The following is a 57,671-nucleotide window of genomic DNA, read 5'->3' on the forward strand; positions in this document are numbered from 1 at the left end:
GCGCAGCAATCGCCACCTACCGCAGCGCGCTCCCGTCCATCTCCTACAGCCAACTGGTGGCAGCGCTCTGTGCTCGCGCACGCCATCTGCGTTGACGTCATCAACGCGACGCAGCGCACCGCGTAAGACCGCGCCACCCAGGCCAGAGTCCGCGTACAACGCGGGCAGCGCACCGACGGACCGCTATCTGCAATCGTCCCCGCACATCGGGCCGATTACAGGCTCATGCGCTTGCGCCTGGCAACGCCTACCGACGCACACCCTGCGCGTCAGTGGCGTCGCACCGCCCACATTCAATGCGTCCATGTCCCACCACCGAATCATGGCGTGGTGGTCAGGCAGCGCGCTTGTCAGCAGCCTCAACCGTAGCCATCGATCTACACGTACCTGATCGTCCGGCACACATCGGAACCGCGATCGCGCGCACAACCTGTGGCGCTTGGCACACGCAGAGCCATCAAGCGAAAAAACATTCAAAGATCACCGCGACGGCCACCTGCAGCGCTCCCGTCGGTTCTACAGGGATTTAGTGCAAACCGCATCGCGGTTTACCGCTGAACGCGCTGCAAGATTCGATAAAACCGGCATTAAGTCGGATACAACGCTAAAGCAGAACAGCATTTACGTCGTTAACCCCGGTATTGCCATCGTTAACCCCAATTTCTTCGATCGATGGCGCTCTATTGTGGCGACACGGTGATGCGGTGGAACTGCACATTCTCTCGACAGGCCAACGACCTGGCAAACCTCGACACCGTCGCGCTTTTCAAGCATTCCAACCGTCGTCACATTCCAAGGAGAGACACATGGCATTTCCAACCGCCGTCAACGACCAGATCACCGACTCCGTCACACAAGCCAACACCAAGGTGCTGGGCGATGCCCCGGCCATCGCCATGGGCAATCTGTATCAGGCCACCGCACAAGCGTTGGCAAACGCCGCGCACAACGCGACCAACGCGCAGCAGCAAAGCTACGTCACGGCGCAGTCGGCCACCACGATGGGGGTCGCCACGCTCTACTCCATCGATACGGCCACCACCGGGATGGCGACCAAGCAGATCCTGAGCACCGGCGTGAAGGGCCTGGGCTGAGTTAATCGCATTGATCTCTGGCACATAAGGAGCACGAAATGGCATTTCCGACCGCAGTCAATAACCAGATCACCGATTCCGTTACCCAGGTCAATACCAAGGTACTGGGCGACGCGCCCGCAATCGCCATGGGCAATCTCTATCAGGCAACGGCGCAAGCGCTGGCCAATGCCGCCCATAACGCGACCAATGCGCAGCAGCAGAGCTATGTCACCGCGCAGTCGGCCACCACGATGGGTGTGGCGATGCTGTACTCCATCGACACCGCCACCACCGGTGTGACCACCAAGCAGATCCTGAGCGTTTAATCGCCAGGCTGACGCCAAGGACATCCGCGCATGGCATTTCCCACCGCCGTCAACGACCAGATTACCGACTCGGTCACCCAAGCCAACCTGCAGGTACTGGGAAGTTCCCCTGCCGCAGCCATGGGCAATCTGTACCAGGCCACCGCGCAGGCGCTGGCAAACGCAGCCCACAACGCAACGCTCGCGCAACAGCAGATGTACATCACCGCACAAGCAGCCACCACGATGGGCGTTTCGCTGTTGTATTCGCTCGATACCGGCGCCACGGGTGCCGCCACCAAGAAGATGCTCGGCTAACCGCTAACGCCGCAACGTCTTCATTCTTTCACTACCTCAAGGAGCTATCACCATGGCCTTTCCGACTGCCGTCAACAGCCAGATCACCGATTCGGTTTCTCAGGTCAACACCAAGGTCCTCGGCGATGCGCCGGCGATCGCAATGGGCAATCTGTTCGTCGCCACCAGCCAGGCGCTGTCCAACGCCGCCCACAACGCCACCAATAACCAGCAGCAGTCCTACGTGACGATGCAGGCATCGACGACCCAGGGTGTGTCCACCCTGTATGCGATCGACACCGCGTCCGATGGCGTCGCCACCCGGGAAATCCTGAGCGCCGGGCTTCGGTAAGCGGCAACCGGGCGCCGCTGCTGCCGCAAGAGCGGCGCCCGGTCTGCACTGCCATTGCCGCTCTGACCTACCCCCTGGACGCATCGAGAAAGGACGCATCATGTTGCAACTACATCATGTCCCCACGTCCAACACCCTGGACGTGGTTGTGAGACTGATCAGAGGCCGCACCATCGTGGCGACGTTCGCGCCGCACCAAAAAGCGGTGATGAACGTCGAGTTCGACGGCATCCTGCCGGTGATTCCCGGCGTTGAGCCCTTGGTGTACCGCCAGCAGTCCGACAGCGTGATCGACGTGCCGTACGGCAATTTCGCACTCCTCGAACGCGTACACAACGGCGTGGCCTTGCAGTACGCGTGCAAACACGAGCCACAGACCACCGTCCTGTTCGCGGCATCGGCCAGCGTTGCCCAGCGCAGGCCGTTGTTGGCCTAGCACGCAAACGCCAGCGCACGGTCATGCAGCCCAGCGCACGTGCCGCAAGCGTGGCCAGCCTGGTCGGCACTGCCGCCACGGGCGCGGCGCTGACCATCGGGCAGGCCCCGGCTTTTGCAATGGGCGCGACGTATCTGGCGCTAGCGGACTCGATCGCACTGGCAATGGAAAACGCCGTCGCCAACCAGCAACGCGGACAGGTGCTTGCCGATGCCGCCCTCACCCAGATTCTTGCCTTAATCATCCAGAAGGGAGCGACTTCGTCATGATCGACGACAGTACCGTGAACAGCCAGATCGTCGACGCCGTCAGCAGCATCGTGACGCTGACCACCGGTCAGGCACCTGCGCAGGCGCTCGGCATGCTCGATGCCGTGATGCTGGAGACGCTAGGCATGGCGATGCACAACGCGGTCAACCGACAGCAGGGCGCCGGCATGATCAATGCCGCAGCGATCACCGCGGCCTGCGCCAAGATGATTTCGGCACCGTTCCCGGTTCCAGCGCCGTTGCCACCCGCACCACCCGGCCCTGCACCGACAGTCGCGCCCCTGCCTGGGCCGCCGCCGATGCCGCCTCCACCGGCAGCGCTGATCGCCGCCGCCGCTGCAGAAGCCAAGGTGGCCGTCGATGTGCTGAAAACGCAGGCGCAGGGAGCGTCGGCAAACGCGGCGACCGCAACCGCCGACCTCATGCAAGTGCATGCGCTAAGCGTGCCGCCCCCTCTGCCCACCAGTCCTCCCGCCCCCGGCGCCGGCTCAGATCATGCTGCCACTTCTGATGCTTCTGCTGCTGCACCCGCAACTGCAGTTGTTGTCACTCCCGCAGCTGTTCGTGCATCTGCACCTATTGCTCCTGTTGCACCTTCATCTACATCTAGCTCTGCACCTGCACCTGCGCCACCTCCTCAGTCGTAGACCGTCTACGGACATGGCGTGTTGCCCCCCTATCACCAGGCCCCATTGAAAGGCGGCCGATCCTTCCATGGGAACCAAGATGGAACCGACAAAGGTCAATGCGCAGGTCATCGACGTCATCAACCAGGTGCAGCTTGCGACCATGAGCCCGCAGGTCGTACTGACAAGCGGAGCCGGCAAAGCCTATCAATCGGTGGCGCAATCGACTGCCATCGCAGTACAGGACGCCACCGATGCGCTGCGCAATGTCTCGACCATCGCGACTACCGCGGTCGGCGTGGCGATGGCGCAGTACCTGGCTACCGGCGACGACAAATATGTTGTCGCGCTCGTCCAGGCGCAGGCACTGATGCAGGGCGCCACCGACGACTTCGCCAGGATCGGTTCGGCGGCAGGGCTGGTGCTGAAGAATTTCCCCGCTGGTTGAATCCACAAGGAGTCATGCAATGTCCGTTTCTGTCGCAGGCCGCCTGATCTCGATGCCAAGAATGTTGTCGTCACTGGGCAGGCAGGCCATGGCCTTTATTGATGGAGGCACGCAATGGCTGGACTGGGCGATTCAGTCGCCCGGCGCGCGCTATGACTTCCCCGACGAGACCAGCTTGCTCGACGAGGTGCAGCAAGGTCTGCATGGCTCGCGCCTGACCTTGCTGCCGCAGCTGGCGCTGAAGGCCAGCCCGGTCAAGCTGATGACCTTGAGTTCGGCCGACCTGGGCACGCTCGCACAGGCAGAATCCGGCGATACCGGGTCGGTGGTCAAAGCGCAGCTGCAGCGCATTTTTCACGACAACGCCTTGTTTACCGCAAGCGACCTGGCCGCAGGCCGTAGTCTTCTGACGCAGTTGAAGGTCGATGGCGCCGGAGTGTTCCAGTCGCTGGACCTGCAGGAAAGCCTGGCGCTGCGCCAACTGGCCGCCGAAGCGCCGCCAGCCAACGTGACGCCTGCGCTGCAGCAGGAGGCCGCCGCATTCGCCATCGAGCAGGCGCGCACACCGCTGGAATTTTGCGATTACTACCGCTTCTATCTGGCCTGCACCGCCACGCTCGCCACTGAGGACGAGCGCGCACTTGCGGCGTCCTCGGCACTGCAGACACTGCTGCCGCTGCTCTTTGCTGCCCTGGATTGCCCACAGGTGCAGGGGCTGCCCTCGCCCAACGAGGTCGCAATGAGTGTTGCCGAATGGCTGGCGCGCGGTCGCCAGATCGGTTTCGCGCGCTTATCGCTGGCCGCCCAGCAGATCGTCCAACACACCCGCTACCAAGGCGAAGGCGACAACCAGGCAGCGAGCGATGCAATCCGCCTCTATCTGCAGTCTGCACAGGCATTCCTGGCGGCCAACCGGCCCAGCCATGGCGTGCTGGGCCAGGATGGCAACAGCTGCGTGTTCGCCATGCAGAACGACACTCTGGCTGCGTTGCTACAGGTCAACAACGGCATCATCTCGCTCCGCGATTTCGGGGCGGCGCCAGCGAGTGCGGGTACGAGTATGAGTGCGAGCGTGCCCCAGGATGCAGAGGAGCTGGAGTGAACGCACCAACGTCGCTTCCCGCGGCAACAGACCAGGCCCCGCCTGCAATCAGCGCCGCCGACGCAGTCCGCAACGCGGTGCACGCAGGACGCGCCGCTGCATTGGCGGCCGCACGCCAGGGCATGACGCAGGCCGAACACGCAATGGGCGAGATGCTGCGCACGCTCGCGGCGCAGCGCCCGCCCGATACCGCATCGCTGCCGGCACCGATACAGCACCCGCGAAACGATGCCGTTGCCCCGCTCCAACCCGCTTCCACTTCAGGAGACACCGACATGTCCGACGACACCCTTCCGACCCCAGCAGCCACGACCGCTGCAGTGCCAACCGCGAGTACTACGCAACCGCCTGAGCCATCGGCAATCGATGTCGCGTTGCAGGCCGCACAAGCTCAGGTCGAACAGGCAATAGCCGCCAGCGACAGGGCCGTACAGGCGGCGATGCAGGCCGCAACCGCCGCCGTCACCGACAACGAGCAGGCGGTTTATGCATCCCGTCAGGCATTGCAGCAGGCCGATGAAGCCGCAACCGCTGCCGTTGCCGCCGCGCAGCAGCAGGCCGAGCAGGCGATGGCGGCGACAGTAGCGGCATCGCAGCCGGCCGCAGGATCGCCATCGAACGGAGGCTGAGGCCATGCAGGTCTATGCCGCGTTGTGGGATGAAGCGGGCACCTATCTGATCGCACGCAAACGCTATTTCAACAACTGGTGGGGGGATCAGTCCGCACCGGTGTTGGCGGTGGAAGCGGTTGCGCTGTTGTGCAAAATCACTGCGAATGCAGCCGGTGTCAGCCCACCCTTTCCAGATGTCGACTGGGACAGTGCTCGAAACTGCCTGCGAGGAGCGTGGCTAGCCGCCAACGGCCTGCGGGAGAAAGATGCAGCCTACATCGGCGCAGCGCAGGCACTCGGTCTTGCATACCAGAATGCCTGCACCGACAGTCCAAGTTGCGATGCAGTCACCGACAAGGCCATGGAGGGCGCCGGCCACTTGCTCAGGGTGAAATTCGGACCGAGCTCGTCTCGTACAAAGACAGGCGAATCGCTGGAATCGAAAATCAAAGGCGCCGGCAGCGATCCTCTGCAATGGAACGCTGCATGCGTGGAGGCCGACACGCTCGCACGCGACACGCGGGAATGGGCCCGGCAAAAACCGTTGGCAATCGTGAACCAGGCTGGCCAGTGGGCACTGCCTGGCGGCCGCCTCAATCCTGGGGAATCTCCCGAACAGGCGGCGCGGCGCGAATTTAGCGAGGAAACCGGCTTCGCTGTTGAAAATCCCGCCGACTTTTTGCGGGATCTCGACATCGAACTGAAGGATCCCGGTGGGAACGCTTTCCAGCTGGTGCGTTTCAAGAGCACGGCTGCACTCGATGGCATCGTGGATGTCATCAATCGGGCGATCAGGTCGCGAGTCGGCGCCAATCGACCGAACGCAAGTGCGGTGTGCGATTGGGAGATCGCGTCGGTGCAACGCATCGATCGATCGCAACTGACCCACTACCTCGGCGTCCACCAGCCGTTGGCGCCGCAGACCATCGAGGAAGGCGCTTACGTCAGCGCAAAACTCGCTTATCCACCCAAGTCAGGCCCGCCTTATCCAACCATTCGTGACGACACTTGGCCGCGAAGAGAAAGCCAGGCAATTGGTTGGTACGGACAAATGGCCACGTATCTGCAGACATCCCCCTGATTCCGATCTCGACGCTTCCTCCCCTCGACGCGGAGTTTCACCATGACCTTCCACACCGGCTTCGACACCGACCGCTTTCCGGGCCTGCCCGCGTTGGCCTGGCTGAAGACAAATACCAGCCTTGCCTGGTGCGGCTATTACCTCGCACCGGCGCCCAGCCATGCCGATACCGGCTGGATGGGATGGCGGCCGACGCTGGTCGCCAATGGCTGGGGATTGGCACCGGTCTATCTGGGCCAGCAGACCGCTGGCCCAGGCGCGCACGTCGTCACCGCCGAGCAGGGCGGCATCGACGGCGCGCAGGCCGCCGCGTTGGCCACCAGCGAAGGATTTCCAACTGGCGCCACCGTCTACCTGGACTGGGAGGACGGCAGCCGCCCCGGCGCCGCTGCGATCGCCTACATCCGCGCCTGGATCGTCGCACTGGCTGACGCCGGTTATGCGCCGGGGGTGTATTGCTCGCATGTGCTGGCAGCGGACCTGGTGGCTGACCTGGCGCCGGGACCGAGTCCGCAGATCTGGGCCTGGCATGTCGCGAGCGTCGGCAGGCATGCCTATGCCGGCGACATTCGCACGCTGACGGCATCAGATCCGGCCGGCTGCGGCTATGCGCACGCTGCGCTCTGGCAGTTCGAGCAGGACGCGGTGCTGTCGCTGTCCGGGACGCCCTGCGATGACCTGGAAATCGACCTGAGTCATTCGGCCGTCGCGGATCCGAGCACGCCGTGAGCACAGATCTTTTCCACAGGTTCGCAGACAAGGCCAAGCCATGAAGGAATCTCCCGAACAAGAAGACCTGCGCCGTGCGATCAGCGGCGAGCTGACCAAGCGGATCAACGACGCGGCACGCTATCCCAACGTGCGCTCGACGGTGATCCAGGCGTTGGGCACCATCCAGGATCGGATCGCGAGTCTGTGCATCGAGTTACGCGAACGTTTCATGCTGCGCGCCGACCAACCGCTGGCCCGTTTCTACATCAAGGGCGGCAACGCGTTCACCGCCTGCATGGATCTGCTGCAGGGACACGACCAGCACCTGTTCGACTCGGGTAGCTCGGACTGGGACACACAGGTAGCGATCGACCCCTGGCTTCCCAGCTCCGTGCAGGATGCGCTGCATGCAGAAATCGAAGACATCGTCGTCGATGAAATGAAAAAGGCCGGCGTGCTCATCGCGTTCGAGCTCAGCCTGCTTGCGCCTAACGCGTCGCCGTTGGCACAGCAGGTCTACCCCATTCCACGTGCCCAATGGCCTCCGCATACGACCGACGTAGGGTGTTTGCTCAAGTGCGACGAGCCGCAAACCTTTCGCCGTGTCTTCGACCGCGACCGCACCGGCTTGTCTGCTTACACCGGTGTGGAAATCGCCAAACTCGGCGAGCGCGATATGCCCTCCCCACCGGGTATCGTGCTGAACGATGGGATCAAGCCCTTTGTTCTCTATCGACTGGGCTACACCTGGCACGCCACGCTGATCGAAGGCTACCCCGACCACATCGTTTCGCAGCCGGCCAGTCCACGCGGCATCCTGATGGAACTGATCGATGTCAGCGTGCCACGCCGCGATACGATCGAGGCAATCGCGATCTGGTCGGAAATAGGCAATGGGCACCTGACCATCGCCACCGCTGCTGGCCAACAGGAACGCTGGCAATTGCCGCTGCCTGATCTGGACTACCATCTGCGCGAGAATCTGCTGATGTTGTGCGAGATCGCCAGCGATCCGTTGGCACTCGGTGCGCACAAGGAAGCAAAGCGCCGCGAGCGCGTCGCCGCAATTCACGCCTGGTACGCATCCATCGCTCAGCTGCCGCATTTTCAGGGCGTGCTCGCCGGGATGGCCGGCAGACACGTAGGCGCGTTAGGCGACGATGCCGCCACGCTGGTCAACGCGTTGATGGCGTCGGTGCGCGCACGCACCACGCAGGCGGCGCCGGACTATGCCAATGGACAGCCGACCGACGCCACGCGCGCGCGCATTCTTGCCGCACGCCACGGCACCGGCACCCTGCTCACGTTGCTGTCGGATGCGTTCACCGCGCCGGTCCTGCTCTCGGCCGCCTTCAGCGATGATCTGCTGTTGATGAACACCCTCGCACAAAGCCCGTATCTGGCTGTCGATCAGCTGCGCTTTTCCGGCGTGGACATGGCAGCGGTGGCACGGGTCAGCTACAAACAGCTGCAGGCACTGGACATTGCTGCATTCGAGCACGCCGTAGGACAGTGGCTTGGCGAGGACGTCCAGGTTCTGGCCCAACCGCACAACACGCCGCGCGTGGGAGGCATCAGCTACGAATGCACACTGGTGGTGTTCGTCAATGCCAAACAGCCACCGTTCGAAAAAATCGTACTGGCGTTCTTGACCCTCACTACTGCCACGGACGCGCAGGCGCCGTTCCACTCTGGCCCAGCCGGTCAAGGCAGCGCTTATGCAGCGCTGCTGGATATCGACGGCCAGCGCAAGGCGGCTGCGGCGCTGGTCGAAGAGTTCGTGCTGCGTGAACGGCTGTCCAAACAGCACGATGCCATCAAAACCCTGTTACCTCAGGCTTAAACCGGAGACACATCCCCTTGTCCACGCGCGTTGCGAAACGCGCGTGGACTGACACCCACCAGCCGTCGAAAACTCTTTTCGAAATGACTCAAGTCGCCGAAGCCGACCTTCAGCGCCACTTCGGTCACACGCAGTTTCTGCTCGCGCTGCAGCAGATCCTTGGCCTTCTCGATACGAAGCTGCTGCAGCAGCGGCTTGAACGTGGTGCCCAGCTCCTCGCGGAACAGAAAACCCAGATGCGACTGGCTGACGTGCGCCTGTCGCGCCAGATCGCCCAGGGTCAGCGGCTCGGCGTAATGCGCGCCGAGATAGACCAGAGCTCGCTGCAGGGCGTCATGCAAGGTCGCGAGGCGTTGACCTGGGCGATGCGGAAGACCGTCGATCCAATCGACAGGCGCTGCCGGTAGCGTGGGCGCGAGCGGACCATCGTCCGGATGCGATGGCACTGAGCCCGCGACACGCTGTTGTCCTTGCAGCAGGCTTGCGGCCAGGCGAGGTGCATGTTGCTGGAGATCGGCGAGCTGGATCGGCCTGCCTGCGGTCATGACCGCCAGGCGCAGCACCATCCGCTCCAGTTCCAGCAGGTTTTCGGGCCATGGATATTGCGTCAGGGCATCCATCAGCATGTCAGTCACCCATTGCCGGGAATCGAAGCCGTGCCGTTCCAGCACGCGCTCGAGATGAAACGCGATGTCCGGCAACCGCTCACACAACGCGGCAAGCTCGATCGACAGCACATCGAGTTGCGACAACAACGCACGCGAGAAATGCCCCGCGCGCACGCGCTGCGACAGATCGGCAGTGGTGGACGCGATCACCCGGGTGAAAACATCGGCACCCGAGGCGGACCAGCGGCCGTGCCGACCCCGAAGACACCGAGACAACTGACGCTGCAGCGCTGCGTCGAGCTCATCCACCCCTTGCAAGTACAGCGTTCCGCCGGCCGCGCGCTCGAACCAGGCCGACGGGTCGCCATCCGAATCGTCGCAATCCACCGCGACGAACGGCCCATCCCGCCAGGGCCCCGTTGCATGCAGCAAGACGGCCACTTCCTCTTTCTCGGTGCCGAACCCACCACGCACGATGGCCGGCAAGCGACTGCCTGCGGCACGCTCGACAAACGCATCGACCATCCAGACCTGTTCGCACACACCTGCCAAAAACAACGACCGATCGAATCGATCTTCCGCCCAAGCCCGCGCGGCATCACGCTTGATCAGATACGCACAACAGGTGGCGATTCGCTGGCACAACGTCATCGCCTGCGTGGTCATACCGCCCTGGGCCGGCGTCACTCTCAGTGTGCCAAGAACGTGATGGGCATGCTGGACAGGAAAATCATGCGTGATCGTCGTCTGCCCGTTCGTCAGATCCGGAGCCGGCGCATCGCTGCCCTCCACCCCGAAAAACGCGCATGTCGCGTCGTTCAAGAGTTCGCTCTGCGCCAGTTCCGCGGCGATCTTTCCGAGCATTGTTGCCAGGGAATCGCCCGGAAGATAGACGCGCCACAATACATCGAAGACCTGCTTTTTCATTGATAGTCCGACCCGATACTGGCGCGCTCAGAAGGCGGCCATACCCAAGTCGCGCCATCCCTGACCAGACCGTCGGCAACGCTCCAAGAAACGACTCGGCTTTTCGCGACAATCCAATGCTCCCCGCGTGTCCCGTTCGATCGATCCATCGCACTGTGGGATGAACCTCGCTTGCGTTGGCTGGACCCGTTGGAGGCACCAAGTAGTCGCCAGCGAATCAGACGCTTGTTGCAAAGCCATATTGGGCATTAACACGCTGTTTGGTGCCTGTCCCGACCATTCGTGGCATGTGGCTGCCCCTATCGTCCATTGGGTGAAGCTCGTCTCATTCGCTGCCGACATAACGGTGGTGTGCTGCGAAGATCTCCAGCAACCACCCGTGCAAACGAGCCCGCATTGCGCCGAGCAAGCGGGCGACGCTGGCGGATACGCTGATGCCAAGACACTGCGATGCAGTCCGCCATGCAAGGCATCGGGAGCAGTGACGCAGCGCCGGGTCGCAAGGCGCTCGCCACGGTGCAGACTGGGGCATCGGAATCGACCGCGCCCTTGCAAGCAGCCCGGCAACACCTCTGGCGACCCTTCACTGCAGTCCGCAGGACATGCACGTTCTGATCAGATGCGCACACCGTTGCGACTTTCTGCACAACGGCGCTGAGAGAATGCGCTGTCCTTCCGATGGCGATCCCCATGTCCCAGCCCGCCCCCATCCTGCGTGGCTACGCCACCATCAAGCCATTGTTGTGGCTGGTATCGCTGGCGATCTTCATGCAGATGCTGGATGCGACCATCGTCAATACGGCATTGCCGTCGATGGCGCGCAGCCTGCACGAGAGTCCGCTACAGATGCAGTCGGTGGTTTTCAGCTACGCGCTGGCGGTGGCGATGTTCATCCCGGCATCGGGCTGGATCGCGGATCGCATCGGGACACGGCGCACCTTTCTGGCCGCAATCATCGTGTTCACGCTGGGCTCGTTGCTGTGCGCAGCAGCGCAACAGCTGCCGCAGCTGGTGGGCGCGCGCATCGTGCAAGGCATCGGCGGTGCGATGTTGTTGCCGGTGGGCCGGCTGGCGGTGCTCAAGACGGTGGCGCGCGAGGACTTCCTGCGCGCCATGAGTTTTATCGCCATTCCCGCGCTGATCGGCCCGCTGATCGGCCCGACGCTGGGTGGTTGGCTGGTGGAAGTGGCGTCCTGGCACTGGGTGTTTTTGATCAACCTGCCGATCGGCGTCATCGGCTTTATCGCCGCACTGAAGATCATGCCGGACCACTACGGCGATGCACGCAGGCGCTTCGATCTGGTCGGCTATCTGATGCTCGCGGTCGGCATGGTGGCGTTGTCGCTGGCGCTGGATGGCATTTCCGAACTCGGGCTGCGGCATGCGTTTGTGATGTTGCTGGCGATCGGCGGGCTGGCGGCATTGGCCGGCTATTGGCTGCATGCCGGCAATACCGGCAACGCGCTGTTTCCGTTGGCGCTGTTCAAGGTAGCGAGTTATCGCATCGGCATTCTGGGCAACCTGTTTGCGCGGGTCGGCAGTGGCTCGATGCCGTTCTTGATTCCGTTGCTGCTGCAGGTGGGCCTGGAGATGAGCCCGATGAATGCCGGGCTGATGATGGTGCCGGTGGCGCTGGCCGGCATGGCCGCAAAACGCGCGGCGGTAAAGCTGGTCGGACGCTTCGGCTATCGCAACACCTTGATGATCAATACCGTGCTGGTGGGCCTGGCGATGGCCAGCTTCGCACTGATCGATGTGGGCCAACCGCTGTGGTTGCGACTGCTGCAACTTGCCTGCTTCGGCGGCGTCAATTCGCTGCAATTTACCGTCATGAATACCGTCACCTTGCGCGACCTGGATCGCGATCAGGCCAGCCCGGGCAATAGCCTGTTGTCGATGGTGATGATGTTGGCCACCGGCTTCGGCGCGGCGGCCGCGGGTAGCCTGCTGGCAGCCTTCAACACCCATCTGGGCGATACGCACGGCGCCACTGCGGCACTGCATGCGACCTTCCTGTGCGTGGGCGGCATCACGCTGACGTCGACGCTGATCTTCTGGCAGCTGGCCGACACACGGCCGCATCCCAAGGACGTGGAAGCGGTGGCCGAGTAATCGGCGCAACGGCTTCGCGCGGACGCGTTGAAACGCGGTGCGTGCAGGCCGCGCATGGCACAGGTGTCGCCAGTGATGCGGCGGCTTTTTAGATGTCTTCGCGCGGACGGACCCGTCGCAACGCATCGGCAATGGTGTCGGCCAGCATGTCGCCGGTCAGCGGCTTGCGCAGGAAACTGTCGAAGCCTGCTTCCTTGGCGGTTGGCTCGGCGGCTTCATCGGAACGTGCGGTCACCGCAATCAGCGGCATCTCGTAACCGAACACGCGCAATTGCCGCGCGAGTGCGAACCCGTCCAGGCCGGGCAGATCCAGATCCAGCAGCGCCAGGTCGAACGTGTTGTCTGCGGCCTCGGTCAATGCGGCCAGGCCGTGCGGTGCATGCACCATTGAGTGCCCCTGCGAGCGCAGCAGGCCGATGATGACCTCGGCGATGGTCGGGTCGTCTTCCACCAACAGGATGCGCTGCGGCGCGATCACCGCGCTGGCACGCGTCACCTCACCGCTGAGCGCAGCGTTGGAGGTGACCCAACGCAGCGGCAGGTCCACGACAAATCGCGTACCGGAGCCAAGCCGGCTGATCACCTCGATATGCCCGCCCATCGCCAGGGCCAGCTCCTGGCAGATCGCAAGACCCAGACCGCTACCGCCGTAGCGCGAGGTGGTCTTTGCGCCATCGCCCTGCTCGAACCGCTGGAACAACCGCGCTTTCTGGTCGGCATTGATGCCCGGGCCGGTATCGGCGACTTCGAACCGCAGGCCCTGATACGACCCCAGCGTGGTCAACTTCAAACCGACCACACCGCGCTCGGTGAACTTGATCGCGTTGCTGAGCAGATTGAGCAGAATCTGCCGAATCCGGGTAGGGTCGCCGCTGGCGGTGATGTCCCCGAGCAGGCCCACTTCCAGGCTGAAACGCAGGCCACGCTCCTGTGCGAGCGGCGCCATCAACGCTTCGACCTCGGCAATCAACTGACGCAACGAGAACGGCTGCTGATCCAGCTCAAGGCGCCCGGATTCGATGCGCGCCAGGTCCAGCGCATCGTTGACCAACCGCAACAGGTGCGCACCGGCACGACGGATGGATTCGGTATAGCTGCGCTGCCGTTGATCCAGTTGCGTCTTGAGCAACAGCTCGCTCATGCCCATCACACCGGTCATCGGCGTACGCACTTCATGCCCCAGCGTGGCCAGAAAGCGGGTCTTGGCCAGCGATGCCTGCTCGGCCAATTCCTGCTTGTGCACCGCCAACTGCCAGGCACTCAACCGGCGCAATCGCCGGCGATACAACAACACCGCCGCCACAACCACGCACACCGCCAAGGTGACCAGCAGCAGCAGCCCCCACGGGCTACGCCACCACGGCGGCAGGACCTGAAACTTCAATGTCTGGGTCGCCGACCAGATGCCATCGGCGGTACGCCCCTGCACGTCCAGGGTGTAGTCCCCCGACGGCAGCCGCGAGAACAGACGTTCACCGCTGGGACCGACGTCGATCCAGTCCGGGTCGTAGCCGCTCAGACGGAAGCGGTAGCTGGACGACTCCGGGTGGGTAAAGGTGGGCATACGCGCCACGATGTGCAGGTCGCGGTCGTCGTCCTGCATCCTCAACGGCTCCTGCCCGGTGACATCCAGCCCACGTTCGCCACGCCGCAGGCCAACCCGCTCGATCAGCAGGGGCGGCCGGCGGGTGTTGGGGCGCATGGCAGTGGGATCGAACACCACCACGCCGTCGGGAGAACCTGCAACGATCTGCCCGCCCGTCGCCTGCACCAGGGTGTTGGGCTGCAATTGCGGGCTAGGAAGCCCGTCGTGTACCCCATACACCCGCACCAGCTTGCTGCCGGGATCGATACGGATCAAGCCGCGCTGACTCGACACCCAGGCCACACCTTTGGCATCGACCACCAAGCCGTTCGGCGCCACCATCGGGAATTCCTGATCTTTCCCCACCGTGTCCAGATGCTTGAGCTGGCGACCATCCCAGAGGTAGCGCCGTATCTGCCCCGTCAATCCGATCCAGACGATGTTGCCTTCAGCAAGACGAAAGACCTGCGTTGGCAGCGTTGGCGCGCCGCGCACCGGCACAAAACGGTCGGCAGCCGGATCCCAGCGCCGCAACCCGGCATTGTTGGCAAGCCAGATCTGTCCATCCGGACCCGCGCGGATGTCGAGAATGGTCAACGCTTCTAGCCCATGACTGCCTTCGACGATGGTCCGAAGCAATTGTCCTTCCTCGCTTCTGATCTGTAGCCCCTGCTGCACAACGGTGACCCACAGTCGCCCTTGCGCATCCTCGGCCATCCGACCTGCCCGCTCCAGGGACGCATCGGCATCGACATTGCTGCCCAACTGCCAGCGTTTGACCTGGCGCGAGCGCGGGTCATACCGCACCAATTCGTCGTGGACCCCAATCCAGACGTAGCCGGCCCGGCTTTCGAGCATGTAGTCCGCGGCAACGTACTTGCCGATCTTGGGCCGCTCTTGCCGCAGGTTCCCGGTTGCCGGGTCGAGGTATTCCAGCACGCCTTTCGTGCCCGTCAACCAGATGCCGCCAGAGGCCGCCGACGTCGTTGCCGTGATGGACGGATTGGCCGGCGACTGCAGAGCGTTGCTATGGTGAGACAGCACGGCAAACATGTCCCAGTGGGGTGGCAGGTGCCACAGCCCTCCTTCGAGCGCCGCAAACCACAGTCCACCTTCGCGGTCTTCGTAGGCGGACATCCAGTTCCGCTCGACCAGGCCGTGTGCCGAAAAGCTGTAGATCGGCACGTTACGAATGTTTTGCTCTGTAATCGCCAAGCCGATGCCACCATTGGCGTCCAGCCAGTACCGCCCACTGCGATCGTGCAGCAGCACGCCCAGGATGCGTTGCTTGCGCGAGATGTCGCGCCATGGCTGGGGACGGACCTGACCATTGGCCTTCACCCCGAAAAAATCGCCGGTAACATCCGACACCCACAGTGTGTCGCCGCTACGCTCCAGGTACAGCCGGTTGACGGTCTGGGAGTTTCCGGGAAGCGCCACACGCTCGAGCCGCGTGCCGTTCCAGCGTGCGACCCCGCCGGGAGTGCCAATCCACAACGTTCCATCTGGCGCCACCTCGAACCCCATGACGCTGTCAGCCGGCAGGCTCGTGTCATCGCCCGGCACAGAGGAGAAGCGTTGCACGCTGCCATCGGGTCGCCGCCGATACAGACCATGGGTTGCGGTGCCCAGCCAGATGTCGCCGTTCGGGGTCTGCGCCAATGCCCACACCGTGATTTCGCGCAACTCCGGAAACTGCGGGCTCTCAAACGGCGTGAAAATGCGCGTCTTGTTCTCCAGGAAACCGGCACCGCCGTTCTCGAAGCCCATCCACACCCGATTGTCGGCGCTGACGCAGACCGTCCAGACCGCATTGCTGGGCAGCCCTTCTTCCATGCGCCAGATGCGGAAGTTGCGCCCATCGAATCGGGCCAGACCATCGTCGCTGGCAAGCCAGAGATAGCCCTGTTTGTCCTCGGCGAGTTCGCTGATGGTCTCCGACGGTAGCCCATCCGCAAGCGTGATCTGGGTAGGCACCGGAGTCACCGGTGCGCGTACTGCCAATGCGGTTGGCACACCGATGCACAAGCCAAGCGGCAGCAAGACCGATAACCGATAGAGAAAAGACAAAAAAAGGCGCACTGGATACGTTTCACGACAAGTCGCCGCATAGTGCGGGCCGCGCGGTACGCGGGCAAGCCCAAGCGGCCTCAAGCAGCCGCTCCAGCAGCGCCAGCAGCGCCAGCAATTCGATCGCAACGCCGCGGCTAGCGGCACAGGGTGTCGAGCCCACGCAGGATGGGCACCATGGTGATTTGGCCAGATTGCAGCATCGCCAGCGGCAACTGCACAGCCAGGCCATGGGCTCAAGCTTCGACCAACTGCCGTTGCCCGGCATGCGCGGCCGGGTTGGCATACCCGTGGCGCGCGCTGCCAGGCAGCGTCGATGTGCGGCCCACTGCCCGCATGCCCATCCCGATGCGGGCCACCTCCAGTGCTTTAGTGCCATCTCCGTCATGGCACTGAGGCAGGCCGTGCGCGGTGAGCGCTGTGCGCCAGCTCAGCCTGATATAGACATGGACTGATCGCGCGCGCGCGCCGTTGCGCATGCCGCTGCAATCGCCTCGATCAACATGTCGGCCGTCACCGGTTTGCGCAGGAATCCGTCGAAACCGGCGATCTGCGCCTGGCGTTCGGCATCGCCATCGGCGCGTGCGGTGACCGCCAGCAACGGGAAGCCATGACCGAGCCGGCGCAGTTGCGAGGCCAGCGCAAAGCCGTCCAGGCCCGGCAGATCCAGGTCCAGCAACGCGACATCGAAGCCGCCATCGACCGCTTCGGACAATGCCGCCAGACCGTGTGCGGCATGCACCACGCGATGGCCGCGCCCGATCAACAGCCCGCTGATCACTTCGGCCACGGTGGGGTCGTCTTCCACCAGCAGGATGCGCAGCGGCGCGCCGGCCAGCGTGCGTGTTTCGCCCGCAGCACTGCGCGGGGCCGACCGATCGATCGGCAACGGCAGGTCCACAGTGAACTGGGTCCCGACGCCGAGTCGGCTGCGGACACGGATCTGGCCCTTCATCGCCACCGTGAGCTCCTGGCAGATCGCCAGCCCCAACCCACTGCCGCCATAGCGCGAGCTGGTACGCGCGCCTTCGCCCTGTTCGAAGCGTTGAAACAGATGCTTCTGTTGCTCGGGCCCGATGCCCGGGCCGGAATCGCGCACCTTGAAGCGCAGGCAGTCGCCATGCCGGCTGACGGAGAGCCCCACTTCACCGCGCTCGGCGAACTTGATCGCATTGCCGAGCAGGTTGATCAGGATCTGCCGCACGCGTGTGGCGTCGCCCATCACCGACAGATTGGCGGGCAGCTGATTGCGGTAATGAAACCGCAGCCCGCGCGCCTCGACGATGGGCTGCATGAAGTCGGCCAGGTCCTGGGTCAGCTGCGATGGATCGAACGGTTGTTGCACCAATTCCAGTTTGCCCGCTTCGATCCGTGCCAGATCCAGCGCATCGTTGACCAGCCGCAGCAGATGCGCGCCGGCCTTGCGGATCGCATCGACATGGCTGCGCTGTTTCGCATCCAGCGGCGTGGCCAGCAACAGCTCGCTCATGCCCAGCACACCGGTCATCGGCGTACGCACCTCATGCCCCAGCGTGGCCAGAAAGTGCGATTTGGCGATCGAGGCCTGCTCGGCAAGTTGCTGGCGCTGCTGCGCCAGCACCCACTCCTGCTGGCGCCGCACGCGTCGCCGCCAGCCCCACACGCCCAGGCAAAGCAGCAGCACGCCCAGCAGCACCGCAACCAATTGCGCTGGCGTACTCAGCCACCACGGCGGACGCACCTGCAGGTGCAGGGACGGTGCGGCGATCCAGTCGCCGTCGCCGGCACGCGCCTGCACGTCGATGCGGTAGTCGCCCGGCGGCAGCCGCGACATCACGCGCTCGCCGGTAGCACCCTGCTCCACCCATCCCGCGTCGTAACCCTCCACACGGTAGCGATAGCGCGCCGAGGCAGGATCGACGAACGACAACAACCGCGCGCTGATGCGCAGATCGCGATCGCGTGCCTGCAGCACGATCGTCCCCTTGTGCGGCAGTGCCTGCGGACGCTCGGCATCGTTGCGGCGGACCTGCACCGATTCGATCACCAGCCGCGCCACCGGTGCCGGCGCGAATGGCTGCGCAGGGTCGAACAACACGATGCCGCTGGTGGTCAATGCCAACACCTGCCCGCTGGGGCCGGTCACCGGTGGGCGCATCGAAAATTCGCTGTCCGGTAGGCCGTCGCGCTGCCCGAACATGCGCACCTGCGGCTGCCCGCGCCGGTAGGCGTACAGACCGCGCGAGGTGGTCGCCCAGACGGTGTCGGTGCCGCCCAGCGCCAGGCCGCGAATCTCGGTGGAGGGCATGCCCTGCGCGTGGCCCACCCGCTCCAGCAGATGTGCCTGCCGGCCATCCCAGCGGTAGCGCTCGATCGCCCCAGGCCGCCCGGCCCAGAACTCGCGCGGCGACACGAACGCCAACGCATAGACTTCAGATGCAGCGCCGACGCCGCCGATCACCTTGCGAAAGCGCTCGCCCTGCCAGACCCACAGCCCGTCACCGGCGGCCACCCATGCCGAGCCATCCGGGCGCACGAGCAGTTGCTGCACCATTTCGCCCACTTCGCTGAGGTCGGTACCGAAGCGAAAGGTGGCCAGCAGGCGGCCATCGGCCGCACGCCGCTGCACGCCGCCTTCGACGATCGACAACCAGAACTCACCATCGATGCCCGGCGTCATCAGCTCCACGCGATGCGCGTCGGAGGTGTCGATCTGCATTGCCAGTGGGTGTTTTTCTCCGGTCTTGGGCTGATAGCGGGTCACGCCGTTCTGCAGCGCCACCCACAGGCTGCCGTCGCCGGCCGGCAGCACCGACTGCACGCTGCCGCCTCCCAGCACATCGCTATGCAGCACAGGGACGATCTCGCCTTGATCGCCGACGCGATACACCCCTTCGCCGGTCGTCACCAGGAAGCTGTCGCCGTCAGCGGCCGCGTTCATCAGGTACAGACTTTCCAGCGGCTTGCCCTGCGCCTGCAGGATCGTGGAGAAGCGCCGCCAGTCCGGCGGCAGATAGGCCAACCCCTGCGAAATCAGCCCCAACCACAGCCCGCCCTGGCGGTCCTGCATCACATCAAGTACGCCGCTGTGGGCGGTGAGAAAGCCGCTGCCCCGATCGCCTTCCATGACGCGCAGTTTGGTCTCGCCCGGCGCAACGCGAAAAAACCCATCGGCCGCACCCACCCAGTAACCACCATGCACGTCGTGCACCACGCTGCCGGCACGCACGCTGGAAGCTCCTTCCCAGGGTGCGGGTTCGAACACGCCGGCCGGTGTCACCCGGTACAGGCCCTTGCCGCTCCCCACCCACAGCGTGCCGTCCGGATCCTTGCTGAGCTTGAAGACAGTCGCGCTCAGGCGGTCGGGTGCGACGCGTACGAAGCGCTCGCCGTCGCGCATCACCAGCCCGCCCGCGGTACCGATCCACAAGCGGCCGCGTGCATCGGTGAGCATGCTCATGATGGTGTCGCTGGGCAGCCCGTCCACTGCGTCGGGCGTGGCACGGAAGACGGTGATGCGGCCATTTTCCTCGCGACGGCACAGGCCACCGCCGCTGCTGCCGATCCACAGCGCACCCTGCGCCTGCGCCAGCGCCCAGACCTGCCCGACACAGGCTTGCGCAACGTCCGGAAAAGTCGTGAATGCCGCACGGTCCGCATCCAGCATGCTCAGTGGCGAGCCGTAGACGCCCAACCACACCCGGTCGCGATCGTCGACCAGGAGCGTTTCCACCTCGTTGCCGGGAATCGAGCGGGCATTGTGCGGGTCGTGCTGCCACACCTCCAGGCCGACACCGTCATGACGTGCCAAGCCGTCGCTGGTCGCCGCCCAGACATAGCCCTGCCGATCCTGCGCCATTGCCAGCACCATGCGCGAAGGCAGACCTTCGGCTGGCCCGAACCGGCGCATCCGCGGCGTCTCGATTTGATTGACTGCCACCGCATCCATGCCAAACAGCAGCAGCATGGATGCCAGCAAACACCGCACTAGCGTCTTCATGGTCGTCCTTGTCGCGGCCACTTGCGCGATCGCGCGCACTCCCCGGCCGGACTGCACTTTACCCGCTCCAGCACACGTGCCCCTAGTCGGCGGCGCTGTCGTCCGGCGAGTCGGCAGCGTCGGCAAGCGCCCTTGCCAGGGCGTTCGCCAGCAGCTCACCGGTGACCGGCTTGCGCAGGAAACCATTGCAGCCAGCCGCCATCGCCTGCGGCTCGGCATCGGCGTCGGCCCGCGCGGTCACCGCCACGATCGGGAAGCGCACCCCGCGCGCGCGCAGTTGCGCCACCAGCGCGGCACCGTCCAAGCCGGGCAGATCCAGATCGCATAATCCGGCGTCGAAACTCCGCGTGCTCACCTCGGCCAAGGCGGCCAACCCATGCAAGACATGGGTGACCTGGTGCCCGCGCGTCTGCAGCAACCCCACGATCACCTGCGCCACGGTCGGGTCGTCTTCCACCAGCAGCAACTGCAGCGGTGCCTGATCCCGGGCAGCGACCGCGCGTGCTGGAGCCGGTGCCGCCGCAGGCAACGTCGCCACCCAACGCAGCGGCAGCTCCACCACGAAGCACGCGCCCTGCCCCAATTCGCTGTCCACGCTCACTACGCCGCCCATCGCCGCAGCAAGCTCACGGCAGATCGCCAGGCCCAGCCCACTGCCGCCATGCCGGGCCAGGGTCAGTGCGCCTTCGGCCTGTTCGAAGCGCTGGAACAGGCGCCCACGCTGCTCGACGCTCATGCCGGGCCCGGTGTCGCGCACCTCCACCCGAATGCCGTGCGTCGGCCTCTGCGGCAACGCCGAGACGCGCAATTGCACGCCGCCGCGCTCGGTGAACTTGACCGCATTGAACAGCAGATTGAGCAGAATCTGCTGCACCCGGCTGGCATCGCCATGCAGTGCCGGCGGCAGCGCGTCATCCAGTTCGCACGCGAACGCCAGTTGCTTCTGCTCGGCACTGGGACGAACCAGTTCGACCACCTGCCCGATCAACAGGCGCAGATCGAAATCGCGATTGTCCAGCGGCAGCTTGCCGGCTTCGATCCGCGCCAGATCCAGGGCATCGTTGACCAAGCGCAGCAAGTGCTTGCCGGCCGACTGGATCGCGCCGGCGTAGCCCTGCTGGCGCGCATCAAGCGGTGTCTGCAACAACAGCTCGCTCATCCCCAGCACACCGGTCATCGGCGTGCGCACCTCATGCCCCAAGGTCGCCAGAAAGCGTGTCTTGGCCAACGACGCCTGCTCGGCCAACTCGCGCTTGTGCTGGGCCAGCTGCCACTGCGCCCGCATGCGCACACGATGCCGGTAGGCCGCGGCAAGCAGTGCACTGAGCAGCAGGCCGAGCATGCAGATCACTGCAATACCGATATCGCTGCGCCACCAGGGTGGCAGCACCGAGAACTGCAACGATTGCACCTGCGATGCATTGCCAAGCGGATCCACACCCTGCATCTCAAGCACATAATTACCCGGCGGCAACGATGAAAATTCGCGCATGCCCGCGGCGCCATGCTCGACCCAATCGGTGTCGAAGCCGTTCAATCGCGTGCGGTAACGGTTCGCCATCGGGTCGATGAAAGACAGCAGCCGCATATTGATGCGCAACTGACGATCGCTCGGTACCAGCGAAAAACCACCGCCGATCGGCAATGCGCGACGTCGATCGCCTTGCTGGACACTCACCGCTTCCAGTCGCATCTGCGGGGTAAACGAGGGAACGTCCGGCGCATTGGTATCGATCAGCAGCGTGAATCCGTCGGCGGTCCCGCCCACCAACACACCGTTGTTGGACATCAGCAGACAGCGGCGACTGAACTCCTGGCTGGTCAACCCGTCACGTGCACTGAAACTGCGGATTTTGGCAGGCGTTGTGCGGGGGTCGATACGCCATAGGCCACGCGGGCCGGACATCCACACACGCCCAAGCGCATCCAGCTCAAGACCGTAGGCATCCATGGCAGGAAATCCTTCGGCAGCGCGAATGCGGCTTCCCCGTTTCCAGACACCATTACGTTGCTCCCAGTGCTCGATGCTACCGGGGCGGTAAAGCCAGATGCGATTGCGATCCTTGACGACAAAGCGCTGGATGAAGTCGATATCCAGCCCCGGCACCAGCATGAATCGATGCGTGTCGGCATGCCAGGCATACACTCCGCCAGTACCGCTGATCCACACACGCCCATCCGGCCCCAGGCTGATCTGGTAGTACGGCAACTCCTTCAGGCCATGCAGATCGTTTGGGGAGATCGTCTCCAGGACGCGCCCGCTGACGAGGTCGCGTCGCTGGATCACTTGCTCGAACGCTGTCCACACGGTGCCATCGCCCGGCTCCCCGATCCAGAACACCGCCTCGTCGGGTCCATCCCCGGTGAAATGGGTCAGCCCACCAGTGGTCAGATCCAGACGCGACAGTGCATGCCGTCCGTTACCAAGCCAGAGCTGCCCGCGACTGTCTTCCAGTGCGGAGGTGATTGCCATCTCACGCAAATCCGGATGCTGGATTCCGGTCTGCACCAAGGCACCAGACGACGTGTCGTAGCGCAGCAACCTGCCACTGCTGTCGAATTGCCACAGACCACCAGAGCGATTGGCCAATGCAAGACTGCAAGAGATGCCTTTGCCCTGATCGTTGACCTGCTTGAAAGCTGCCGTCCGATGCCAGTCCTCGCGCAGGTAGGCAAGCCCGCGGCCATGCAGGGGCACCCAGATCCCTCCATGCGGACTTCGCCAGATGGTGGTGACATGACGATTGGAGACCAACGGTTCATCCCCGTTGTTGACCGGCGTCGGTGGATGACCGGCGCGGGTGTGCCATAACCCCTGCTCGGTGCCGAGCCAGAATTCGCCATCTCCGGCATCGGCCACCGTCCAGACCCGATTGCCTGTCGCAAACATCGAGGCCCAGGTGGGCGTATGCCACCCACCGGAGGAATCCATGTAGCGCAACCCGGTGTCCGAGGAGCTCCACAGCCGTTGCCCTACCCACTGCAGCGCATTGATGCCGCCGGCGTCGCCATCCGGTCGCACGCGGTGCAAGGCCAGCCCGTCGTAGTACGCCAGACCGCCGAGCGTCCCGATCCACATGCGCTCACGGTCGTCCAGGGCCAGGGCATAGACCGGATTGGGGTCTAGTGGGTCTTCCATCTTGGACAGATCGAGTGAGCTGAAATTTCCCTTGGCATCCAGGCGCAAGACATTCCCGGTCGACATGCCAAGCCATATCTCATCGCCGCGGCCGGCAATGGCATAGATGTCTCCCAACGACAGCGCGGGAACGTCGTCGGGCAGATAGGCGGTGAATTTGTTGCGATCGGCGCTCAGCATTGTCAACCCGGCACCCGCCAGCGCCAGCCAGATGCGATCCTGGTCGTCGATATACATCGCCTGCAGGTTATTGCTGCGCAGCGAGTAGCGATCGGTCGGATCGTTACGCCATACCTTGAACTCGGCGCCGTCATACCGAACCAGGCCATCGGTGGTGGTCATCCACAGATAGCCCGCACGATCCTGTGCGATTGCGGTAATCATGGTCGAGGGCAGCCCTTCGGCGGCACCCACGATGCGAAAGCGCGGGATGGCCGGCACCTCGGCCAGGGCCGGCAACGCCATCAACGCAACGAGCAACCCCAATAACAGACCGCGCATGCGGGAATCCTTTCCACGTCCAGCCGGCATGCTCGCAATGGATCGTTGCAAGCGCAAGCCGCCCGCGCAGCGCCGGGATGTGTCTAGAATCCGCCCATGACACCCCTCGCCCGCCTGTTGCTCCTTCCCGCTCTGGCATTGACCAGCCTGGCCGCCTCCGCCGCACCGGTACGCTATGCGCTGGATCCGGTGCACACCCGCGTGTTGTTTGCGGTCGAACATGCCGGCTTTTCCAAGGCATTGGGCACCGTGTCAGGCAGTAGCGGCACCCTGGTGTTCGACCCGGACGACTGGGCAGCCGCGCGGCTGGACGTGACCGTGCCGATGCACCGCGCCGACCTGGGCGATGCCAAGTGGAACGAGGCCACCCTGGCACGTAACCTACTCGACGCCGAGCGCTTTCCCGACGCGCATTTCGTCTCCACGCGCGTGGAAGCCAGCGGCGAGAACCACGCCAAGGTCACCGGCAACCTGACCCTGCACGGCGTCACCCGCCCGGTGACCCTGGACGTTACCCTCAACGCACTCAAACGCCATCCGCTGCCGCCGTTTCGCCGCACTGTCGGGTTCTCGGCAACCGCCACGCTGAGTCGGGCGGAGTTCGGCATCGATGCGTGGAAATCGATGATCGGCGACAGCGTGGAACTGCGCATTGAAGCCGAAGCCGTGCGCGAAGGCCGTGCCGACGACGACGCAGCGTCGCCGCAAGCCGAACCTGCCACCACTGACGCGCCCGCCGGCCAGGAATCGGGAACATGAGCCTGAAAAACAACGAGCGCTGGGGCGGTGTCAGCCAGACCCTGCATTGGCTGATCGCCTTGCTGATTCTGGTGCTGGGCATCGTCGGCCTGACCATGGGCGAGCTGCCCAAGACACCGAAATACTTCTGGGTCTATACCGCGCACAAATCGGTGGGGCTGACCGTGCTGGCGCTGGTGATCGCGCGGCTGGGTTGGCGTCTGTATGCAGGCGCGCCGCCGCCGGTGGCGGGCACCCCGCGCTGGCAGGAACGGATCGCCGGGCTGACCCACTGGCTGCTGTACGCAATGATCTTCGCCATGCCGCTCTCTGGCTGGTTGTACGACTCCAGCAGCGGCTTGCGCCCGTTCCGCTGGTTCGGCCTGTTCGCGGTGCCCAAGCTCAGCGGCCCGGACGAGCAGCTACGCGCCACCTCACATGCCATCCATGAGTGGGGCTTCTGGCTGTTGATCGCTGTCGTGCTGGCACACGCCGGCGCTGCGCTGTACCACCACATTTTCCAGCGTGATGCCACCCTGGCGCGGATGTTGCCGCGCGGCTGGCTGTCCTCCAAACCTTAAGGATTTCCCATGTCGTCCAAGTTGTTCGCCTCTCCCCTGCTGGTCGCCGCGTCGCTGGTCGCCACCTTCGCCACCGCGCCGGTGCTGGCCGCCGACTACGTCCAGGCGCCCGGCTCGTCGCTGGTGTTCGCCAGCAAGTACGACGGCGAAGTATTCACCGGCAAGTTCCCCGGTTTCGACACCACGCTGAGTTTCGATCCGGCCAATCTGGCCGCAGCCAAGCTCGATGTACGCATCCCGCTGGCCAGTGCGATCAGCGGCAATAACGATCGCGATTCGACCCTGCAAGGCCCGGACTTTTTCAACGTCGCCAAGTTCGCCACCGCGCGCTATCGCGCCGACAAGTTCCGTGCGCTCGGCGGCAACCAGTACGCGGCCGACGGCACCCTGGAACTGCGCGGCGTCAGCAAGCCGGTCACGCTGACCTTTACCTGGACACCGGGCGCGCAGCCCGTGCTGGCCGGCAAGGCATTGGTGAAGCGGCTGGACTTCGGCGTGGGCGGTGGCGACTGGGCCGACACCAAGACCATCCCCAACGAAACCGCGATCAGCACCAAGGTCGTGTTGAAGGCGAAGTAAGGCCACAGGCCGCAACCGGACGCGGCCACTGAGCGGCGGACTACCTCGTCGGGTCCGCCGCTTTTTTATGCCCGCATGCCGGATGACACCGCACGACAGCTAGACTTGCCGTCCACTCAGGGACGCCGCCAATGCGCACACATGGAACGTTGACCCGCTGGAATACCGACCGTGGCTTCGGCTTCATCACCCCTGCTCAACCGGGCGATGACGTGTTCGCGCACATTTCTGCGTTTGCGCGCAGCGCCGAGGCGCCACGTATCGGCGAAGTGGTCTCTTTCGAAACCGAGCCGGGTCCGGATGGTCGCCCGCGCGCGGTGCGGGTCGTGCGTGCCGGTACGCACGCGCCAAAACACAACGCCCCTGCACGACGCAATACGACACGCACGCCGCCGGCAAAAGGGCAGATCGGCCTTGGCAAGGCCTTGCTCATGATGCTGGCGCTCGGTTGCGGGGCGTTTGCCTATCAGCAGCGCGACTACTTGATCGATGTGTTCACCCCGACACCGGTATTGGAGCAAACGTCGTCGCCAACGCCGTCCGTAGCAACCTCTCCCGCGTCTGCGCCCACCGCGCAATACAGCTGTGGCGGGCGCACGCGTTGCACACAGATGAGTTCCTGCGCCGAAGCTACTTACGTACTGCAGCATTGCCCGAATACCGCAATGGACGGCGACCACGATGGTGTGCCGTGCGAGGACCAGTGGTGCCGCTGAATCAATGCGGCTGACACCTTGAACGGTCGGCCGACAAGAATCGTGTGTTAGCCGCATCTTGTTAGATGCAGTCAAAAGCCCAGGTCAAACGCCGAGTCGGTCGAGGGCGCGGTACCCTCACCGCTCGCGGGACACGCCGCGAGTACGTCCGTGTATCCATGCCGCCATACGGTCCCGCGATCGGCAAGGACACCGCTCCAGCGAGTGAGTCGGTGGCTTTTTTTAAAGCCGTGCACCCCGACACTCTCGACTGTTCCTTGCCCGCCCACCGTCGCGGTACCTTACGCGGCATGGATGCCGCGTAAGCGCTTACAAGGACGTACTTGCAGCGTGTCCCGCGAGGGTGCGCGGGCAAGGACCCTGCAGCCAAGTCGCAGACCCGCAGCTCCGCACCAGACCGGCGTGAAGTCGTCTTCAGTCGCTCCAAATCCATAAGCTGGCGCGTATCGCATGCGCACACGCCGCATCAGCGTGTACCGGCGTTCAACCACTCTCGCAACCGCGCGCCATCGAACGGCCAGTCCAGCTCGCGTCCGTGCACGTCGCGCAACACCGGCACACGTGTGCCATAAGCGGCCTCAAGCACCACATCGTCGTCGATAAACACGCTACTGAACTCGCCGGCACGTGCCTGCGCCAGTACTTCCACCGCCTGGTCGCAGAGGTGGCAATCGTCGCGCTGGTACAGGGTCAGGGCCATCGAACGGGTCTCATGCTGCGCTGCAGCCGTGCCGCAATCGTCGAACGACTAGAATAGCCGCCTTTACGCTCACCTCTCCGGCACGCATGGCTGTCAGCACGTTCGACCTGTTCAAGATCGGCATCGGTCCGAGTTCCTCGCACACCGTGGGGCCGATGCGCGCCGCCGAGCGTTTCGTGCATCGCTGGTTGCTCGATGCCGGCCGCCTGCAGGATGTAGTGCGCATCCGCGCCGAGGTGTTTGGCTCGCTGGCGCTGACCGGCCGCGGCCACGGCACCGACAAGGCGCTGCTGCTCGGGCTGGAAGGCCATCGCCCCAACCTGATCGACCCGGACGTCATTCCTGCCACGCTCGATCGTATCCGCAGCAGCAAGCGCATCACACTGATGGGGCAGCACGAGATCGGCTTCGACGAAAAGCGCGACCTGCCGATGAACAAGCGGCAGAAGTTGCCGTACCACACCAACGGCATGCGCTTCACTGCCTACGATGCCGATGAAGGCGTGATCGCCACCCGCGATTACTACTCGGTGGGCGGCGGATTTGTGGTCAATCAGGACGACGCCGCCGACGACCGCATCGTGGCCGACGAAACGCCGCTGCCGTATCCGTTTCTCAGTGGCGACGAACTGCTGGCCCAATGCGCACGCAGCGGCCTGAGCATCGCCGCGCTGATGTTCGAAAACGAAAAAAGCTGGCGCAGCGAAGACGAAATCCGCGCCGGCCTGCGCGAACTGTGGGTGGCGATGCAGTCCTGCGTGGAGCGCGGTATCCGCCAGGAAGGCACGTTGCCCGGTGGATTGAACGTGTCGCGTCGCGCGCCGGCGCTGTATCGCGAGCTCTCGTCCAAACCCGAAGCGGCCATGCGCGACCCACTGACCACGCTGGATTGGGTCAACCTGTACGCACTCGCGGTCAACGAAGAGAACGCAGCCGGCGGCCGTGTGGTCACCGCGCCGACCAATGGCGCGGCCGGCATCATTCCCTCGGTGTTGCATTACTTCGATCGTTTTTGCGCCGGCGCGTCCGAACAACGCATCTTCGACTTCCTGCTCACGGCCGCGGCCATCGGCATCTTGTACAAGGAAAACGCCTCGATCTCCGGCGCCGAAGTCGGTTGTCAGGGCGAAGTGGGCGTGGCCTGTTCGATGGCAGCCGGCGGACTGGTTGCCGCACTTGGCGGCAACCCGGGCCAGATCGAAAACGCCGCCGAAATCGGCATGGAACACAACCTCGGCCTGACCTGCGATCCGATCGGTGGCTTGGTGCAGATCCCGTGCATCGAACGCAATGCGATGGGCGCGGTGAAGGCGATCAACGCCAGCCGTATGGCGATGCGCGGCGACGGCAAGCACAAGGTCTCGCTGGACAAGGTCATCAAGACCATGCGCGATACCGGCCGCGACATGCAGGACAAATACAAGGAAACCAGCCGCGGCGGCCTGGCCGTGAATGTCATCGAGTGCTGAATCTGCCGGTGGCATTTTGATGCGCCGTCTGTGCCCAGCATTGGAATGCGTTTGCGCGTCGTAGCGAAATGCAGGGACTGGGCGCGCCGCGGTGAGCGCACGGCATGGTCGGCCTGCACGATGCAGCAAGCGCAGCGTCTCCGCGCTTCTGCCCGACGCGCAGCGCAAAGCGGCATCTCGACCACGCAGTGCGACACCCACTTGCGTACCACGCTGCCGCCCTGCACGTCTGGCGAACAACAGCGCTAAATCGCACCTGCGCTTCTTTTGAAAAGTCACACTGCACGTCAGCTTGCCCTGAGAAGACCAGCGACAGCGCGCGCCTCGTTCGCATGGCTCAAGACACCAACGCACCGTCTGGAGTTAGCTGAAACCGCAGCAGCGAAAACAGCAAGACGTCATCTGCCCATCCCGCCACGCGCGAAGCTGCTCGAAGGGCGGATGAGGACGACCCGCACGCACCCGCGGCTTCCACCACAACGTGCGCACTGCCGCGGCAACGCCCGGATCCACGCCTCCACCACGGTGCGCCATGTAGCCTTCCCGCACGGATCCCGGATGGAGAAACACGATGCGACACCTCGCCTGTGCACTCGCACTGACCCTGGCCTGCGGCCCGCTGATGGCCCAGCAAGCCAGCTATGGCCCGCGTCTGGAAGGCTTCGATTACCCCTACCCGGTCAAGACCTACGCGTTTACGTCGCAGCAGCAAGCGCTGGAAATGGCGTATCTGGATGTCGCCCCCACCGGCAAGCCGAACGGGCGCAACGCCGTGCTGCTGCATGGCAAGAATTTTTGCGCGGCCACCTGGGAATCCAGCATCGCGGCCCTGAGCCAGGCCGGCTACCGCGTGATCGCGCCGGATCAGGTGGGCTTCTGCAAATCGAGCAAGCCGGCGGCCTACCAGTTCTCGTTTGCGCAGCTCGCCGACAACACACACGCGCTACTGCAAAAGCTGGGGATCGACCGCGCCGTGGTCGTCGGCCATTCGATGGGCGGCATGCTCGCGATCCGCTACGCGTTGATGTACCCGCAGGCCACCGAACACCTCGCTCTGGTCGACCCGATCGGCCTGGAAGACTGGAAGGCCATAGGCATTCCGTGGCGCAGCGTGGATGCCTGGTACGACAACGAACTCAAGATCAGCTTCGACCGTATCAAGAAGTATCAGATGGACGTGTACTACGCCGGTCAATGGAAGCCCGAATTCGAACGCTGGGCGCGCATGCAGGCCGGCATGTCGCTGGGCAACGGCAAACAGGCGGTCGCCTGGAATCAGGCCCTGACCTACGACATGGTCTTCAACCAACCGGTCGTCTATGAGCTGCCCAAGTTGGCGGTGCCGACCACGCTATTCATCGGTCTCAAGGACCGCACCGCGATCGGCAAGGACACCGCACCGCCAGAGGTCAAGGCACGCGTCGGCGATTACACCAAACTGGGCAAGCAGGCAGCTGCGGCCATTCCGAATGCGACCTTGATCGAATTTAAAGACCTGGGGCACTCGCCGCAGGTGCAGGACCCGGCGCGCTTCAACGCCGCGCTGTTGAAGGCGCTCACGCCGTAATCGCCGCAGCGCGCGGCAGACCGATGCCGTGGATGATTGCCTTGTGCGAACCGCAGCCGGATTGCTCCCGGTTGCGGCTATCGCGCAGCGTTGGTCAGACGATTACCGCAGAAGACGGCTGCAGGCCACCGGGATCGAATCGGTCGGATGCTTGTCGTGACTGAATCGATGTCATGAGAGCGACGAGGCGCGTTACAGCGCCGGGAGCCGCACACACGCCGGTCAAGCGACAAGACGCAGAAAGTGCGTAGATGTTCTCTCGTCCTAGACCGCCAACAACCCAGACGCCTGCACACAACCCGGGCACGCCTGCGGGAGATGCCGCACGTCTCGCGACCCCACTCACCAAATCAACCAGCCACGATCCGCAGCACATCGTCCAGCAACGCGGCCGCAGTGACCTCCGCACCCGCACCCGGGCCCTGGATCAACAACGGCTGCTCGCGATAACGGTCGCTGCTGATGGCGACCCGGTTGTCGGTGCCGGCGCCACCGGCCAAGGGATGGTCCAACGCAAGCTCACGCAGACCCACGCTTGCGCCATGTGCGTCCACGCGGCCTACAAAGCGCAGACACCGCCCTGCTGCGCGTGCTTGCTGCCAACGCGCGCCCACCTCGGTATCCAGCGCGCCCAATCGCGCGTCCAGCTCAGCGATCGGCACGCTGGCCAGGCCGGTGGGTACCAGCGACTCAACATGCACCTGTTCGGCCTCCAATTGCCAACCGGCCGCACGCGCCAGGATCAACAGCTTGCGCCGCACATCCTCGCCGGACAGATCGATCCGAGGATCCGGCTCGGTATACCCCGCTGCCACCGCCTCACGCACGCACTGCGAAAACGCGCCGCTGCCGTCGTAGCGATGAAACAGCCATGCCAACGATCCCGACAGCACGCCCTCGATCGAATGGATATGGTCGCCCCCTGCCACCAGTGCGCGCACGCTGCTCAACACCGGCAACCCGGCGCCCACAGTGGCGCTGTCGCCGTAATGCGCACCGCTGGCATGGCGGGCGGCAAGCAGCGCCTGCGCACGCGACAACGCCGTGCCCTGGCCCAGTTTGTTGGCGGTCACCACATGCACGCCGCGCCCCAACCACTCCACATGCCAATCGGCCACCACATCGCTGGCCGTGGCATCCACCAGCACGTCGCCAGCACGCAGCGCCACGGTTTCGGCCCACGGCTGCAACACGGCCTGGCCACGCGGCGCGGCATTGGCCTGCAGCAATGCCTGCTCCGCACTCACGCCACAATCCTGAGCGATCCGCGAGTTGGCAAGCCAATCGAAGCGCGGCAACCGCAGCTGGCGTTGCTGCAGGGCGGTGTAGCGCGTCACGAAGGCGCGGCCCACGGTGCCGGTACCCAGCAATGCCAGACGTGGTGTGGGGGTGACCGTCGCCGCGGATGCACGTCGCGAAACAGGCAATACGCTGCTCACGCGTCGACCTGTTTGCGGGAGGCAGCAGTCAGGGCCGCTTCGGCACGCGCCAGACCGGCGCGCAGGTCGATCAGCAGGTCTTCGGCCGATTCGATCCCGATCGACAACCGCAGCAACCCATCGGAAATTCCGGCCGCCGCACGTGCCTCGGCGGTCATCGCCGCATGCGTCATCGAAGCCGGATGCGCGATCAGGCTTTCCACTCCGCCCAGCGACTCGGCCAGCGTGAAGTAGCGCAGCCCATCGACGAAGGCGCGCACCGCCGCTTCGCCACCATTCAATTCAAAACTCATCATCGCGCCGAAGCCCTTCTGCTGACGCGCCGCCAGCGCATGGCCCGGATGCGATGCCAGTCCCGGGAAATACACCTGGTTGACCACCGCGTGCCCGTCCAGCAACGCAGCGATCGCATCGGCATTTTCCTGATGCACGCGCAGACGCGCATCCAGCGTGCGCAGGCCGCGCAAGGTGAGGAAAGCATCGAACGGCGAGCCGGTCAGGCCCAGCGCATTGGCCCACCACACCAGTTGCTGATGCAGCTCGGCATCGCGCGCCACCACCGCACCGCCCACCACATCGCTATGGCCGTTGATGTACTTGGTGGTGGAGTGCAGCACCACGTCGGCGCCGAATTCCAGCGGTTTTTGCAGCGCCGGCGACAGGAAGGTGTTGTCGACCACCGTCAACGCACCCACTTTCTTCGCCGCTTCGATGACAAAGCGCAGATCGGTGATGCGCAGCAGCGGGTTGGACGGGGTTTCGATCAACACCAGCTTGGGCGACTGCGCCAATGCATCGGCCAGCGAGCGCGGGTCGGTGAGGTCTGCGGTGATCAGCGCGAAATGGCCCTTCTTGGCCAGCGCATTGAACAGACGCCAGCTGCCGCCGTAGGCATCGTGCGGCACCACCAGCGTATCGCCGGGCTGCAACAGCGCATTGAGCACCAGATTGATCGCGCCCATGCCGGTGGAGGTGATCACCCCACCCGCGCCGCCTTCCAGCTCGGCCAACGCTTCGCCGAGCAGATCGCGGGTGGGGTTGCCGCTGCGGGTGTAGTCGTACTGGCGCTTGTTGCCGAACCCATCGAAGGAGAAGTTCGACGACAGCACGATCGGCGGGGTCACCGCACCGTAGGCGGTATCGCGGTCGATGCCCGCGCGCACGGCGGCAGTGGCGGCGGTACAAGGGGCGTCGGCGGGGTCACGATAGCTCATGCGGTTTCTCCGGTGATGCGAAGGGCAGTAGTGAGGATCGCGTCGATGCGATCGATTTCTTTCAGAAAGGCGTCGTGGCCATATGGCGAGCGCAACACACGCAGGCTGCCGCGCGGGCCAAGACCTTCGACCAGGCTGACCATGTCGGCCAACGGCACCAGGCGATCGCCTTCCACCGCCACCACGACGGTGGGCACGCTCACCTGCGCCGGGTCGATACGGTGCAGGTCGATGGATTCGGACAGGCGCAGGTATGCGGTAACCGGCGTACGCGCCACGTACTGCGCACCGGCGGCATCCAGATAGTCTTCGGCGGCCACACGCACGCGGCCATTGATCACTTCCGGCGGCGCATCGAAGCGCTCGCTGAATTCTTCCGGCGTGCGATAGCTGAGCATCGCGAACTGCCGCGCCAGCGCCAGCCCGTGATTTTCCGCGCATTGCAGCTGGCCCAGCGCCACTGCGCGGCGCTGCAGCGCGCGCCATGCCGCGGCATAGGGATGCGCGCGATGCGCCCCGCTCACCGCAATCAAGGTGCCGACGCGGCCAGCATGACGGGTGGCGAATTGCAGCCCGACCAACGCGCCATACGAGTAACCGACAAAGCCGTGCAGGCGGGCGATTCCCAGAGCGTCCAGCAGCGCCGCAATCGCGTCGGCCTGGTCGGCGGTATCGATCGGCGCATCCAGCGTGCCATCGGCGCCGAGGAAGTCGAATGCCAACAGACGGCGCGATGCAGGATCCAGCGCGCGGCCCGCACCGACCTGGCCATCCACCCAGCCCTTTTCGGGGAACACATCGCTGGCCGCAAGATGCCGATGGGCAGAGATGCCGCCGGCAACGAATACCACCGGCGCATTGGCAGCGCCGATCAGCTCGTAGCGCAGGCGCACCTCGCGCATACCGGCATGGCGCATCGGCAACGACACGGCAATGTCGCCGCGCAACGCGATAGCGCCGTCGATCTCGGCGGCAGGTGTATCCAGGTAATCAGTGATAGTTGGCGATGCTGTGGTCACGAGGCTCATGGCGATATCCGGGGTGGATCGGCCATCGAGCTTCGCGGGAGCTCGCGTTCGAGGTGCACAAGGCACGATTCGAACCATCTTTCGGCGGACGCGGAGGTCCCCGCAGGATTTGGCACCAAACGCGGGCGCTTGCGCGCTCCGCTGGCTGCCCCGGCATCAAAGGGCCTGTCCCTCCGCCGGTCTCGATGGTGAGGCTAAGATGCCACCGCACTTTTGCGATGTCAATCGCTTCATGCGGATGGAAAGATATATTTTCATTCGATACCACCGAGCACCGTGATGGGCCGCATACTTGCGCCCCCGCTCGCTCAAGCCAATCGCGTGCACTACCGCGTCTTTCGCCCTCTTTCGCCCGCGCTTTTTCCGGTGCTGGTCGCCGCCCTGCTGGCAGGTGCGCCGGCCGCCACTGCGCAACAGCGCTGGCATTGGAACGGCGGCGCAGCACCGACCTCACCTGCCACCACGCCAGCGCAAACCACCATTGCCTCAACCGGCACCGGCCCGACCCTGCAACTGGAATGGCAGGCGCCGGTCTATCTGGCGTGGGTGACCAACCCGCTGGCCGGACCTGCGCAGGTCCGGCTGAGTGCGCCGCCCAGCGAGGATTACCGCGCCGTGCCGCAGTTGCCGCTGACGATGTTGCTGGCGGCGCACGAGCGGCGCCTGCTGGCACGGCTGTACCCGGCCAGCAACCAGCGCACGCTGGGCGGGCTGGGACTCAAACTCGACATGGTGCCCGGCGATCCGCTGGCGCAGCCGCAGCCGGTGCGCTACCAGCTGCCGTTCCGCGACGCACCGGTACAGGTGGATCAAGGCTTCGGCGGCCAGTTCAGCCATGCCGACCTGCCCAATTGGTATGCAGTGGACTTCGCCCTGCCGCAGGGCACGCCGGTGCTGGCGGCGCGCGAGGGCATGGTCATGGAAATACGCCAGGACGTTGCCGAAGGCAGCGCCCACGACCCCAGCGCCGGCGGCGGCAACCTGGTGCGGGTGCTGCACGCCGACGGCAGCATGGCGCTGTATGCCCATCTGGCCCCGAACGGCGTAGCGGTCCGCCCCGGCCAGCGGGTCGGCACCGGCGAGCGGCTGGGCGCCTCCGGCACTACCGGCTACAGCACCGCCGCGCACCTGCATTTTTCGGTGCAGCGCAACGCCGATCTACAGCTGGTGTCGGTGCCGTTCCGGATGCTGGGTCCGCAAGGCGAGCTGCACTTTCCCTCGCCGGCCCCGTAGCGCGCCGCCGCCGGCACAGCGGCCCGATGCCGCCTGGCCGCGGGTCCGTAAAAGCCCCCTGCGCCGAAGCCGCTATAATCATCGGCTTCCTCAGTTTCCGCAGGCGTCCGACCGGGCGCGCACCGCCCATGTCCGAAGTCTCCAACGAAGCCGCGCGCCGCCGCACCTTCGCGATCATTTCCCACCCCGACGCCGGCAAGACCACGCTGACCGAAAAGCTACTGTTGTTCGGCGGCGCGATCCAGATGGCCGGCTCGGTGAAGGGCCGCAAGGCCGCCCGCCATGCCACCTCGGACTGGATGGCGCTGGAAAAGGAGCGCGGCATCTCGGTGACCTCCTCGGTGATGCAGTTCCCGTACGAGGGCAAGGTGATCAACCTGCTCGACACCCCCGGCCACGCCGACTTCGGCGAGGACACCTATCGCGTGCTCACCGCGGTGGACTCGGCGCTAATGGTGATCGACGTCGCCAAGGGCGTGGAAGAACGCACCATCAAGTTGATGGAAGTCTGCCGCCTGCGCGACACGCCCATCATGACCTTCATCAACAAGCTCGATCGCGAGGGCAAAAACCCGATCGACCTGCTGGATGAAGTGGAAACCGTGCTCGGCATCCAGTGCGCACCGGTGACCTGGCCGATCGGCATGGGCCAGCGGCTGAAGGGCGTGGTGCATCTGATCACCGGCGAGGTGCATCTGTACGAACAGGGGCGCAACTTCACCCGTCAGGATTCGACCATCTTCCCGTCGCTGGATGCGCCGGGCCTTGCCGCCAAGATCGGCGAGCAGATGCTGGCCGAGCTGCGCGACGAGCTGGAACTGGTGCAAGGCGCCAGCAACGCCTTCGATGTGGACGCCTATCGCGCCGGCCAGCAGACGCCGGTGTTCTTTGGCTCCGGCGTCAACAACTTCGGCGTGCAGCCGCTGCTGGACTTCTTCATCGAACACGCCCCGCCGCCGCAGGCGCGCGACACCACCGGCCGCCGCGTCGAGGCCACCGAAGCCAAACTCAGCGGCTTCGTGTTCAAGATCCAGGCCAACATGGACCCGCAGCATCGCGACCGCGTGGCCTTCATGCGCGTGTGCTCGGGCAAGTTCACCGCCGGCATGAAGACCCTGCACGTGCGTAGCGGCAAGGACGTCAAGCTCGCCAACGCGCTGACCTTTATGGCCTCCGACCGCGAGATCGCCGCCGAAGCCTGGCCGGGCGATGTGATCGGCATCCACAACCACGGCACCATTTCCATCGGCGACACCTTCACCGAAGGCGAATCGCTGTCGTTCACCGGCATTCCGAACTTCGCGCCGGAACTGTTCCGCCGCGCGCGCCTGCGCGACCCGCTCAAGCTCAAGCAGTTGCAAAAGGGCCTGGCGCAGCTGTCCGAAGAGGGCGCCACACAGTTCTTCCGCCCGTTGATGAGCAACGACCTGATCCTGGGCGCGGTGGGTGTGCTGCAGTTCGACGTGGTGGCCTACCGGCTCAAGGACGAATACGGCGTGGACGCGATCTTCGAGCCGGTGAGCGTCACTACCGCGCGCTGGGTGCAGTGCGACAACGCCAAGAAGCTTGAGGAATTTCGCGAGAAAAACGCCGGCAATCTGAGCATCGATGCGGCCGGCCAGCTGGTCTATCTCGCCCCCACGCGCGTCAACCTGCAGCTGGCGCAGGAACGTGCGCCGGATGTGCGCTTCTCGGCGACGCGCGAACATGCGCACGCCAAGGTCATCGATTGAGCCGCGCTTAACGGGAAAAACGCTACGCGACTGCTGGCGATGCGAATTGCTCGCAGTTGCGCTACATTTTTGGCATGAATGCAGACGCTTCCCCCTCGACCGACCTGCGCGACGAAATCGCCAGTGCGCTGACCCATGGCCTGGGCGCCATTGCCGCATTGACCGGTGGCTCGGTGCTGATCACGCTGGCAGCCATCTATGGCGATGGCTGGCAGCTGGCCACCTCCATCGTCTTCAGCGCCACGCTGGTGCTGCTCTACGTCGCCTCCACGCTGTTCCATGCCATCCCGCATGCCGGTGCCAAGGCACGCCTACAGGTGCTTGATCACTGCGCGATCTACCTGCTGATCGCCGGCACCTACACGCCGTTTACCCTGATCAACCTGCGCGGCTCCTGGGGCTGGGGATTGTTTGCCGCGATCTGGACCATCGCCGCGGCCGGGGTGATCTTCAAACTGTTTTTCACCGGCCGCTTTCGGTTGCTGTCCACCGTGCTGTATCTGGCGATGGGCTGGCTGATCGTCGTGGCGATCGAACCGCTGTTGCGTTCGGTCGACACCTGGTCGCTGTGCTGGTTGCTCGCCGGAGGGCTCTTCTACACCTTGGGCACCTACTTCTACCAACGCGACACCCAGCGCTATTTCCACGCGATCTGGCATCTGTTCGTGCTGGCCGGCAGCGCCTGCCACTTCGTCGCGGTGATCGAACAGGTGGTGTGATCGTCGTCGCGTTCGCGCGCCGGTCACGAGCCATCGCCAACCATGGGTCGCGTGAACAACGCGCCCCCGACTGCTGTCACCCCTTCCGCCCGCACAGCGCGCCGTCGACGCTGGCTGATCGGGCTCGGCAGCGTTATCGCAATCGTGGCGATCCTGCTGCTGCTCTTCGACTGGAACTGGCTACGCGGCCCGGTCGAACGCATGGTCAGCGCCAAGACCGGCCGCGTTTTCCATCTGGGACATCTGGATGTGGACCTGGGCCGCACCATCACCGTTCGTGGCGAGCGCTTGCAGCTGGGCAATGCCGCGTGGTCCAAGCGCGGCGCGATGGCAGAACTGAACGCTGCCGAGATCGATGTCGAGCTGTGGCCCCTGCTGCGCGGCAAGGTGCGGCTGCCGGAAATCCGCCTCGATCAGCCCACGGTTCTGCTGGAAGCCGGCAATGAAACGCATCCGGGCAACTGGGTGTTCGATACCCAGGAAGGCAATGGCAGCATGCCGCGGCTCGGACGGCTGCTGGTGACCAAGGGACGGCTGCAATATATCGACGATGCCATGCGTTCCAATATCGATGTGGCCATCGACAGTCTGGCGCCTCCGCGCAGCGACCAGCGTGCCGCGCCGATCGGCATCGACGGCAAGGGCCGCTGGAAGGGCTACCCGTTTACCCTGAAAGGCAACACCGCCTCGCCGCTCGAGTTGAGCCAGAGCGAACATCCCTTCCGCATCGATTTGCGCGGCAGTGCCGGCGCCACCCGTACGCACGTGCGCGGCACGCTGACCAATCCGTTTCAGTTCCGCGTCTTCAATCTGCAGATGGCCCTCAGCGGCCAGGACATGGAAGACCTGTATCCGCTGACCGGCGTCGCCATGCCATCCACGCCGCCGTACACACTCGACGGCCACCTGCGCCGCGATGGCGATGTATGGCGCTACGAGACGTTCACCGGCACTGCCGGCGACAGCGATCTGTCCGGCACGGCCGAGGTAGACCTGCGCAACAAGCGCCCGTTTCTGCGTGCCGATCTCGCCTCCAAACGGCTGGATTTCGACGATTTGGCCGGCTTTGTCGGTGCACCGCCCAAGACCGGCGCGAACGAATCGGCGAATGCCGAGCAGAAAAAGCAGGCGGCGCAACTTGCCGCCAGCGCGCGCATCCTGCCGACCACGCCCTACGACCTGTCCAAACTGCGCGCGATGGATGCGCAGGTGCGTTGGCGCGCGCAGCGCATCAATGCACCTTCATGGCCATTGGACGACATGGATGCATCGTTGACATTGAAGGATGGTCTGCTGCAACTGGACCCGCTCAACTTCGGCGTGGCCGGCGGAGATATCCGTTCGACCATCCGCATGGATGCGCGCAACCCCGTCATCACCACGCAGCTGAAGGCCGGCATTCGCGGCATTCGGCTGGACCGGCTATTCCCAGACGCCACGCTCGCCAAACAGGCCTCAGGCGCGATCGGTGGTGAGCTGGACCTGCGTGGCCGCGGCAATTCGATTGCGGCGATGCTCGGCAGCGCCGACGGCTCGATCGGCGTCGGCATGGGCCGCGGTCATGTCGGCAACCTGATCATGGAACTGGCCGGTCTGGACATCGCCGAATCGCTGAAGTATTTGATCATCAAAGATCGCCAGATCCCGGTGCGTTGCATGTTCGGCGATTTCGGCGTCAAGGACGGACTCATGCAGTCGCGTGCCCTGGCGTTCGACAGCACCGACACCATCATCGTCGGCGAGGGCAACATCAGCCTCAAGAACGAGACGCTCGATCTGCTGCTGCGCCCACGCCCGAAAGATCGCAGCATTCTGAGCCTGCGTTCGCCGTTGCGGATTGCCGGGACCTTCAAGGACCCGAGCTTCCGCCCGGATTTCAAGGCACTCGGGCTACGCGGCGCGATTGCTGTCGCACTCGCCACCATTGCACCGCCCGCAGCATTGCTTGCCACCTTCGAACCCGGCCCGGGCAAGGACAGCGATTGCGGAGGCAAGTACGTGCAGTGATCGCGCTGGGTCGTGTGACGCTTGGAGCCGCTGGCACAACGACTGTGCTCACCACCAGGCGGGCACGGCCAGTGCTCGGTGCGGCATGTACCGCTCGTACATTCCGGTTCTGAGCGCGCCGTCCGCACCCACCTGACGAGTGCTCGCTACGTTTTTTAGGCACTCTTAGGCTGCACTCGACGTGCATGCGCCGACCCCACTGGCAAGATCAGCCGGCTGGCAGACTAGACCTGCCGCCAACCGGGTTAACGCTAACTGGCGATATAGCGCTGCAACTGGTCGATATCCTGCCGCTGCGCTTCGATCACCGCCTTGACCAGATCGCCGATGGAGATCACGCCGTGCACGCGGCCGTTCTCGACCACCGGAAGATGTCGGAAGCGCCCGTCGGTCATCAACTGCATGCAGCGCTCCACGGTCTCCGATGGCGACACCGTCACCACCTGCGAACTCATGATCTCCGCCACGCTGGTGGTGGCCGACGAGCGATCGCGCAGCACCACTTTGCGCGCGTAATCGCGCTCGGACACGATGCCGGCGAGTCGCTGGCCATCCATCACCAAGACCGCACCGATGCCCTTTTCAGCCATCAGCCGGATCGCCTCGATCACCGCGGCATCGGCCGCAACTGCGAATACCTCAACCTGTTTGGTCCCCAACAGCTGTCGTACGGTCTGCATGGCCCGCTCCGCGCTTGGTCTGGTCGTCGCAGACTACTCCCACCGCGCCGCGGTGGGTATCGACCAAATACAACGGGCGCTGTTTGGCCTCGTCGTACAGCCGGCCCAGGTATTCGCCGATCAACCCCAAGGCAATCAGCTGGATGCCGCCCAGAAACAGGATCACCGACATCATGGTCGGCCAACCGGCCACCGGGTCGCCCATCAGCGCCGCCTTGACCACCACCCAGCCCCCGAACAGGAAGGCAGCAAGCGCGGTCATCAGGCCCAGGTAGGTCGCCGCGCGCAGCGGCACCGTGGAAAAACTGGTGATACCGTCGAGCGCGAAATTCCACAACCGCCACACGGTGAACTTGCTACGCCCGGACAGGCGCGGCGAGCGTCGGTACGGCAATGCCACCTGTCGAAACCCCACCCAGCCGAACAAGCCTTTCATGAACCGGTGGCGTTCGCGCAGCTGCTGCAAGGCTTGCACGACGCGGGGCGAGAGCAGTCGAAAGTCGCCGGTATCGGCTGGAATCGGAGTGCGCGACAAACGCCGAATCACCCGATAAAACGCATGTGCGGCACCGCGCTTGAGCCAACTCTCGCCCTCGCGAAAGACGCGCGTGCCAAAGATGTTGTCGTAGCCGGCACGCCACAACGCGACAAATTCGGGAATCAATTCCGGCGGATCCTGGCCATCGGCATCGAGCAGGACCACCGCACCCGGCAGCACATGGTCCAGGCCTGCGGACACCGCCACTTCCTTGCCGAAGTTACGCGACAGCCGCAGCGCACTCACGTGCGTATCGGATTCGGCAAGCGCCCGCAGCACATCCCAGGTGCCGTCGGTGCTGCCGTCGTCGACATACAGCACGCGCGTCTGCAAGCCATGCAAGTCCGCCAGCACCGCACACAGGCGCGGATGCAGCAGCGGAATGCTTGTTTCTTCGTTGAACGCCGCGATGACCACCGTGAGACGCTCGGTGGCGGCCGGCAATTGGGCGGTGTCGATGGCGCTCACCTCACCGCGCCTGCAGGTACGCGGCGCCGCCCAACTGACGCGCCTGCCGCTGGATCCAGGCAGTACGTCGCTGCACGTAGGCACCAGGCCGGCGCGCATCGTACCGGCGTGGGGAGGGCAATACCGCGGCCAGGCGCGCCGACTCGGCCGGCGACAGGCCAGCCGCATCCTTACCCCAGAACTGCCGCGCAGCCGCCTGCGCGCCGTAGACCCCATCACCAAATTCGGCCACGTTGAGGTACATCTCCAGAATGCGCTGTTTGGGCCAGAGCAGCTCGATCAGCACGGTGTACCAGGCCTCCAGGCCTTTGCGCACCCAACTGCGGCCCTGCCACAGAAAGACATTCTTGGCGACCTGCTGACTGATCGTGCTGGCGCCGCGCACACGCCCGCCGCGCGCATTGTGATCGCGCGCCTTCTCGATGGCCTGCAGATCGAAACCGTGATGCATCGGAAACTGCTGATCCTCGGCAGCGACCACCGAAATCGGCAGGCTGGCGGCGATCTGATCGTAATCGCGCCACTGCTGGTGCAGGGAAAAACTCCCGTCCCCCTCGCCCCAGGCCTCCAGGTAGCGCCCGACCATCATGCTGCTGATCGGCGGGTCGACCACCCGCAGCACCAGCACCTGCAACACGCTCGCCGCCGCGAACAGCAGCGGCGCCGCCAGGATCCAGCGCAGCCAGCGTCGGCGCCGCGGTGCTGTCACCTGCTTGCCATCCAATGCATCCGTCCCCATTAGTTCGCTTCGACCTTCAATCCCGATGCCTGCCGCATTATCCGGCAACCAGCGTCCCTTACGTCCGATGTCTCCATGACCGATCACGATCAGCTTTCCCGTTTCCTGCTGCCTGCCGCCGGCGTGCGCGGTGTCCACGTGCGTCTGACCAAGGCCTGGCACGACGTCCAGGGCGCCGCCGAGTACCCCCCTGCCGCGCGCCAGCTGCTGGGCGAAGCCGCGGTGGCAGCCGCCCTGTTCACCGGCCACACCAAGGTCGACGGGCGTCTGTCGGTGCAGTTGCGCGGCAACGACACCCTGCGCACCCTGTTTGCCGAATGCACGGCCGCAGGCACCTTGCGCGGCATCGTGCAACTGGCCGAGGGTGCCGACGCGCCCACCGACCTGCGTGAGCTGGGCGAGGCCGCCCTGCTGGCGATCACCATCGAAAACCCCGGCCTGGACCCGCGCGAACCGCAGCGCTACCAGAGCCTGGTCGGCATGCAGGCCCCGGATCTGGCCGAAGCCTTCGAAACCTATTTCAAGCAGTCCGAGCAGCTGCCGACCCGCCTGTTGCTGGCCGCTGGCCCGGATCACGCCGCCGGCCTGCTGCTGCAGAAACTGCCTGGCGACGAAGGCGACAACGATGGCTGGACCCGCATCGGCGCCCTGTTCGACACCCTCGGCGCATCCGAGCTGCTGTCGGTGGCCGGCGACGACCTGCTGCACCGCCTGTTCCACGAAGAAGACCCGCAGTTGTTGGGCGGCAAGCCGCTCAGCTTCGGTTGCTCCTGCTCCCGCGAGCGGGTCGCGTCGATGCTGGAATCGCTGGGTGAAGAAGAGGCGCGCGCAGCCGCTGAAGAAACCGGCGAGGTGGAAGTGCGGTGCGAGTTCTGTGGCCGCGAGTATCACTTTCCGTTGACCGAGTTGGCCGTACTTTTCAGCACGGCGCAGCCCTCTCAGCAGGCGCCGGAACGGTTGCAATAGATAGCATCGGCGGTGCGTTCTGGGGAACGTGACCACTTGTTAAATAATCATAAACGCCCTAGCATTCTCACTGCCCGCTCTCGGGAACTTAACAACTGCCCCTAGGGTCTGAACTCTGGTATGCGACACCTTCTGCGCCTTCCGCTCGCTTTGCTGGTTGCCCTTGCGGCAGCCACGGGTGTGCATGCGCAGTCGGCATCCCAGCAGTTGCGCGAGAGCACCATCCTGCCGGTGTGGAACAAGGGCAGCGGCAAGGTGGAAGCGTTTCTGTACCTGGAACCCACCGGCGAGCAGAAGGCTGGCGCGCGCTGGCATTTCGGCCGCAATTCGCTGGATGCTGCGCTTGGCATGACCTCGGGCGATTCCTTAGGCCTGCTCTGCAATAGCAGCCGTGGCACCAACATCAGCGGTCTCGCCAGTCACTGCCTGCTGGCCGGCATCGGCGACGATGAAGAAGACAGCGCCGCCGCGTCGCGTCGCGTCTCCGGCACGCTGGGCTTCAACCGTGGCAGTGGCCGCGTCGGCGTCACCGCAGGTGCCGGTCGCGACACCCTGCCCGCCTGGCTGATCGGCGCCGGTAAGGCACCGTTGACCCGCGTGGAGCAAAATGACCTGACCGTTTTCGGCCAGAAGAACATCGGGCGCGAAGGCTTTGTCTCGATCGGCGGCACCTACGCCCGTGCGCGCCTGGTCCCGCTGGCTGACGTCTCCCCGGCCATCGCCGACCAGTGGGACAGCAAGACGCTCAGCGTGGGCGGCGGCTACGGCGCCTTCAGCGCCAATGTCATCGGCCGCGTCGTCGATGTCCCCGGCCAGCCGGAAAAATGGGAAGGTCTGGGCCTTGGCCTGACCTGGCGCACCCCCTGGAGCGGGCAGTTGACAGTCGGCGCGGAGAACGTCATCTCCCGCGGTAAGAACCCGTTTGCTCCCAACAACGAGAGCAACAGCGACGGCACCATTCCTTATGTCAGGTATGAGCAAGACCTGTAAGCCACTGACCTGAAACGAAATTCCAAGAACGCCACCGATCACAAAATCGGTGGCGTTTTTCGTTCAGGAATGCCTGAAACGGTACTTTTTCACGACTTCCTTCTTTTTCGTTAACGGGACTTTAATTCCTGGCGCAACGCATATACCATCGGTTCACCCTGACGTTTTGGATCCGCTACTTCGGAACCCCCGACAGGCAAACAACCCTTGGCAGTACCCAAGATCACTTGGAGAGAGAGCTAATGAATTGCAAGTCCAACAAGCTGCGCGATGCAGTTGTCCTCGCGCTTGTCGTGGGTGTGGGCGGTACTGGTACCGCCATCGCTCAGGAAGCCGGCGGAGCCACCAACCTCGACAAGATCGAAGTCACTGGTTCGCGTATTCGCCAGGTCGACAGTGAAACCGCTCAGCCGGTACTGTTGATCAGCCGCGACCAGATCGAGAAGCAGGGTTTCAAGTCGGTCGCAGACATCCTGCAGAACATTCCTACCGCAGGTTCGCCGGCCATTAGCCGCACGTCGCCTCTGAGCTCTGGCGAAAACGTCGGTGGCTACTACATCGACCTGCGTAATCTGGGCGCAAACCGCACCCTGATATTGGTCGACGGTCACCGACTGGGCATCACCAATGGTGGCTTGCAGGACGTGGCGTCGATTCCCTCTGTCATGGTCGAGCGCATCGAAGTCCTTAAGGACGGTGCGTCGACGATCTATGGTTCGGATGCGATCGCTGGCGTCATCAACATCATCACCCGCAAGGACTTCGAAGGCGCCGAAGCCAACGTCTATATCGGTCAATGGGGCCAAGGTGACGGTCAGCGCGAAGTCTACGACTTCACCATGGGTTTCCGTGGCGATCGTGGTTCGCTGACCGCTGGTGTCGAATACACCAATGAAGATCCGGTATGGGCACGTGATCGCTGGTTTAGCCGCAACCGTTTTCCCACTGGCGAAAAGACTGATCCGCGTCCAGGCGGTCTCTCCGGCACCACGGAATTCGGCCGTTTGGCATATCGCAATGCTACCGGCGGAACATCCACCGCAACGCTACGCCGCGACGTGGCGGGGCTCAACCCCGCAGATTTCTCAAGTTTTCGTCCACTCAACGGGACGGACACCTCCAATCCTGCACTCGCCTCGACCGTTTACAGTGGCATTAAGCGTAAGTCAGCATTTCTTAACGGGCACTTCGACTTCACCGACAATGTGGCATTCGATACCAGCGTCCTCTACACGGACCGCGAATCGTTTGCGCAAAATGCCGGCTACCCGATGCAAAGTGCCGCATTTGATCTGAGCAACGGCGGCCTTTCGGTAGACAGTGTGTTCAACCCTCTGGGCAACCAGGCAAGTGGTGCACTTCCGCCGGGAGTAGCGCCGCAGAATGTTCAGTACGTTCGACGCGGCTGGGAAGTTCCGCGTGAAGTTCAAAACAACCTGACCACCTCGCGGTTTACTGGCAAGTTCAGCGGCAGCTTCAACTTCGGTGAGAAATACTGGGATTGGGAAGCTGGCTTCCTTTACAACCAGAACAAGGGGACCCAGATCAGTACGGGTAACCTCAATACCTTTGCAGTCGGTCAGGCCACTGGTCCTTCTTTCATCAATGCAGATGGTGTTGCCCAATGTGGTAGTGCCGGCGCTTCGATTCCGCTTGGTTCCGGCCCAGGGGCCTGCACACCGTGGAATCCGCTGGTTCCGTTTGGCTATAACGCGCCGAACGGCCTGGGGGACCCAAATGTGCAGGCTTATCTGTATCAGCCGGGTCAAGCGCTATCTGAAACCACCACGAAGAACTACTTCGCAAGCGTGGCTGGCGTTCTCGCGACGCTGCCGGCCGGTGACCTTGGCATGGCGTTAGGCGTCGAGCGCCGCGAAGAAAACGGCTCATTCTCTCCTGACGCGTTAGCACAAACCGGCATCTCAACTGACTTGGCTGCCGGCCCGACACGGGGCGGTTACAACCTCAACGAAATCTATGCCGAATTGCAGGTTCCACTGCTTGCAGATCTTCCGGGCGCGCAAGAATTAAGCGTAACTCTCGCCACCCGTTATTCGGATTACGACACCTTCGGAAATACGACCAACAGCAAGTTCGGATTTAAGTGGAAGCCGATCGAATCGCTGCTCATCCGCGGCACTTGGTCGGAAGGCTTTCGTGCGCCGACGGTTGCAGACCTGTTTGGTGGCCTGTCGCAGAGCTTCGAGAACTACACCGATCCGTGTGACACCTCGTTCGGTCCGGCTGCAGGCAATGCGCGCTGCTCGGCGGATGTGCCGGCGGGGTTCCGTCAGCTCAATGCTTCCGCCATCGCTCCCGCAGACGGCCCCGGCGAACAATCGAACGTGCCCTTCATTTCTGGTAGCACTCCGACTCTGACCCCGGAGACCTCTACCTCCAAGACTCTCGGATTTGTATGGAGCCCGGGCTTCATCACTGGTCTGAATGCCTCGCTGGACTGGTGGAACATTCGGATTGAAAACACGATCGTGGCGGATACGCCGACGGATCTGCTGGACGATTGCTACCTGCGCGGCCTGGAATCTCGTTGCGTCGGATTTACGCGCAATGCGGCAGGTAATATCAGCACACTCTCTTTTGGTTTACGCAACGCGGGTTATGTTGAGACTGAAGGTTTCGACTTTGATCTGAACTACCGTTTTGAAACCCAGTGGGGCAACTTCACAGCAGCGTTGTTGAACACCTATGTGTCCAAGAACGAATTGAAGGCTGATAACACAGTTAATCCTCCGAGCCAGCAGAACGGCTACGGCGGCAACTTCCGCGTACGCTCCAACTTGTCGGTGAATTGGCAGTGGGATGACTGGTCTGTCACCTGGAGCACGCGTTACTTCTCGCGCACCAAGGAACGTTGTTTCTCGGACGACCGCTGCAGCTTGCCGAACTTTAGCGCTCCCGAGTTTCAGGGTTCCATCGTCGGCATGAACGAGCTCGGCTCGAACACGTTCCATGACCTGCAGGTCGCGTATGTCCTGCCTTGGAACGCTACAGTGGCCGTTGGTGCTAACAACATCTTCGAGCATTACTCGGCACCTGCGTATGGCCAGCCCAACTCTGGCTATTCCTATTACGGCGGATACGATATCGGCCGCTTTATGTACATGAAGTACCAGCAGCGCTTCTAATGCAAAAGGATTTCATAGTTTAAAAAACGGCCCCGAAAGGGGCCGTTTTCATATCAATGCGTCGAAGAAAAGCAAACCATCATCGGCCCACCTACCCAGCATTAGCAGCTCTACCCAGGAATCAATGTCTGAATCACATGCTCGACGTAGGATTCGAATTCTTCGCGGGCCTGTTTGGGTTGCTGCAGTTGCAGCGATAACTGCAGGAAGCCGACGTAAGCCGCGTAGGCGAGGCGGGCGCGATGCTGGGCGTCGGTGCGGCTGAGGCCGGCCTGGCGGAACGAGGCGATCAAGTAGTCGAGGCGGCGTTGCGAGACGCGGTCGATGACCGGACGCACGGCCGGATGGTCGAGTGCCTTGAGCAGTTCGCTGTAGATGACGTGCGGTTTGACTTCGTGGGCGACCAGCTGAAACAGCGCGCGCAGACGGGCGCTGGGATCGGGAACGTCTTCCAGACTGCCGAAGACTTCCTTCTGCTCGAAGATTTCCCAGCGCTCCAGGGCGGCCTGCAACAGGGCGTCGCGCGAGGGGAAATGCCAGTAGAAGCTGCCCTTGGTGACGCCGAGACGACGCGCCAATGGCTCGACAGCGACGGCACCCACGCCTTGTTCGGCGATCAGGTCCAGCGCGGCCTGCGCCCAATCATCCGCGCTGAGGCGATTACCGCGACCGGAACTGGCACGGGGCGTGGTGGGGCTGGATTCGGTGATGTCGTTCATGGCGCGATTTAACCATACGCCTGGGTCAGTTGCAGTATGCATCACAAAAATGACAGACAACTGCCATGATTCAAGGGCTTAACACTCCATACGAGGGAGTATTGACAGCAGGCGCTCTGCATCCATACCATTAGGTATGGTTACATCTCCTTCTACGCTTGCCCCCATTGCGACCATGTCGCGCGTTAGCGCTGGCGACGTGGAGCTGGCCGTGTCGGTACGGGGTGCGCAGCACGCACCGACGGTGTTGCTGGCGCATGGGTTTGGGCAGACGCGGCATGCCTGGGAAGCGACGGCAACCGCGCTGGCGCAGGCCGGTTACCGCGCGCTGTCGTACGACGCACGCGGGCATGGAGACTCGGGCTTCAACGAGGCCGATCTGCCCTACTCCCCCACCCAATTCACCGACGACCTGATTGTGTTGGCCGGCGAGCAGCCAGAGCCGCCGGTGCTGGTCGCTGCCTCGATGGGCGGCCTGTTCGGGCTGCTTGCCGAGGCGCGCTGGCCGGGGCTGTTCCGCGCGATCGTGCTGGTCGACATCACGCCGCGTTGGGACACCACGGGCGTGGAGCGCATCCTGCGCTTCATGACCGCGCATCCGGATGGATTTGCCTCGCTGGATGCGGCGGCCGATGCAATTGCGGCGTATCTGCCGCATCGCCCGCGCAAGACTGCGCATCAGTTACAGGCATTGCTGCGTCAACGCGCAGATGGCCGTTGGCATTGGCACTGGGACCCTCGCCTGGTCGACGAACTGGCCGGTCAGGATGCGCAGTTGCAGCAGCACGCCTTGTTGGAAGCCGCAGCGCAGGTGCGTTGCCCGATGCTGTTGATCAGCGGCGGGCGCAGCGATCTGGTCACGCCGGACAACATCACCGAATTCCTGTCGATCGCCCCGCATGCGCAGCACGTGCAGCTGGCCGACGCCACGCACATGCTGGCAGGCGACGACAACACCACCTTTACCGCCACCGTGTTGCATTATCTGGACGCACTGCCCTCGGTTGGCACCATTGCAGCGTCCAACATCACCGAGCATGTCACTGGAGCAAGACCATGAGCATCGTTGCACCGTTCCTCCTCGTCATCCTGGCGGCGGGTATCGCTGCCTATCACCGCATGCGCCTTGCCACCTGGGTTGCGATCAGCGCCTGCGTGCTGGTGGCGTGCTGGCTGCTGGGTGCCAATCTCACCGCCACCATCGCCGCCGCCGCACTGGTGGTGCTGGTGTCCGCTCCGGTGCTGTTGCCGTTCCTGCGCAAGCCGCTGCTGACGACGCCGTTGATGGGCTTTTTCCGCAAGGTATTGCCGCCGCTGTCGCAGACCGAGCGCATCGCGTTGGAGACCGGCTCGGTCGGTTTCGAGGGGGAGCTGTTCACCGGCGACCCGGATTGGCAGAAGCTGCTCAACTATCCCAAGCCGCAGTTGACCGCCGAAGAGCAGGCGTTCCTGGATGGCCCGGTGGAAGAGCTGTGCAAGATGGTCAACGACTGGGAAATTACCCACGTCCACGCCGATCTGCCGCCGGAGCTGTGGGACTACATCAAGAAGAACAAGTTCTTCGGCATGATCATTCCCAAGCAATACGGCGGTCTGGGTTTCAGCGCGCTGGCGCACCACAAGGTGATCCAGAAGCTGTCGTCGATCTCCAGCGTGGTCAGCTCCACCGTCGGTGTGCCGAACTCGCTCGGGCCGGGTGAGCTGCTGCTGCATTACGGCACCCCGGAACAGAAAGACTATTACCTGCCGCGTCTGGCCGTCGGTGCAGAAGTGCCGTGTTTCGGTCTGACCGGCCCGTTCGCCGGCTCGGATGCCACCTCGATCCCGGACTACGGCATCGTCTGCAAGGGCGAGTGGAATGGCGCCAACGTGCTCGGCGTCAAGCTCACCTTCGACAAGCGCTACATCACCCTGGCACCGGTCGCTTCGCTGATCGGCCTGGCGTTCCGCGCCTATGATCCGGACGGCCTGATCGGCGACAAGAAGGACATCGGCATCACCCTGGCGCTGTTGCCGCGCGAGACCCCGGGAGTGGAAATCGGCCGCCGTCATTTCCCGCTGAATTCCACCTTCCAGAACGGCCCGATCCGTGGCACCGAGGTGTTCATTCCGCTCAGCCAGCTGATCGGCGGCGTGGAGATGGTGGGCAAGGGCTGGAACATGCTCAACGAGTGCCTGGCAGTGGGTCGTTCGATCACCCTGCCCTCCACCGCCAGCGGTGGCGGCAAGTACGCTGCGGTGGTGACCGGTGCGTATGCGCGCATCCGCAAGCAGTTCGGTCTGTCGATCGGCCGCTTCGAGGGCGTGGAAGAAGCGCTCGCGCGGATCGGCGGCAAGGCCTATGCGATCAGCGCGCTGGCGCAGGCCACTGCCGCAGCGGTTGACCGTGGCGACGTGCCGTCGGTGCCGTCGGCGATCGCCAAGTACCACTGCACCACCATGGGCCGCGAAGTAGTCAGCGACATGATGGATGTGATTGGCGGCAAGGGCATCATTCTGGGGCCGCGCAACTTCGCCGGCCGTGCCTGGCAGGCTGCACCGATCGGTGTGACCGTGGAAGGCGCCAACATCATGACCCGCAGCCTGCTGATCTTCGGCCAGGGCGCGATCCTGTGCCATCCGTGGGTGATGAAGGAAATGAAGGCGGCGCAGGATCCGGATACGCGCCGCGGTCTGGAAGAGTTCGACCAGAGCCTGTTCGGGCACATCCGCTTCGGCATTTCCAATGCGGTGCGTTCGTTCTGGTTCGGTCTGACCGGTGCGCGTATCGGCGCAGCGCCGGGTGATGCATACACGCGTCGCTTTTTCCGCAAGCTGGATCGCTACTCGGCCAACCTGGCCCTGATGGCCGACGTGTCGATGCTGATGCTGGGCGGCAAGTTGAAGTTCAAGGAGTCGTTGTCGGGTCGGCTGGGCGATGTGCTAAGCCATATCTACATGACCAGCGCGATGCTCAAGCGATATCACGACGAAGGCGCGCCGGCGGCCGACCAGCCGCTGCTGGCCTGGGCCTTCCACGACAGCGTGCACAAGATCGAAACCGCGCTGTCGGCAGCGCTGCGTAACTTCCCGATCCGCCCGGTGGGTTGGCTGATGTGGGTGTTGATCTTCCCGCTGGGCCGTCGTGCCGAAGCGCCGGGCGACCGCCTGGGACATCGTGTGGCATCGATCCTGATGGCCCCGAACGAAGCGCGCGATCGCCTGGCCCAGGGCGTGTTTCTGACCCCGTGCGCCAACAACCCGGGTGGCCGCATCTCCAGCTATCTGGCCAAGGCGGTGATGGCCGAGCCGGTGGAACGCAAGTTCCTGAAGGCGCTCAAGACCAAGGGCATCGAAGCCCTCGACTTCAGTGCACAGCTCGACGAAGCGGTGGCCGAGGGCGTGCTCACCGTGGACGAGCGCAAGCTGCTGGAAGAGCTGCGCGAGATCATGATGGACACCATCACCGTGGACGACTTCGATCCGCACGAGTTGCGTGCGGCGAGCTTCTACGACAAGCCGCAGGCACAGCAGCCGCGCGAAGCCGCGTAAGGTTCGGGCCAAGGTTGTCAGCGACGACGGCGGGCTTTTAGCCCGCCGTCGTTGTTTGCGGGGGCCGCTCATCACCCGGCTACGCTGTGAGCAGATGCGAGCAGCCCTGTGCTGCCGACCTGTCAGTCTCGGGTGGCTGTCTTGCAGGCGTGGGCTTGCGCGCGAAGCGGCGTGACCGGTGATGTGGCATCGCGGGCAAGCCTGCTGACGAGAGGCAAACACCCTGCCAACAGACGCCTCAGTGCGGTAGCCACACCAACCCGAGCGCGATCAACGCGGGCACCGCCTGCACGAAGAAAATGCGGCGGTTGACGCTGTAGGCGCCGTAGCACCCCGCTACCACCACACAGCCCAGGAAGAAGCTCAGCACATCGACCCGCGCCGCCAGCGCGCCCCAGAGCAGACCTGCGGCGAGAAAGCCGTTGTAGAGGCCCTGGTTGGCCGCCAGCACGCGTGTGGCCCGTGCCTTCTCCAATGTGTTGCGGAAGGTCTTCAAGCCCAATGGGTGCGTCCACAGCGCCATCTCCAGCACCAGGATGTAGACATGCAGCAGGCCGACAAGGATGCCGGCGATGATCGCGAACAGGGACATGGCAAGAAAGTCGTGTGGACGTGGCGGCAAGCATAGCCGCGATGCCGCTCCGGCTGTCTGGCAACACGCACAGAGATCGTGACTTGAACGAGATGACGTCACCAGCGCAGCACTGGCCCACGCGTGATGAACGATGTCGCGTGCTGGTTGTCATCCGCTGGCTGCGGAGTGCGCGCTTGTGCGGGATAGACGCCCCATACAAGCACTACCACGCGTCAGTACCTGGCCGCCCGACTATGCGCGCGCCATCGCTCCATGGATGTTCCGGCAAGGCCGCCCTGCGCAGCGACAACACAGCTGCAAGCACGGGGCGCGGGTCAGCACTGCGACTCCGCTGCGCGCCCGTCCGCCACACCATCGCGTTCTGCAGGCAACTTGCGTGCTTCGCGCAGCAGGCCAAACGTGCCCAGCGTCATGCCCACTGCCGCCAATAGACCAACCCCGAACACCGCGGTGGAGCCCAAGCCCGATACCAGCTTGTGGATCCACACAAAGCTCAGGTCGCCGCCGCGATAGACCACCGTGTCGATCGCCGCGCCGGCCTTGTAGCGCCATTCGCGGCTGACTCGCGTGTACAAGGTTTCGCGCGCCGGCTTGGCCAGTGCAAACTCACTGGAGCGCGTGATCACCTGCACGATGGCGATCATCAGCGGCAATGGCGAGGCTGCCAGTACCGCGTACCCCAAGGTGATGGCCACCCCCGGAATCAGCAGCGCCGGTGCGATGCCGAAGCGCGACAACAGCGCGCGCGTCACCAGCAATTGCAGCACCAGTGCGAGCGCGTTGACCGCCAGGTCGATACTGGCGTAGTACGCGGTGCTGGCGGCCGCATCGGTATAGAGCCGCCGTACCAGCGCCGCCTGCTCGTTGTAGAGCAAGGTGCCCACGCCCACGCCGAATAACGTCATCAACGCCAGCCAGCGCAGCAACGGCTCGCGCACGATCAGCTTGAGGCCACCGAGCACGTCGCCGCCCATCGGCACCTCGCCGGAGTCCAGTTGACGCTCCTGCTCGCGCGCCACCGCCCACAGGCGCAGACGCAGCACGCACACCACGCAGACCGTCAGGAACCCGGCCGACACCAGCATCAGGTGCGCAATGCCGATGCGCTCGACCAAGGTGCGGGTGAGGATCGGCCCGAGAAATGCGCCCAGGGTGCCGGCCGCGCCGATATAGCCGTAGTAGTTGCGCGCTTCGGCATTGCTGAAGACGTCGGCCATGAAGCTCCAGAACACCGCCACGGCAAACAGGTTGAAGACCGTGAGCCACAAAAAGAACGCCATCCCGCGCCCTGGCACGCCGCTGTCGAACAGCACGTAGAACAGCAGCAGGGTCGCAATGAAGAACCCGTAGACCAGCGGCAGGAACACGCGCCGCGGATAGCGGCTGACCACCGCGCCGTACACCGGCTGCAGTAGCAGCATGATCAGGAAGGTGCAGGTAAACAGCACCTGCAAGGTGAAGTCCTTGAGCGGCATGCCGTGCGCGGCGAAGAAGCCGATCATGCCGGCTGGAAACAACGCGGCCACATCCGACGATGCACCCATCGCCTCGCGCACCGGACGCAGCACGTAGTAACCGCTGAGCAGGCAGAAGAAATACAGGAACGACCACGCCAGCGGTGGCGAACTGCGCAGCGCAGCGCCCAGACGGCCAGCCGCCGAGCGCGGCGCAGAGGGACGATTCATGGCGTCAACATCGCCCGTGCGAACGAGCCCGACAACAAGAACATGGCGGCGGCAGCACCTGACGAAGTAGCGCGCAAGTTAGCCGATGCGGCGCAGCACCACCAGCGGCGGAGGCAGGACGCTGCGACGCGCGCGTGGGCTGCCCCGGCACGGCACTTGCAACCCGCTTCGCATGCACCCTGCGTGGCGTCGCCACGGCCCTGACCAGCCCGATTTCTGAACCCAAATCGTCAATAGGATCAATATGATGCCCATTCATCTTCCGGCAGTTTGTGCTATTGCGAAGCGCGGGGCTAGAATCGCTCCAAGCAGTGGAACAGGCGGGACAACCATGACAGTAATGCGCAGGCGCCGACGGTTCCGTCCGTTGGCCATCGGGCTGCTCGGGGCGTTATTGCCTCTGGCCCTCTCTTCCACGGCACAGACGCCCGCGCCCACCGCTTATGCGCTGCAGCCGGCGACCGTCGCGCAGTCGCCCACCGCCCCGCTTCCATATCGCACCTCGTTGCCGGCCAGCAGCGTGTTGGCGCCGGCCGCCGGCTTCGACGTGGCGGCATTCGAATCGATGGCCGACCAGTTGACCTACGGCAACCGCGTGCCCGGCATGGCGATGGCCATCGTGCAAGGCGGCAAAGTGCTCAGCGCGCGCGGCTATGGCGTCACCGACGTCAATCACCCGCAACCGGTCGATGCGCATACCGTGTTCCGCCTGGCGTCGCTGTCCAAGGCCTTCGCCGGCACCATGGCTGGCCTGCTGGTCAACGATGGCGTGTTGCGTTGGGACAGCAAGGTGGTCGACTACGTGCCCGGCTTCCAGCTGAGCGACAACGTCGCCACCCGGCAGCTCACCGTCGCCGAGGTGCTCAGTCATCGCGTCGGCCTGACCCGCAATGCCTACGACCGCGATATCGAATCCAACGTCGACTATTACTCGCTGAGCCACAAGCTGGCCGCCGCGCCGCTGCGGTGCGCGCCAGGCGATTGCTATGCGTATCAGAACGTGGCCTTCAGCTTGGTCGGCGATGTGGTCTTCGCCGCCTCCGGCAGTTTTTACGAGCAATCGGTTGAGCGCCGCATCTTCAAGCCGCTCGGCATGAACGATGCCAGCATGGGTCTGGCCGGCATCCAGGCCAGTCCGCATTGGGCACGCCCGCACGTGCGCAGCCGCAACGGCTGGGTGTCGCTCACGCCCAAGCCCACTTACTACCGTCTTGCTCCTGCTGCCGGCGTCAATGCCAGCGCCAGCGACATGGCGCAATGGCTGCTCGCACATACCGGCCATCGCACCGACGTGTTGCCTGCGCCACTGCTGGCGACATTGCACGCGCCACTGATTTCCACGCCGGGCGAAATGCGTTCGGGCTGGCGCCATGAGCGCGTGGACGCGGCCAGCTACGCACTGGGCTGGCGCGTGTTCGACTATGCGGGCCACCAGGTGGTCTTCCATGCCGGTGCGGTGCAGGGTTACCGCGGCCTGGTCGCGTTGCTGCCCGAGCGCGACGTCGGTATCGCCATCATGTGGAATGGCGAAAGCGGCCTGCCCTCCGGCATGCTGCCGACCATTCTGGACCGCGCCCTCGGTTTGCCGGCCAAGCGGTGGCTGGATATCGATGTGGACGGCGACTTCGGCAGCGAGAACATGCTGGCAGAGAAGGCCGACCCGGCTGGCAAGGGCGCGTCGTCCGGCAAGTCGGTGGCATCGCCGCGCTAAGGCGAAGCGCCGGCACCGTAGCGGTGCATGCTGAAACACAGGCGGCCTTGGCCGCCTGTGTTGTTTCTGATCGCTGGAGTCTGCGGGTGGTTTGAACGCCTTGGCGCCAGGCGTGTGCTGGGCAGCGTGCTTGGGACGTACTTGCCGTGCTCGGCGTGCATGAGACCAACGCTGCAACGCGATACTGCATCTGCGGCGCACCGCTGGGCTTGGTTCGTCGCCGCTGCACGTCGTCTTTGCATGTAGAGAGTGGATGCGGTTGCCGGGCAGCGGATCGACGGGAGTAGGTGTAGGCGCCTTGATCACGCCTTCTTCGTGCGAAGACGCCGGCTCGCAGGCGCCGTCAGGCTGCCGCACGCGTCATTGCTGGATCCACGACACCCTGCACCACAACGTATCGGACCAAGAGCGCTGACAACACGTCGCGAACAGTCGTTGGGTGGGTGTGTGGACGGCGCACTCAGAACCGCAGTGGACGTGTGGTCCATGCGGCACCGAGCACCGGCCGCGCCCGCCTGGCGGTGAGCACAGTGGTTTTGTTAGCTGCTCTAAAGCATCTGGCTGTCGCGTGGTCGGGAGACGGGCGTCGGGCAGTGCGACGGCGGCAAACTGTCATTACATCAGGCAAACCGACGGCCGAGGGAATCGGACTGGACAAGTGGTGGCCGAACAATCCCTCGGGAACGCCGATACCGATGCCGATATCGGTACGGGTTGGAAGCATCGCCTCCTCAACGCAAGTGCAGCCTTGGGTGATGCATCGGACGCGTCAAGGCGTCGCGCAGCACTCTCTTTTTGAGAAGCTCTCGGCGTTGGCGTTGGCGTTGGCGTTGGCGGTTGGCTACAGCTCCAGACCGTGCCACCTCGCGAACCGCGTCGCCTCGATGACGGTCGGCATTCGCGCACTGCATCGGACGTGGTCACGGAGCCGCGCAATAAAAAAGCTCCCTCCCCGCTGGGCGTCGGGGAGAGAGCTCGATGTTTACGGCGATCGGGTGTTGCAGATCAGATCAGCGGTGCCGGAGTTGCGGGCAGCGCGACCGGAGCGGCCTTCTTCTTGCGAGCGGCCGGCTTCTTCTTGGCGACCTTCTTCACAGCAGGCTTCTTGGTAGCAGCCTTCTTGGTGGCGGACTTCTTGGTCGCCTTCTTTGCGACTGCCTTTTTGGCAGTTTTCTTCACTGCTTTCTTGGCGGCCTTCTTGACGGCCTTTTTGGCGGCAGTCTTCTTGGTCGCCTTCTTTGCGGTCTTCTTCACTGCCTTCTTGGCGGCAGTCTTTTTGGTTGCCTTCTTGGCAGTCTTCTTCACTGCTTTCTTGGCGGTTGCCTTCTTGGCAGTCTTTTTGACGGCCTTCTTGGCAGCAGTCTTCTTCACTGCTTTCTTGGCAGTTGCCTTCTTAGCGACCTTCTTGGTCGCCTTCTTGGCGGCGGTCTTCTTCACTGCCTTTTTGGCGGTGGGTTTCTTTTTCGCAGCTTTTTTAGTGGCCATGTAATTGGCTCCTCGTCAGTGAACTATGGAGGTGAAACGCCCAGTTGAACCAAACCCCGCGTCGGCATGCCGTCGTCGGGTACCGTCCGCAGGTAATGCGCGACGGGACGGATACAGAAACACCCGCATCGAACGGCGACACGGGTGCGTAGTCGAAACGACAACTGCTTTTTTGGAGAGAAGCGGACCCGACTCCACCATTGAGTGTGCTTCGGTGGACGTCTTGAACAAGCGTGTCGGCTCGATGTCGATTCTGCTCACTCTCTTTCGCAGCAATGTCTGCTGGGCGAAACCTAATCACGCTTTTTTTTACTGTCAACACTCTTTTGCATTTTTTTTTCAGCCGACCATCGCCACGTTCGCCATCGACGTCCGGCAAACGCACCGCGCGCGGCAAGCTGGATGGGTTGGAAGCGCGCGCCCACGCAACAGCGTTAGCGAAAAAGCACTTCTTTTCCGCTGTTTTCTTCAAGCGCTCTAAATCCGCACGATGCAGGGTGCCGTAACGCTGCGACGATGCGCTGTGCGTTGCGGCATCGCTTGCCGCCTGTCCGCCAGCTGAAAATTTTTTATCCGACAACTCCGCTTCCGACGTCGTACGAGCAGAAATGCGCAAA

At 64.0% G+C, this 57,671-nt stretch carries 46 protein-coding genes, 2 other RNA genes and 1 riboswitch; of the genes, 31 read left to right on the plus strand and 17 right to left on the minus strand.

Features of this window, described 5'->3' with window-relative positions; all coding sequences use genetic code 11:
• The first annotated feature begins 806 nt into the window (after positions 1–806).
• The 13 genes from ABQU90_RS07935 (at position 807) to ABQU90_RS07995 (ending at position 9,157) form a co-directional block, all read left to right on the plus strand.
• Positions 807–1,094: a RebB family R body protein gene (locus ABQU90_RS07935; RefSeq protein ID WP_055849437.1), complete on the plus strand. Its 288-nt coding sequence runs from the start codon at positions 807–809 to the stop codon at positions 1,092–1,094.
• Positions 1,095–1,132: 38 nt separating this feature from the next.
• Entirely contained in the window at positions 1,133–1,402 is a 270-nt protein-coding gene (locus ABQU90_RS07940; RefSeq protein ID WP_055849433.1) for a RebB family R body protein, read from the plus strand.
• 30 nt (positions 1,403–1,432) lie between these two features.
• A complete protein-coding gene (locus tag ABQU90_RS07945; RefSeq protein ID WP_055849430.1) occupies positions 1,433–1,699 on the plus strand; it encodes a RebB family R body protein in 267 nt (88 codons plus the stop codon).
• A 52-nt stretch (positions 1,700–1,751) separates the two neighbouring features.
• A complete protein-coding gene (locus ABQU90_RS07950) occupies positions 1,752–2,030 on the plus strand; it encodes a RebB family R body protein (protein WP_104614476.1) in 279 nt (92 codons plus the stop codon).
• 148 nt (positions 2,031–2,178) lie between these two features.
• Entirely contained in the window at positions 2,179–2,466 is a 288-nt protein-coding gene (locus ABQU90_RS07955; protein WP_323521343.1) for a hypothetical protein, read from the plus strand.
• Positions 2,467–2,516: 50 nt separating this feature from the next.
• Complete coding sequence (locus ABQU90_RS07960; protein ID WP_228324248.1) at positions 2,517–2,735, plus strand: RebB family R body protein; 219 nt, start codon at positions 2,517–2,519, stop codon at positions 2,733–2,735.
• Entirely contained in the window at positions 2,732–3,382 is a 651-nt protein-coding gene (locus tag ABQU90_RS07965; RefSeq protein ID WP_082473490.1) for a RebB family R body protein, read from the plus strand. Before ABQU90_RS07960 ends, ABQU90_RS07965 begins: the two co-directional genes overlap by 4 nt.
• A 79-nt stretch (positions 3,383–3,461) precedes the next feature.
• Entirely contained in the window at positions 3,462–3,809 is a 348-nt protein-coding gene (locus ABQU90_RS07970) for a hypothetical protein (RefSeq protein ID WP_055850379.1), read from the plus strand.
• Positions 3,810–3,828: 19 nt separating this feature from the next.
• Positions 3,829–4,911, plus strand: coding sequence for a hypothetical protein (locus ABQU90_RS07975; protein ID WP_323521344.1), 1,083 nt, complete (start codon positions 3,829–3,831; stop codon positions 4,909–4,911).
• A gap of 275 nt (positions 4,912–5,186) precedes the next feature.
• Positions 5,187–5,540 (plus strand): hypothetical protein, encoded by a 354-nt coding sequence (locus ABQU90_RS07980; RefSeq protein WP_323521345.1) that lies wholly within the window; start codon positions 5,187–5,189, stop codon positions 5,538–5,540.
• A 4-nt stretch (positions 5,541–5,544) separates the two neighbouring features.
• Entirely contained in the window at positions 5,545–6,603 is a 1,059-nt protein-coding gene (locus tag ABQU90_RS07985; RefSeq protein WP_323521346.1) for an NUDIX domain-containing protein, read from the plus strand.
• 42 nt (positions 6,604–6,645) lie between these two features.
• On the plus strand, positions 6,646–7,332 hold the full coding sequence (locus tag ABQU90_RS07990) for a glycoside hydrolase domain-containing protein (RefSeq protein ID WP_323521347.1): 687 nt from the start codon (positions 6,646–6,648) through the stop codon (positions 7,330–7,332).
• Positions 7,333–7,372: 40 nt separating this feature from the next.
• Positions 7,373–9,157, plus strand: a complete 1,785-nt coding sequence (locus ABQU90_RS07995) for a hypothetical protein (protein WP_323521348.1) — start codon at positions 7,373–7,375, stop codon at positions 9,155–9,157.
• Here the strand turns inward: ABQU90_RS07995 and ABQU90_RS08000 are convergent.
• Entirely contained in the window at positions 9,154–10,692 is a 1,539-nt protein-coding gene (locus tag ABQU90_RS08000; protein ID WP_323521349.1) for a helix-turn-helix domain-containing protein, read from the minus strand. The genes ABQU90_RS07995 and ABQU90_RS08000 overlap by 4 nt on opposite strands.
• A 690-nt stretch (positions 10,693–11,382) precedes the next feature.
• On the opposite strand from ABQU90_RS08000, the gene mdtD reads away from it, so the two are divergent.
• A complete protein-coding gene (gene mdtD / locus ABQU90_RS08005) occupies positions 11,383–12,804 on the plus strand; it encodes a multidrug transporter subunit MdtD (protein WP_323521350.1) in 1,422 nt (473 codons plus the stop codon).
• Positions 12,805–12,892: 88 nt separating this feature from the next.
• Here mdtD and ABQU90_RS08010 read toward each other — a convergent pair whose 3' ends face one another.
• From ABQU90_RS08010 to ABQU90_RS08020, 3 genes are all read right to left on the minus strand, one after another.
• The gene (locus ABQU90_RS08010) at positions 12,893–16,432 is read right to left on the minus strand and encodes a hybrid sensor histidine kinase/response regulator (protein WP_323521432.1); all 3,540 of its coding nucleotides are present in this window, start codon (positions 16,430–16,432) and stop codon (positions 12,893–12,895) included.
• 457 nt (positions 16,433–16,889) lie between these two features.
• Entirely contained in the window at positions 16,890–20,438 is a 3,549-nt protein-coding gene (locus ABQU90_RS08015) for a sensor histidine kinase (RefSeq protein ID WP_323521351.1), read from the minus strand.
• 82 nt (positions 20,439–20,520) lie between these two features.
• Positions 20,521–24,078: a hybrid sensor histidine kinase/response regulator gene (locus ABQU90_RS08020; RefSeq protein ID WP_323521352.1), complete on the minus strand. Its 3,558-nt coding sequence runs from the start codon at positions 24,076–24,078 to the stop codon at positions 20,521–20,523.
• A 96-nt stretch (positions 24,079–24,174) separates the two neighbouring features.
• On the opposite strand from ABQU90_RS08020, the gene ABQU90_RS08025 reads away from it, so the two are divergent.
• The 4 genes from ABQU90_RS08025 to ABQU90_RS08040 all read left to right on the plus strand — a co-directional run bounded on the left by ABQU90_RS08025 (position 24,175) and on the right by ABQU90_RS08040 (position 26,692).
• Positions 24,175–24,837 (plus strand): YceI family protein, encoded by a 663-nt coding sequence (locus ABQU90_RS08025; protein WP_323521353.1) that lies wholly within the window; start codon positions 24,175–24,177, stop codon positions 24,835–24,837.
• The gene (locus tag ABQU90_RS08030; protein ID WP_055849383.1) at positions 24,834–25,397 is read left to right on the plus strand and encodes a cytochrome b; all 564 of its coding nucleotides are present in this window, start codon (positions 24,834–24,836) and stop codon (positions 25,395–25,397) included. Before ABQU90_RS08025 ends, ABQU90_RS08030 begins: the two co-directional genes overlap by 4 nt.
• A 9-nt stretch (positions 25,398–25,406) precedes the next feature.
• Positions 25,407–25,976, plus strand: coding sequence for a YceI family protein (locus tag ABQU90_RS08035; RefSeq protein ID WP_055849380.1), 570 nt, complete (start codon positions 25,407–25,409; stop codon positions 25,974–25,976).
• A 131-nt stretch (positions 25,977–26,107) separates the two neighbouring features.
• Positions 26,108–26,692, plus strand: coding sequence for a cold shock domain-containing protein (locus ABQU90_RS08040; protein ID WP_323521354.1), 585 nt, complete (start codon positions 26,108–26,110; stop codon positions 26,690–26,692).
• Between the two features lie 466 nt (positions 26,693–27,158).
• Here the strand turns inward: ABQU90_RS08040 and ABQU90_RS08045 are convergent, their stop codons facing one another.
• On the minus strand, positions 27,159–27,392 hold the full coding sequence (locus tag ABQU90_RS08045; protein WP_323521355.1) for a glutaredoxin family protein: 234 nt from the start codon (positions 27,390–27,392) through the stop codon (positions 27,159–27,161).
• An 86-nt stretch (positions 27,393–27,478) separates the two neighbouring features.
• Here ABQU90_RS08045 and ABQU90_RS08050 point away from each other — a divergent pair, with 86 nt between their 5' ends.
• Together ABQU90_RS08050 and ABQU90_RS08055 are read left to right on the plus strand one after the other, a co-directional pair.
• The gene (locus ABQU90_RS08050; RefSeq protein ID WP_055849375.1) at positions 27,479–28,861 is read left to right on the plus strand and encodes an L-serine ammonia-lyase; all 1,383 of its coding nucleotides are present in this window, start codon (positions 27,479–27,481) and stop codon (positions 28,859–28,861) included.
• Positions 28,862–29,432: 571 nt separating this feature from the next.
• Positions 29,433–30,428: an alpha/beta fold hydrolase gene (locus ABQU90_RS08055; protein WP_323521356.1), complete on the plus strand. Its 996-nt coding sequence runs from the start codon at positions 29,433–29,435 to the stop codon at positions 30,426–30,428.
• A 350-nt stretch (positions 30,429–30,778) separates the two neighbouring features.
• Here the strand turns inward: ABQU90_RS08055 and ABQU90_RS08060 are convergent, their stop codons facing one another.
• Genes ABQU90_RS08060 through metX form a run of 3 tightly spaced genes read right to left on the minus strand, consistent with a single transcriptional unit; the run spans position 30,779 to position 34,109 of the window.
• Positions 30,779–31,867 (minus strand): homoserine dehydrogenase family protein, encoded by a 1,089-nt coding sequence (locus tag ABQU90_RS08060; protein WP_115554316.1) that lies wholly within the window; start codon positions 31,865–31,867, stop codon positions 30,779–30,781.
• Entirely contained in the window at positions 31,864–33,081 is a 1,218-nt protein-coding gene (locus tag ABQU90_RS08065) for an O-succinylhomoserine (thiol)-lyase (RefSeq protein WP_323521357.1), read from the minus strand. The genes ABQU90_RS08060 and ABQU90_RS08065 overlap by 4 nt, the downstream gene beginning before the upstream one ends.
• Positions 33,078–34,109, minus strand: coding sequence for a homoserine O-succinyltransferase MetX (gene metX, locus ABQU90_RS08070; protein ID WP_115562597.1), 1,032 nt, complete (start codon positions 34,107–34,109; stop codon positions 33,078–33,080). Before metX ends, ABQU90_RS08065 begins: the two co-directional genes overlap by 4 nt.
• 71 nt (positions 34,110–34,180) lie before the next feature.
• Positions 34,181–34,301, minus strand: a riboswitch (SAM riboswitch).
• Between the two features lie 129 nt (positions 34,302–34,430).
• Here metX and ABQU90_RS08075 point away from each other — a divergent pair.
• The 5 genes from ABQU90_RS08075 (at position 34,431) to ABQU90_RS08095 (ending at position 39,962) form a co-directional block, all read left to right on the plus strand.
• Entirely contained in the window at positions 34,431–35,342 is a 912-nt protein-coding gene (locus ABQU90_RS08075) for a M23 family metallopeptidase (protein ID WP_407078769.1), read from the plus strand.
• A 128-nt stretch (positions 35,343–35,470) separates the two neighbouring features.
• Positions 35,471–37,075, plus strand: a complete 1,605-nt coding sequence (locus ABQU90_RS08080) for a peptide chain release factor 3 (RefSeq protein WP_323521358.1) — start codon at positions 35,471–35,473, stop codon at positions 37,073–37,075.
• Between the two features lie 74 nt (positions 37,076–37,149).
• The gene (gene trhA, locus ABQU90_RS08085; protein WP_055849357.1) at positions 37,150–37,794 is read left to right on the plus strand and encodes a PAQR family membrane homeostasis protein TrhA; all 645 of its coding nucleotides are present in this window, start codon (positions 37,150–37,152) and stop codon (positions 37,792–37,794) included.
• Between the two features lie 42 nt (positions 37,795–37,836).
• Positions 37,837–39,801, plus strand: coding sequence for an AsmA family protein (locus ABQU90_RS08090; RefSeq protein ID WP_323521359.1), 1,965 nt, complete (start codon positions 37,837–37,839; stop codon positions 39,799–39,801).
• 85 nt (positions 39,802–39,886) lie between these two features.
• A non-coding RNA gene (locus ABQU90_RS08095) (sX9 sRNA) lies at positions 39,887–39,962 on the plus strand.
• 90 nt (positions 39,963–40,052) lie between these two features.
• Here ABQU90_RS08095 and ABQU90_RS08100 read toward each other — a convergent pair.
• The 3 genes from ABQU90_RS08100 to mtgA are packed head-to-tail and all read right to left on the minus strand — an operon-like array spanning position 40,053 to position 42,226.
• Positions 40,053–40,481 carry a CBS domain-containing protein gene (locus ABQU90_RS08100; RefSeq protein WP_323521360.1) on the minus strand — a complete coding sequence of 143 codons (429 nt, stop codon included), beginning with the start codon at positions 40,479–40,481 and terminating at the stop codon, positions 40,053–40,055.
• Positions 40,441–41,487: a glycosyltransferase family 2 protein gene (locus tag ABQU90_RS08105; RefSeq protein ID WP_055849351.1), complete on the minus strand. Its 1,047-nt coding sequence runs from the start codon at positions 41,485–41,487 to the stop codon at positions 40,441–40,443. Before ABQU90_RS08105 ends, ABQU90_RS08100 begins: the two co-directional genes overlap by 41 nt.
• A 1-nt stretch (position 41,488) precedes the next feature.
• On the minus strand, positions 41,489–42,226 hold the full coding sequence (gene mtgA / locus ABQU90_RS08110; RefSeq protein WP_115529131.1) for a monofunctional biosynthetic peptidoglycan transglycosylase: 738 nt from the start codon (positions 42,224–42,226) through the stop codon (positions 41,489–41,491).
• A gap of 75 nt (positions 42,227–42,301) precedes the next feature.
• Between mtgA and hslO the strand changes: the two genes are divergently transcribed.
• From hslO to ABQU90_RS08125, 3 genes are all read left to right on the plus strand, one after another.
• The gene (hslO, locus tag ABQU90_RS08115; protein ID WP_311238687.1) at positions 42,302–43,192 is read left to right on the plus strand and encodes an Hsp33 family molecular chaperone HslO; all 891 of its coding nucleotides are present in this window, start codon (positions 42,302–42,304) and stop codon (positions 43,190–43,192) included.
• A gap of 153 nt (positions 43,193–43,345) precedes the next feature.
• Complete coding sequence (locus ABQU90_RS08120) at positions 43,346–44,182, plus strand: XOO1806 family protein (RefSeq protein WP_055850372.1); 837 nt, start codon at positions 43,346–43,348, stop codon at positions 44,180–44,182.
• Between the two features lie 242 nt (positions 44,183–44,424).
• Positions 44,425–47,328 carry a TonB-dependent receptor domain-containing protein gene (locus tag ABQU90_RS08125; RefSeq protein ID WP_115528617.1) on the plus strand — a complete coding sequence of 968 codons (2,904 nt, stop codon included), beginning with the start codon at positions 44,425–44,427 and terminating at the stop codon, positions 47,326–47,328.
• Between the two features lie 110 nt (positions 47,329–47,438).
• Here the strand turns inward: ABQU90_RS08125 and ABQU90_RS08130 are convergent, their stop codons facing one another.
• Complete coding sequence (locus ABQU90_RS08130; RefSeq protein WP_115528618.1) at positions 47,439–48,047, minus strand: TetR/AcrR family transcriptional regulator; 609 nt, start codon at positions 48,045–48,047, stop codon at positions 47,439–47,441.
• Positions 48,048–48,183: 136 nt separating this feature from the next.
• Between ABQU90_RS08130 and ABQU90_RS08135 the strand changes: the two genes are divergently transcribed.
• The gene (locus tag ABQU90_RS08135) at positions 48,184–49,107 is read left to right on the plus strand and encodes an alpha/beta fold hydrolase (RefSeq protein ID WP_323521361.1); all 924 of its coding nucleotides are present in this window, start codon (positions 48,184–48,186) and stop codon (positions 49,105–49,107) included.
• Positions 49,104–51,578: an acyl-CoA dehydrogenase gene (locus ABQU90_RS08140; protein ID WP_323521362.1), complete on the plus strand. Its 2,475-nt coding sequence runs from the start codon at positions 49,104–49,106 to the stop codon at positions 51,576–51,578. Before ABQU90_RS08135 ends, ABQU90_RS08140 begins: the two co-directional genes overlap by 4 nt.
• 238 nt (positions 51,579–51,816) lie before the next feature.
• On the opposite strand, the gene ABQU90_RS08145 is transcribed toward ABQU90_RS08140, so the two are convergent.
• Positions 51,817–52,170, minus strand: a complete 354-nt coding sequence (locus ABQU90_RS08145) for a DUF1304 domain-containing protein (RefSeq protein WP_323521363.1) — start codon at positions 52,168–52,170, stop codon at positions 51,817–51,819.
• Positions 52,171–52,487: 317 nt separating this feature from the next.
• A complete protein-coding gene (locus tag ABQU90_RS08150) occupies positions 52,488–53,858 on the minus strand; it encodes an NTP/NDP exchange transporter (protein WP_323521364.1) in 1,371 nt (456 codons plus the stop codon).
• A 331-nt stretch (positions 53,859–54,189) separates the two neighbouring features.
• Between ABQU90_RS08150 and ABQU90_RS08155 the strand changes: the two genes are divergently transcribed.
• Positions 54,190–55,569 carry a serine hydrolase domain-containing protein gene (locus ABQU90_RS08155; RefSeq protein ID WP_484422141.1) on the plus strand — a complete coding sequence of 460 codons (1,380 nt, stop codon included), beginning with the start codon at positions 54,190–54,192 and terminating at the stop codon, positions 55,567–55,569.
• A gap of 409 nt (positions 55,570–55,978) precedes the next feature.
• Here the strand turns inward: ABQU90_RS08155 and ABQU90_RS08160 are convergent.
• The 3 genes from ABQU90_RS08160 to ABQU90_RS08170 form a co-directional block, all read right to left on the minus strand.
• Positions 55,979–56,057, minus strand: a non-coding RNA gene (locus tag ABQU90_RS08160) — sX9 sRNA.
• A gap of 517 nt (positions 56,058–56,574) precedes the next feature.
• Positions 56,575–57,054 (minus strand): histidine biosynthesis protein HisIE, encoded by a 480-nt coding sequence (locus tag ABQU90_RS08165; RefSeq protein WP_082473483.1) that lies wholly within the window; start codon positions 57,052–57,054, stop codon positions 56,575–56,577.
• Positions 57,044–57,634 (minus strand): hypothetical protein, encoded by a 591-nt coding sequence (locus ABQU90_RS08170; protein ID WP_323521365.1) that lies wholly within the window; start codon positions 57,632–57,634, stop codon positions 57,044–57,046. Before ABQU90_RS08170 ends, ABQU90_RS08165 begins: the two co-directional genes overlap by 11 nt.
• Positions 57,635–57,671 lie beyond the last annotated feature (37 nt).

This window comes from Xanthomonas sp. WHRI 10207 (genome assembly GCF_040202975.1).
Taxonomy (GTDB): Bacteria; Pseudomonadota; Gammaproteobacteria; order Xanthomonadales; family Xanthomonadaceae; genus Xanthomonas.

Coding starts and splice junctions, on each gene's coding strand:
- ABQU90_RS08000 (WP_323521349.1), bottom strand. CDS start 10,692: ATGAAAAAGCAGGTCTTCGATGTATTGTGGCGCGTCTATCTTCCGGGC.
- ABQU90_RS07950 (WP_104614476.1), top strand. CDS start 1,752: ATGGCCTTTCCGACTGCCGTCAACAGCCAGATCACCGATTCGGTTTCT.
- ABQU90_RS08165 (WP_082473483.1), bottom strand. CDS start 57,054: ATGGCCACTAAAAAAGCTGCGAAAAAGAAACCCACCGCCAAAAAGGCA.
- ABQU90_RS08140 (WP_323521362.1), top strand. CDS start 49,104: ATGAGCATCGTTGCACCGTTCCTCCTCGTCATCCTGGCGGCGGGTATC.
- ABQU90_RS07985 (WP_323521346.1), top strand. CDS start 5,545: ATGCAGGTCTATGCCGCGTTGTGGGATGAAGCGGGCACCTATCTGATC.
- ABQU90_RS08150 (WP_323521364.1), bottom strand. CDS start 53,858: ATGAATCGTCCCTCTGCGCCGCGCTCGGCGGCTGGCCGTCTGGGCGCT.
- ABQU90_RS08020 (WP_323521352.1), bottom strand. CDS start 24,078: ATGCGCGGTCTGTTATTGGGGTTGCTCGTTGCGTTGATGGCGTTGCCG.
- ABQU90_RS08045 (WP_323521355.1), bottom strand. CDS start 27,392: ATGGCCCTGACCCTGTACCAGCGCGACGATTGCCACCTCTGCGACCAG.
- ABQU90_RS08030 (WP_055849383.1), top strand. CDS start 24,834: ATGAGCCTGAAAAACAACGAGCGCTGGGGCGGTGTCAGCCAGACCCTG.
- ABQU90_RS07970 (WP_055850379.1), top strand. CDS start 3,462: ATGGAACCGACAAAGGTCAATGCGCAGGTCATCGACGTCATCAACCAG.
- ABQU90_RS07990 (WP_323521347.1), top strand. CDS start 6,646: ATGACCTTCCACACCGGCTTCGACACCGACCGCTTTCCGGGCCTGCCC.
- ABQU90_RS07975 (WP_323521344.1), top strand. CDS start 3,829: ATGTCCGTTTCTGTCGCAGGCCGCCTGATCTCGATGCCAAGAATGTTG.
- ABQU90_RS08040 (WP_323521354.1), top strand. CDS start 26,108: ATGCGCACACATGGAACGTTGACCCGCTGGAATACCGACCGTGGCTTC.
- ABQU90_RS08080 (WP_323521358.1), top strand. CDS start 35,471: ATGTCCGAAGTCTCCAACGAAGCCGCGCGCCGCCGCACCTTCGCGATC.
- ABQU90_RS08155 (WP_484422141.1), top strand. CDS start 54,190: ATGACAGTAATGCGCAGGCGCCGACGGTTCCGTCCGTTGGCCATCGGG.
- metX (WP_115562597.1), bottom strand. CDS start 34,109: ATGAGCCTCGTGACCACAGCATCGCCAACTATCACTGATTACCTGGAT.
- ABQU90_RS08025 (WP_323521353.1), top strand. CDS start 24,175: ATGACACCCCTCGCCCGCCTGTTGCTCCTTCCCGCTCTGGCATTGACC.
- ABQU90_RS07935 (WP_055849437.1), top strand. CDS start 807: ATGGCATTTCCAACCGCCGTCAACGACCAGATCACCGACTCCGTCACA.
- ABQU90_RS07940 (WP_055849433.1), top strand. CDS start 1,133: ATGGCATTTCCGACCGCAGTCAATAACCAGATCACCGATTCCGTTACC.
- ABQU90_RS08145 (WP_323521363.1), bottom strand. CDS start 52,170: ATGTCCCTGTTCGCGATCATCGCCGGCATCCTTGTCGGCCTGCTGCAT.
- ABQU90_RS08100 (WP_323521360.1), bottom strand. CDS start 40,481: ATGCAGACCGTACGACAGCTGTTGGGGACCAAACAGGTTGAGGTATTC.
- mtgA (WP_115529131.1), bottom strand. CDS start 42,226: ATGGGGACGGATGCATTGGATGGCAAGCAGGTGACAGCACCGCGGCGC.
- ABQU90_RS08065 (WP_323521357.1), bottom strand. CDS start 33,081: ATGAGCTATCGTGACCCCGCCGACGCCCCTTGTACCGCCGCCACTGCC.
- ABQU90_RS08125 (WP_115528617.1), top strand. CDS start 44,425: ATGAATTGCAAGTCCAACAAGCTGCGCGATGCAGTTGTCCTCGCGCTT.
- ABQU90_RS07980 (WP_323521345.1), top strand. CDS start 5,187: ATGTCCGACGACACCCTTCCGACCCCAGCAGCCACGACCGCTGCAGTG.
- ABQU90_RS07965 (WP_082473490.1), top strand. CDS start 2,732: ATGATCGACGACAGTACCGTGAACAGCCAGATCGTCGACGCCGTCAGC.
- ABQU90_RS08015 (WP_323521351.1), bottom strand. CDS start 20,438: ATGAAGACGCTAGTGCGGTGTTTGCTGGCATCCATGCTGCTGCTGTTT.
- ABQU90_RS08130 (WP_115528618.1), bottom strand. CDS start 48,047: ATGAACGACATCACCGAATCCAGCCCCACCACGCCCCGTGCCAGTTCC.
- ABQU90_RS08035 (WP_055849380.1), top strand. CDS start 25,407: ATGTCGTCCAAGTTGTTCGCCTCTCCCCTGCTGGTCGCCGCGTCGCTG.
- ABQU90_RS08050 (WP_055849375.1), top strand. CDS start 27,479: ATGGCTGTCAGCACGTTCGACCTGTTCAAGATCGGCATCGGTCCGAGT.
- ABQU90_RS07995 (WP_323521348.1), top strand. CDS start 7,373: ATGAAGGAATCTCCCGAACAAGAAGACCTGCGCCGTGCGATCAGCGGC.
- ABQU90_RS08090 (WP_323521359.1), top strand. CDS start 37,837: ATGGGTCGCGTGAACAACGCGCCCCCGACTGCTGTCACCCCTTCCGCC.
- trhA (WP_055849357.1), top strand. CDS start 37,150: ATGAATGCAGACGCTTCCCCCTCGACCGACCTGCGCGACGAAATCGCC.
- ABQU90_RS07945 (WP_055849430.1), top strand. CDS start 1,433: ATGGCATTTCCCACCGCCGTCAACGACCAGATTACCGACTCGGTCACC.
- ABQU90_RS08055 (WP_323521356.1), top strand. CDS start 29,433: ATGCGACACCTCGCCTGTGCACTCGCACTGACCCTGGCCTGCGGCCCG.
- hslO (WP_311238687.1), top strand. CDS start 42,302: ATGACCGATCACGATCAGCTTTCCCGTTTCCTGCTGCCTGCCGCCGGC.
- mdtD (WP_323521350.1), top strand. CDS start 11,383: ATGTCCCAGCCCGCCCCCATCCTGCGTGGCTACGCCACCATCAAGCCA.
- ABQU90_RS08135 (WP_323521361.1), top strand. CDS start 48,184: ATGGTTACATCTCCTTCTACGCTTGCCCCCATTGCGACCATGTCGCGC.